General features: G+C 51.0%; 45 protein-coding genes and 2 tRNA genes. 9 read left to right on the top strand and 38 right to left on the bottom strand.

Annotated elements, in window-relative coordinates; all coding sequences use genetic code 11:
* From KKF06_05965 to KKF06_06005, 9 genes are all read right to left on the bottom strand, one after another.
* Window positions 1-607, bottom strand: a 607-nt coding sequence (locus KKF06_05965; protein ID MBU1617296.1) for a homocysteine S-methyltransferase family protein, incomplete at its 3' end; no start/stop codon positions are given.
* Complete coding sequence (rimI, locus tag KKF06_05970; protein MBU1617297.1) at window positions 600-1,013, bottom strand: ribosomal protein S18-alanine N-acetyltransferase; 414 nt, start codon at window positions 1,011-1,013, stop codon at window positions 600-602. The genes rimI and KKF06_05965, both read right to left, overlap by 8 nt.
* A 21-nt stretch (window positions 1,014-1,034) precedes the next feature.
* A complete protein-coding gene (gene tsaB / locus KKF06_05975) occupies window positions 1,035-1,694 on the bottom strand; it encodes a tRNA (adenosine(37)-N6)-threonylcarbamoyltransferase complex dimerization subunit type 1 TsaB (protein MBU1617298.1) in 660 nt (219 codons plus the stop codon).
* Window positions 1,658-2,158 carry a tRNA (adenosine(37)-N6)-threonylcarbamoyltransferase complex ATPase subunit type 1 TsaE gene (gene tsaE, locus KKF06_05980; GenBank protein ID MBU1617299.1) on the bottom strand — a complete coding sequence of 167 codons (501 nt, stop codon included), beginning with the start codon at window positions 2,156-2,158 and terminating at the stop codon, window positions 1,658-1,660. Before tsaE ends, tsaB begins: the two co-directional genes overlap by 37 nt.
* Window positions 2,094-2,711, bottom strand: a complete 618-nt coding sequence (folK, locus tag KKF06_05985; GenBank protein ID MBU1617300.1) for a 2-amino-4-hydroxy-6-hydroxymethyldihydropteridine diphosphokinase — start codon at window positions 2,709-2,711, stop codon at window positions 2,094-2,096. Before folK ends, tsaE begins: the two co-directional genes overlap by 65 nt.
* Window position 2,712: 1 nt before the next feature.
* Complete coding sequence (gene folP, locus KKF06_05990) at window positions 2,713-3,900, bottom strand: dihydropteroate synthase (GenBank protein MBU1617301.1); 1,188 nt, start codon at window positions 3,898-3,900, stop codon at window positions 2,713-2,715.
* Window positions 3,901-3,903: 3 nt separating this feature from the next.
* Window positions 3,904-5,283: a tRNA lysidine(34) synthetase TilS gene (gene tilS, locus KKF06_05995; protein MBU1617302.1), complete on the bottom strand. Its 1,380-nt coding sequence runs from the start codon at window positions 5,281-5,283 to the stop codon at window positions 3,904-3,906.
* A 15-nt stretch (window positions 5,284-5,298) separates the two neighbouring features.
* Window positions 5,299-5,601: a hypothetical protein gene (locus tag KKF06_06000; GenBank protein MBU1617303.1), complete on the bottom strand. Its 303-nt coding sequence runs from the start codon at window positions 5,599-5,601 to the stop codon at window positions 5,299-5,301.
* A gap of 26 nt (window positions 5,602-5,627) precedes the next feature.
* Window positions 5,628-5,701, bottom strand: a tRNA-Met gene (locus KKF06_06005).
* 225 nt (window positions 5,702-5,926) lie between these two features.
* On the opposite strand from KKF06_06005, the gene KKF06_06010 reads away from it, so the two are divergent.
* Together KKF06_06010 and KKF06_06015 are read left to right on the top strand one after the other, a co-directional pair.
* On the top strand, window positions 5,927-6,352 hold the full coding sequence (locus KKF06_06010) for a response regulator (protein MBU1617304.1): 426 nt from the start codon (window positions 5,927-5,929) through the stop codon (window positions 6,350-6,352).
* Window positions 6,353-6,405: 53 nt separating this feature from the next.
* The gene (locus KKF06_06015) at window positions 6,406-7,014 is read left to right on the top strand and encodes a hypothetical protein (GenBank protein ID MBU1617305.1); all 609 of its coding nucleotides are present in this window, start codon (window positions 6,406-6,408) and stop codon (window positions 7,012-7,014) included.
* A gap of 2 nt (window positions 7,015-7,016) precedes the next feature.
* On the opposite strand, the gene nadA is transcribed toward KKF06_06015, so the two are convergent.
* From nadA to KKF06_06050, 7 genes are all read right to left on the bottom strand, one after another.
* A complete protein-coding gene (gene nadA / locus KKF06_06020) occupies window positions 7,017-7,931 on the bottom strand; it encodes a quinolinate synthase NadA (GenBank protein ID MBU1617306.1) in 915 nt (304 codons plus the stop codon).
* On the bottom strand, window positions 7,903-9,012 hold the full coding sequence (gene mnmA, locus KKF06_06025; GenBank protein MBU1617307.1) for a tRNA 2-thiouridine(34) synthase MnmA: 1,110 nt from the start codon (window positions 9,010-9,012) through the stop codon (window positions 7,903-7,905). The genes nadA and mnmA overlap by 29 nt, the downstream gene beginning before the upstream one ends.
* Window positions 9,013-9,054: 42 nt before the next feature.
* Window positions 9,055-10,581, bottom strand: a complete 1,527-nt coding sequence (locus tag KKF06_06030) for a LysM peptidoglycan-binding domain-containing protein (protein MBU1617308.1) — start codon at window positions 10,579-10,581, stop codon at window positions 9,055-9,057.
* A complete protein-coding gene (locus KKF06_06035) occupies window positions 10,578-11,408 on the bottom strand; it encodes a hypothetical protein (GenBank protein MBU1617309.1) in 831 nt (276 codons plus the stop codon). Before KKF06_06035 ends, KKF06_06030 begins: the two co-directional genes overlap by 4 nt.
* A 12-nt stretch (window positions 11,409-11,420) precedes the next feature.
* Window positions 11,421-12,098: a hypothetical protein gene (locus KKF06_06040; protein MBU1617310.1), complete on the bottom strand. Its 678-nt coding sequence runs from the start codon at window positions 12,096-12,098 to the stop codon at window positions 11,421-11,423.
* Between the two features lie 4 nt (window positions 12,099-12,102).
* A complete protein-coding gene (locus tag KKF06_06045) occupies window positions 12,103-18,150 on the bottom strand; it encodes a hypothetical protein (protein MBU1617311.1) in 6,048 nt (2,015 codons plus the stop codon).
* A 223-nt stretch (window positions 18,151-18,373) separates the two neighbouring features.
* Window positions 18,374-20,353 carry a collagen-like protein gene (locus tag KKF06_06050; GenBank protein MBU1617312.1) on the bottom strand — a complete coding sequence of 660 codons (1,980 nt, stop codon included), beginning with the start codon at window positions 20,351-20,353 and terminating at the stop codon, window positions 18,374-18,376.
* A gap of 136 nt (window positions 20,354-20,489) precedes the next feature.
* On the opposite strand from KKF06_06050, the gene KKF06_06055 reads away from it, so the two are divergent.
* Window positions 20,490-21,014 (top strand): hypothetical protein, encoded by a 525-nt coding sequence (locus KKF06_06055; GenBank protein ID MBU1617313.1) that lies wholly within the window; start codon window positions 20,490-20,492, stop codon window positions 21,012-21,014.
* Here the strand turns inward: KKF06_06055 and nifU are convergent.
* From nifU to KKF06_06140, 17 genes are all read right to left on the bottom strand, one after another.
* Window positions 21,011-21,439: a Fe-S cluster assembly scaffold protein NifU gene (gene nifU / locus KKF06_06060; protein ID MBU1617314.1), complete on the bottom strand. Its 429-nt coding sequence runs from the start codon at window positions 21,437-21,439 to the stop codon at window positions 21,011-21,013. The genes KKF06_06055 and nifU overlap by 4 nt on opposite strands.
* A 64-nt stretch (window positions 21,440-21,503) precedes the next feature.
* A complete protein-coding gene (gene nifS / locus KKF06_06065) occupies window positions 21,504-22,682 on the bottom strand; it encodes a cysteine desulfurase NifS (GenBank protein MBU1617315.1) in 1,179 nt (392 codons plus the stop codon).
* Window positions 22,663-23,484, bottom strand: a complete 822-nt coding sequence (larE, locus tag KKF06_06070) for an ATP-dependent sacrificial sulfur transferase LarE (GenBank protein ID MBU1617316.1) — start codon at window positions 23,482-23,484, stop codon at window positions 22,663-22,665. Before larE ends, nifS begins: the two co-directional genes overlap by 20 nt.
* Window positions 23,485-23,575: 91 nt before the next feature.
* Window positions 23,576-24,028: a 3D domain-containing protein gene (locus KKF06_06075; protein ID MBU1617317.1), complete on the bottom strand. Its 453-nt coding sequence runs from the start codon at window positions 24,026-24,028 to the stop codon at window positions 23,576-23,578.
* A 282-nt stretch (window positions 24,029-24,310) separates the two neighbouring features.
* Window positions 24,311-26,515, bottom strand: a complete 2,205-nt coding sequence (locus KKF06_06080) for a heavy metal translocating P-type ATPase (protein ID MBU1617318.1) — start codon at window positions 26,513-26,515, stop codon at window positions 24,311-24,313.
* A 15-nt stretch (window positions 26,516-26,530) separates the two neighbouring features.
* Window positions 26,531-26,983: a ferritin family protein gene (locus tag KKF06_06085; protein ID MBU1617319.1), complete on the bottom strand. Its 453-nt coding sequence runs from the start codon at window positions 26,981-26,983 to the stop codon at window positions 26,531-26,533.
* Window positions 26,984-27,559 (bottom strand): rubrerythrin family protein, encoded by a 576-nt coding sequence (locus KKF06_06090; protein MBU1617320.1) that lies wholly within the window; start codon window positions 27,557-27,559, stop codon window positions 26,984-26,986.
* Window positions 27,560-27,649: 90 nt separating this feature from the next.
* On the bottom strand, window positions 27,650-28,186 hold the full coding sequence (locus KKF06_06095; protein MBU1617321.1) for a GerMN domain-containing protein: 537 nt from the start codon (window positions 28,184-28,186) through the stop codon (window positions 27,650-27,652).
* Between the two features lie 69 nt (window positions 28,187-28,255).
* Window positions 28,256-28,819, bottom strand: a complete 564-nt coding sequence (locus tag KKF06_06100) for a hypothetical protein (GenBank protein MBU1617322.1) — start codon at window positions 28,817-28,819, stop codon at window positions 28,256-28,258.
* Between the two features lie 33 nt (window positions 28,820-28,852).
* Window positions 28,853-29,359 carry a hypothetical protein gene (locus tag KKF06_06105; protein MBU1617323.1) on the bottom strand — a complete coding sequence of 169 codons (507 nt, stop codon included), beginning with the start codon at window positions 29,357-29,359 and terminating at the stop codon, window positions 28,853-28,855.
* A 67-nt stretch (window positions 29,360-29,426) separates the two neighbouring features.
* Window positions 29,427-30,182 (bottom strand): undecaprenyl-diphosphate phosphatase, encoded by a 756-nt coding sequence (locus KKF06_06110; GenBank protein ID MBU1617324.1) that lies wholly within the window; start codon window positions 30,180-30,182, stop codon window positions 29,427-29,429.
* The gene (gene secF / locus KKF06_06115) at window positions 30,179-31,057 is read right to left on the bottom strand and encodes a protein translocase subunit SecF (protein MBU1617325.1); all 879 of its coding nucleotides are present in this window, start codon (window positions 31,055-31,057) and stop codon (window positions 30,179-30,181) included. The genes KKF06_06110 and secF overlap by 4 nt, the downstream gene beginning before the upstream one ends.
* Window positions 31,058-31,064: 7 nt before the next feature.
* Window positions 31,065-32,399, bottom strand: coding sequence for a protein translocase subunit SecD (gene secD / locus KKF06_06120; GenBank protein MBU1617326.1), 1,335 nt, complete (start codon window positions 32,397-32,399; stop codon window positions 31,065-31,067).
* A gap of 68 nt (window positions 32,400-32,467) precedes the next feature.
* Window positions 32,468-33,223 carry an MBL fold metallo-hydrolase gene (locus KKF06_06125; protein MBU1617327.1) on the bottom strand — a complete coding sequence of 252 codons (756 nt, stop codon included), beginning with the start codon at window positions 33,221-33,223 and terminating at the stop codon, window positions 32,468-32,470.
* 3 nt (window positions 33,224-33,226) lie between these two features.
* Window positions 33,227-34,189, bottom strand: coding sequence for a calcium/sodium antiporter (locus KKF06_06130; GenBank protein ID MBU1617328.1), 963 nt, complete (start codon window positions 34,187-34,189; stop codon window positions 33,227-33,229).
* Between the two features lie 10 nt (window positions 34,190-34,199).
* Window positions 34,200-34,273: transfer RNA gene (locus KKF06_06135), tRNA-Arg, on the bottom strand.
* An 11-nt stretch (window positions 34,274-34,284) separates the two neighbouring features.
* Entirely contained in the window at window positions 34,285-34,923 is a 639-nt protein-coding gene (locus KKF06_06140) for a C39 family peptidase (GenBank protein ID MBU1617329.1), read from the bottom strand.
* Between the two features lie 85 nt (window positions 34,924-35,008).
* Here KKF06_06140 and KKF06_06145 point away from each other — a divergent pair, with 85 nt between their 5' ends.
* Window positions 35,009-35,215, top strand: coding sequence for a hypothetical protein (locus KKF06_06145; protein MBU1617330.1), 207 nt, complete (start codon window positions 35,009-35,011; stop codon window positions 35,213-35,215).
* Here the strand turns inward: KKF06_06145 and KKF06_06150 are convergent.
* From KKF06_06150 to KKF06_06165, 4 genes are all read right to left on the bottom strand, one after another.
* Complete coding sequence (locus KKF06_06150) at window positions 35,212-35,763, bottom strand: fumarylacetoacetate hydrolase family protein (GenBank protein ID MBU1617331.1); 552 nt, start codon at window positions 35,761-35,763, stop codon at window positions 35,212-35,214. The two genes, KKF06_06145 and KKF06_06150, sit on opposite strands and share 4 nt — an antisense overlap.
* 63 nt (window positions 35,764-35,826) lie before the next feature.
* Window positions 35,827-36,477, bottom strand: a complete 651-nt coding sequence (locus tag KKF06_06155; protein MBU1617332.1) for a hypothetical protein — start codon at window positions 36,475-36,477, stop codon at window positions 35,827-35,829.
* Window positions 36,478-36,550: 73 nt separating this feature from the next.
* The gene (gene mutM / locus KKF06_06160; protein ID MBU1617333.1) at window positions 36,551-37,417 is read right to left on the bottom strand and encodes a bifunctional DNA-formamidopyrimidine glycosylase/DNA-(apurinic or apyrimidinic site) lyase; all 867 of its coding nucleotides are present in this window, start codon (window positions 37,415-37,417) and stop codon (window positions 36,551-36,553) included.
* A gap of 3 nt (window positions 37,418-37,420) precedes the next feature.
* Window positions 37,421-38,461: an AI-2E family transporter gene (locus KKF06_06165; GenBank protein ID MBU1617334.1), complete on the bottom strand. Its 1,041-nt coding sequence runs from the start codon at window positions 38,459-38,461 to the stop codon at window positions 37,421-37,423.
* A 41-nt stretch (window positions 38,462-38,502) separates the two neighbouring features.
* Here KKF06_06165 and KKF06_06170 point away from each other — a divergent pair, with 41 nt between their 5' ends.
* A complete protein-coding gene (locus tag KKF06_06170) occupies window positions 38,503-39,837 on the top strand; it encodes a TrkH family potassium uptake protein (GenBank protein ID MBU1617335.1) in 1,335 nt (444 codons plus the stop codon).
* A gap of 18 nt (window positions 39,838-39,855) precedes the next feature.
* On the top strand, window positions 39,856-40,524 hold the full coding sequence (locus KKF06_06175; GenBank protein MBU1617336.1) for a TrkA family potassium uptake protein: 669 nt from the start codon (window positions 39,856-39,858) through the stop codon (window positions 40,522-40,524).
* A 35-nt stretch (window positions 40,525-40,559) separates the two neighbouring features.
* Here KKF06_06175 and KKF06_06180 read toward each other — a convergent pair whose 3' ends face one another.
* Window positions 40,560-41,060, bottom strand: coding sequence for a divalent-cation tolerance protein CutA (locus KKF06_06180; GenBank protein ID MBU1617337.1), 501 nt, complete (start codon window positions 41,058-41,060; stop codon window positions 40,560-40,562).
* Between KKF06_06180 and KKF06_06185 the strand changes: the two genes are divergently transcribed.
* From KKF06_06185 to KKF06_06195, 3 genes are all read left to right on the top strand, one after another.
* Window positions 40,953-41,537 carry an MBL fold metallo-hydrolase gene (locus KKF06_06185; GenBank protein ID MBU1617338.1) on the top strand — a complete coding sequence of 195 codons (585 nt, stop codon included), beginning with the start codon at window positions 40,953-40,955 and terminating at the stop codon, window positions 41,535-41,537. The genes KKF06_06180 and KKF06_06185 overlap by 108 nt on opposite strands.
* Complete coding sequence (locus KKF06_06190; GenBank protein MBU1617339.1) at window positions 41,534-42,178, top strand: HAD-IA family hydrolase; 645 nt, start codon at window positions 41,534-41,536, stop codon at window positions 42,176-42,178. Before KKF06_06185 ends, KKF06_06190 begins: the two co-directional genes overlap by 4 nt.
* A 46-nt stretch (window positions 42,179-42,224) precedes the next feature.
* Window positions 42,225-43,102 (top strand): hypothetical protein (locus KKF06_06195; protein ID MBU1617340.1); only part of this gene is annotated, 878 nt, incomplete at its 3' end.

A 43,102-nucleotide genomic window follows, 5' to 3' on the forward strand; every position in this document is an offset into this window, starting at 1 on the left:
AAAGAATATCAGCGCCGATCGCCTCAAGGACAACCGCCGCCGCTTCCGGCGTGGTTCCGGAAACGGTCACTTCCCCTTCATCATAGGTCATACTGGCAATAACCGGCAAAGATGTTTCATTTTTGGCAGCCAGCACCCCCGCCCGCATTTCCTGCAGGTCGGAGATCGTTTCAAAACAGAGGAGATCAGCCCCCGCGTCGGTCAGCGCGTTGGCCTGCTCGGCAAAGGTTTCGACCGCTTGATCGAAAGATAGCGACCCCATCGGTTCTAAAAGCTGGCCGATCGGCCCGATCGAACCGCAGACAAAACCCTTTTCTCCGATCGCCCGGCGGGCCAGTCTGACTGCCGCTTCATTGATCTCTTTAACCTTATCAGCCAGGCCATACTCGCCCAGCTTGATCCGGTTGGCGCCAAAGGTGTTAGTTTCGAGGATGTCGGCCCCCGCCTCGGCGTAAGCCTTATGGACGGAGTAGACCGCTTCCGGGTTCTTTAGGTTTTGGGCGTCAAAGCAGTCGTCCGGCCTGATCCCCCGGGCCATCAGTTCGGTCCCCATGGCGCCGTCAATCAACAGGATCCGGTCCTTTAATTCACTGATAAATTTACTCAAAGGGGATCCTCCTCATCACCAGGGCGTCTTCGCCGTCCGGATAGTAAGCTTTCCTGGTGCTGATTATCTTAAACCCATATCGCTCATAAACTTTTTTCGCCTGGTCGTTAGATGTCCGCACCTCAAGAAAAAAGACATCATCATCGTTTAAAACATGCTGCATCAACCGTTTGGCGATCCCCTTTCCCCGGTAATCCGGGTCGACCGCCATATTAATAATGTGGGTCTCGTCCAGGATCTTTTCAATCCCGATGTAACCGACAACCTTATTCCCTTCTCTGGCTACCAGATACTTATGTTCATCTTCGCGGAAGATCGACTCCGGTTTGGGAAAGCTGAAAGAGCGGCTTTCGATCTCCACGACCTGCTTAATATCCTTGTCTTTCAAGGGAATGATCTCGATCATGGGACGATTATAACATAACTTTTAGTGAGGGTATTCACGGATATTAGGGCGGTGCGAGTATTGGGGGGCCAGGCTCAGCGGATCTTCCTGCTGGCCCGCTTTGATCCTGGCCAGACCGAGCCTGGCGACATTTATCCCGTAAGGGATTGAGTGCGTTTCATCAGCAAACAAGTAATTGCTTCCAGCCAAGTCTGCTCTCAACCCCTGGGTCGCGCCGACCAGGTGAAGCTCGCCGGTCACACCTTTTAGCTTCGCGACGATCTGAGCCTGCTTCATTACCAGATCATCGGTTAAGCGTTGAAGTTTTCCCTCTTTGGCGCTGAAGAGGGCAAAATTATACTCGTCGGCTCTGGCCTCCAACATGACCGCCATCGTCCCATGAATATCAATTAAATTGAAAGCAATTGCTTCCAGCGTGTTCACGGAGGCAATCGGGACCTTTAACGCCTGGGCCAGCGTTTTCGCGGCGGTGACGCTCCCGCGCAAACCAGAATAAGAACCGGGACCGATCGCTACGGCAACCGCGTCGATCTGTTCCGGTTCGATCCCCGCTTCTTTTACGTAGAAGATGATCCGCTCCGACTGACTGCCGGCCACGGTCGTTTCGACCAAAACCCTGCTTTCATCGATCAGTCCGATGCTGACTACTTTAGTCGCGCTGCTAATCCCGAGGATACGCATATTTTCCTCTCATTTTCGCCCTTCATTTCGATCTCGATCTTTTCCGCGGTCGCCGGAAGGAGCTTCCACATCCGCTCCGCCCACTCGATCAGGCAAACTCCTCCCCGGCTAAAATATTCCTCGATCCCCAGCTCTTCGATCTCATCAAGGTTTTCCAGTCGATAGAGGTCAATATGAAAAAAAGGGAGCCGGCCGGCATGTTCGTTTATAATAATAAAAGTCGGCGAGGTAACATAATCCTTGACCCCAACCCCGTGGGCGATCCCCTGGCACAAGGTCGTCTTCCCCGCCCCCAGATCACCGATCAAGGCGATCACCTCATTGGGGCGGAGCAAAGCACCGATTTTCCGGCCAAGCTCAATGGTCTCTTCGGCGCTTTTTGTAATGACCGTTTTCAATTTACCAGCGTTCGAAATCGTCCAAAGTCGCCCCCTTGATCTCCTTGAACCCGGGGAGTTCGTCATCGTAGGTCTCGCCATGCTCCGCTTTCCGCTCGTCATAGATCGCTTCGATCGTTTTTTCCAGGACCGGGTGGATCATCCGCGGGGCGATCTCCTTTAACGGCTTCAGGACAAATAGCCTCTCGTGCATCAGCGGATGAGGGACCTGGAGGGTGTCGTCTGAATAGATCAGATCGTCGTACAACAGGATATCGATATCCATTGTCCGCGGTCCCCATTCCAACTCTCTTTCCCGCCCAAGCGCCGCTTCGATCTCCTGGCAGAAGTCCAGAAGTTTTTGCGGCGCCAGCTTGGTCCTGATCTCGACCGCCGCGTTAATGAACTTTGGCTGTTCGCTCCCCCCTTCCGGGTCGGTCTCGTAATTGGCGGAGCGCTTCGTCACCTGGATGTTCGGGTTTTTCTCCAGCAGAAAGACCGCCTGTTCGACAAACTCTTCGCGGTCTCCCACATTAGAGCCAAGACCCAAATAAACGGTCACCAGTCCGCCTTTTTTAGCTGCCTTTTTCCCCTTCCCCTTTTTCGCCGGGGCGGCTTTCCTGACTTTTTTCTTTGCCATATCATTTCCTCCTAACAATTGCGTCGGTCATCTTGATCACTTGTTTTATTTCTGCTACATCATGGACCCGGACTATATCCGCTCCGTTTTGGACCGCCAGCGCGACAGCGGCGGCCGTTCCGAAGAGACGCTCACCAGCCGGTTTGCCCAGAACCTGTCCGATCATCGATTTTCTTGAAGGGCCGACAAGAACCGGTCTGCCAAGGCTTCTCAATTCTCCAAGCCGCCTGACGATCTCCAAATTATGTTCGATCTTTTTGCCAAAACCCAGCCCGGGATCGATCACAAATTTATCAGGCAGTATACCAGCATTTGTCCCGATTTCAAGGCTCTCTTCCAAAAATGAACAGATCTCCCCCATCAGATCGTTATACCGGGGAGATCTTTGCATTGTAACCGGCCCCCCCTGGGCATGCATCACGCAAACCGGGACTTTGTACCTGGCGACCGTCGCCGCCATTTTCCGGTCGTAGCGCAATCCGCTGACGTCGTTGACCAGGTCAGCCCCAGCGTCCAGCGCTACCCGGGCAACATCCGCTTTCCTGGTATCGATCGACAGCAATAGTTTACCGGCCAGCTTCTTGATCACCGGCAAGACCCGGGCGATTTCTTCCTTGGCCGGAACGGTCCGCGCTCCAGGCCTGGTCGATTCTCCGCCGATATCAATGATATCGGCCCCGTCGGCGTGGAGCTTGAGCGCCTGCCGGGCCGCCTCTTCAGGGGAGTAAAATTTACCGCCGTCAGAAAAAGAGTCGGGGGTAACATTGACGACCCCCATAATATATGTCCGACCACCAAAATGCCAGCTCTTTTTCCCGATCTTCAGAGAAGCCGGAGGAGCGCTGGTTTTGGCCAGGAGCGCTTCAACTTCGGTCCCAACCGCCGGCAGGCCAAACTGGTGAGCCTTGAGTTTTTTCGCGAGGGTCAGCAACTGGCGAATGGTCCCGCAAATGATCACGTCGGTCGCTTTGACCGAATGGTTGATCGAACCGTACGCGGTCGCCGCTTCCGCGCCAAAGGAAAGGGCCTCCTGCTTTAAGATATTGGCGGCTACCGGCCGGAGTGCGGAGACCTTGAGAGAGCGGAAGCTCGCTTTGGGGGCCATCAGCCTGATCCCGGCCGGATCAACGCCGATCGCCGCTAACTCCCTGGCTGCTTCATTTGTATTGTTGATCTCAATGATTCTCATAATTTATTTAATTGGCAGGAGCTCAAATTTGACCACCCGCTTGGTTTGAGGGGTAACCTTGGAGCGGTCATCCAGGCGAAGCCCACCGAGCCAAATGACCCGGCCGGCGCTTTCAAAGACCGGAACAGCGTCCCGTTTTTCCTGCGGGATCTTTTCGTCAACGAAAAAATCCTGCAGTTTTTTTGTTCCGGAAAAACCGAGAGGGTGGAAACGGTCCCCCGGCAGTTTATTTCTGACGACAATATCCCGGCCCAGCGTTTCCTGGTCGACATAAGCGGTCTCCGGCCCCGCTTTATCCAGCTTCTCCCCTTCGGAAACCTTCACTTTCAAACCGATCTCCGGGATCGGGGTCTCCCCCGGCACCGCGACCGCGTAGCGGAACGGCTCGATCTTGACCGTTTTTAAGCGTTCCCGGCTGATCGTCAAAGCCGACCCGTCCCCAAAAACAAAGATCCCGTCTGGGAGATGGAGCTCCCACTTCTCTTTGGCCCCCAGCTGGTCGATAATGGAGCGGACATGGGCAAAGGCAAGCTGGTTCAGATCCCCTTTGACCTTTTCGATCGCCAAACGGAGCAGATGCCGCTTGATCGCCAGCGGATACGTTTGAAGTTTTTTCAGGTCGAGCCTAACCTTCCCTGTCTGCTCCTCTAAAATAAGCTTCTCAAACACCTCTTCCGTCTCATTCTCCAGGTAATACCGGTCCTCATTGAGCATCAGGACCGTCTGAAGCAGAATATCCTTAATATTCATGTTGTAAAGCTTGAGCTGGGGGACCAGTTTCAGGCGAATGCTGTTCCGCATATATTTTGATTCATAGTTAGTATAGTCGCGGCGGGGAATGATCTTTAACGCGCTGACGTAATCTTCAACTTCGCGACGCCAGACCTTGATCAGCGGCCTGACGATCCGCCCCCGCCGGGCCGGGATACTGCATAACCCTTTCAGGCCCGAGCCGCGCAGGAGCCGCATTAAAAACGTTTCGATGTTATCTTCGGCGGTATGGCCGACCGCGATCTTTTGGGCGCCGATCGTATCAGCCAGCCTTTCAAAAAACTCGTAACGGGCGATCCTAGCCGCTTCTTCGATCCCACGCCGCTCGGCCGCCGCCAGCGCCGCCACATCGCGCGATTCAACGCTGATCGGCAGTCCCATTTTCTGGGCCAGCCCTTCTACAAAACGGAGGTCAAGTTCCGCGTCATTTTTCCGGAGCATGTGGTTAAGATGGGCGACATGCAGGGAGATCCCAAGCTTTTCTTTGTGGTCGTTGAGCAGGCTCAAGAGGGCGCAGGAATCCGGTCCGCCGGAAACGGCGACCAAAACCGTCTCCCCCGGTAAAAACATCTGGTATTCCGCGATCGCGTCAAGAAAACTATCTTTGATCATTTCCCGCCACCTTAATTAATGAGGTATGGAAAAAGGAATTCCCTGAAAACTGCGCCAGGCGCAGTACGCGGCATAGACAAATGAAGCGGTCCCGACCGAAAACTCGACCACTTCCAAATGAGGGATGTAATTAACCGACCAGATCGCGTTGATCCCCAGCCTGACGGCAAAGAAAACAATAAAGATCATGGTCCAGAGCAACAGAGCCTGGCGGACATGAAAGCTAAGATATTCATTGCGGCGGCCGTCCAGCAATCCCAAATAGATCGCCGGGATCCAGGTCAAATAACAAATTGCCGCCAATTTCTTTTCTCTCATAGCTTAGAATCACTTGCCTATAAAAATGCCGGGAGTCGGGATTGAACCGACGACCTAGGGCTTATGAGTCCCTCGCTCTAGCCAACTGAGCTATCCCGGCGTATTAACTTACAACCACCAACACGGTCCGACTGACGTCGAACCTACAACTAACAACTTTTATTTAATAAGATTCAGTTGTAAGTTGTAGCAAGTCCCGGGCCACCGGGACTTGCGCGTTGTTAGTTGATAGTTATTTTAGGATAACATAACCATATTTTTATTGCAATCGGCCGGTTAGGGTGCTAAAATAACTTTCAGTAATCTCTGTAAGGGAGGGGCTATTTTGTCAGACAACGTCAAGATCATAGTTATAGACGATGAACCATCGGTTTTGGAATCGTTTAAAATGATCCTCAAGATCAAGGATTATGATGTTACGACCTTCCCTGACGGTCCAACCGCCCTGGCCGGGATTGAAAAGGGAAAATTCGACCTTGCCTTTGTCGATTACAAGCTCCCCGGCATGGATGGCCTGGAAGTTTTAAAAAAGATCAAAGAGCTTGACCCATCGATCGAGGTCATTATTGTCACCGCTTACGCGACCGAATCGTCGCACGCCAACGCCATTACCCTGGGAGCCCTGGAATACCTGCGCAAACCGTTCCTGATGGAAGAAATTTATGAACTGGTTGAACGTGGCCTCCGCCGCAAACGGACTAAAGCAAGCCGCCGGGACGAAAACGGCCCATCGCTGACCGGGATCCACTAACTTTTTTCTAATAATTATTTGAAATCCATCAGCTTTTTTATCGATCATTTTGTATGATCGAGCATGTCCGGCACAAACCAATTGTCACCCTGATCCTGACCCACCCTTCCAACCGGGTACCGCTTGAACAGCCGGGAAACAGCCGGGTTTGCGTTGAAGCCTGGCAAAAGCCCCCGGTAAAATGCGATTACAAGCTCTGGCTGTATACGAAAAGCGGCTTTTTCCCCTACGGCCTCAAAATAGACCCTGCAGCGCAAGCTAAATTCTCCGATGGAGGGGGGGTGGATGAAAACGATACCACGATCCTTGAAGAGGGGTTTATCGCGCCGGGGCATAACTATTTTCTGCTTGGCGGAGGATTCCTTGACCTTTGTCTCTCCAACACCTTTGATTCGCTCGTCAGGATCGCCGCCAAACGGAGGGAAAGAGTGGTCGTCTCTTGCCCCCTCCCTCTTATCTACTCGGCCAGCCAGCTGGATCGGACCGACTATTTGACCAACCAAAATGCTTACACCTCTTTTCTGGCCAGATCACGTTACAATGGGGACATTTCAGGCTATCGCTATTATTTTGACGGAAAGCTTATTAAAAGTGAAGGGGAAAACCAGGTCTGCTTAAGCTGGTATTCCCGGCTCAATGGGCTCGCGCCGGCGGCGCGCTAAAATTATTCCTGCCGCCCGACCGCCAGCATCCGATCGATCGCTATTTTGGCCTTTCCCCTTGTCGCCTCATCCACCTGAACTACCGCCTTCATATCCTCCAGCGACCAGAGGACTTTTTCCAGGGTCGTCATTTTCATGTTCGGGCAGACCGCCAGGTCGGTCAGCGGATAAAAGTCTTTATCGGGATTTTCTTTGTTCAGCCGGTGGATGATCCCGATCTCTGTCCCGATAATGAACCCTCGGTCGGGTGAGTTTTTTACGTACCGCAACATGCCGTCAGTCGATAACGCGGCATCTGCCAAGGCGACCACATCGGGCCGACATTCCGGGTGGACCAAAACCTTGATCCCTTGATGCCTTCCCCGAGCTTGTACAATGTGTTGCGGCATAATTTTAGCGTGGGTCGGACAATAACCGTCAAAAAGATAGAGTTTTTTTTCGGGAACCGCTTTCTGCGTGTTTTGTCCCAGGAATTTATCCGGGACAAAAAGAATCTCTTTATCCGGCAGAGAGCGGACGACCGCGGCGGCGTTGGCCGAGGTGCAACAGATATTGGATTCGGCCTTGACCGCGGCACTGGAATTGACGTAACAAACGACCGGTACGCCTGAATGTTCAGCTTTTAAGGCGCGTAATTTGGCCGCGTCGATCATGTTGGCCATGGGACAGCCGGCGTTGCTCTCCGGGACCAGGACAGTTTTGTCAGGCGAAAGTATCGCGGCGGTTTCGGCCATAAAGTCGACCCCGCAAAAAACGATCACTTTGGCGGCTGTCTTCGCCGCTTCGATCGACAGGCCAAGCGAGTCACCGACGTAATCGGCAACATCCTGGACCTCCCCCGGCTGGTAGTTATGGGCCAAGAGCACCGCCTGGCGCAGCTCTTTCAACTTATTTATCTTTTCGGCTAATGATCCCACCACCTAATACTTCCTCCCCTTTATAAAAAACGACCGATTGCCCCGGAGTGATCGCCAACTGCGGCTTTGCAAAAACAACCCTGGCCGCTCCTTCCTGATCCCTGGTCACCGTCGCTGCCGCTTCAACCGCATTATATCTAATTTTCGCGGTCACCGCTAACGGCCCGACTGGCAGACGGCCGGAAATAAAAGAAAGATCTTCTGCGGTCAATTCTGTCCCGTAAGTCTCTTCCTTCGACCCGATAACTACCGCGTTCTTCGCATTATCAAGGCCAATAACATAACGCGGCTCCCGGTGCGCCCCCACCCCTTTCCGCTGGCCGATAGTGAAAAAAACAAGCCCTTCGTGCTCGCCCACTTTGTTCCCGTACTTATCAATGATCGGGCCCGGCCTGACCACTTCAGGAACCTTTTCCCGCAGGAACCGCCCATAGTTGTCGTCTTCAATAAAACAGATCTCCTGGCTCTCCTTTTTCTCGGCTACCGGCAAACCAAGGGCCCTTGCCTTTAGCCTAACCTCTTCCTTGGTCAGCTCTCCTAACGGGAATAAAGTGTGGGCCAGCTGTCCCTGCGTCAACCGATAGAGAAAATACGACTGGTCTTTTTTGGGGTCCTTCCCTTTAAATAATATATAACTGGCTTTACCTTCATTTGTCATTTGAAATTGGTCATTGGCCATTATTCTTGCGTAGTGCCCCGTCGCCACAAATTCCGCCCCCATCTCCCGCGCTTTGCGCGGTAACAGGTCGAACTTCAAGAATTGATTACAGCGGACGCAGGGGTTAGGAGTGCGTCCAGCTTTGTATTCTTCAATAAAATTATGAATGACCGACCGCTGGAAGTCGTCCTTAAAATTGATCGTGTAGTGGGGAAAGCCGAGCCGGTCGGCAACCTTTTTGGCATCAGCTGCCGCCGAAGCCGAGCAGCAGCTCCTCTCCGAGGCGCTATTTGAACAATAAAGGGTCATGGTGACCCCGATCAGGTCATACTCCTGCTCTTTGAGCAAAGCGGCCGCTACCGAAGAATCAACCCCCCCGGACATGGCGATCAGGACTTTATTTTTTACCGACAATTCCCCCATGGTTATTCCAATTGTAACATTTTATGACCACAGGGAAAAAGTTTATTCTTCCATCTCGCTCGCCGGCGGGATCAAGAGATACTTCCCGGAACTCAAAACATTGGGGTTCTCAATATTATTAACCTCCGCCAGCTTCCTGGCATAGTCGGCCCGGCCATAATACTTTATGGCTATTTTGCTCAAGGTATCGCTCTTCGAGACAAAATGAAAAAGTCTTTTCTCCGCGCCCCCTGCTTCCGGAGTGGTCGATGGAGTGGCTTCCGGCACCGGCGGCGGAACAGGCTCCTCCGCTTTTCTGTTTTTCTCCCGGAGTTTTAGTAATTCCTCGGTCGGCGCGATGTAAACATATTTTACTCCGCGCGGGATCTTGTCTTTCGACACAAGCTTAATATTATTATATTCGGCCAGCTCCGGATACAGGTCAGGTACATCATAATACCGGTTGGCAATATAGCTAAAGGTTTCACCCCGGGAAATATAATGGAAGATCCGCTTGGTAATGATCTTTGGGGCCTTCTCAGTTGGCCTGGGCGGCGGAGCGACAACCTCTGGGGTCAGAACTACAACTGGTGGAGGAGGCGTTACAACCGGCGGCGGGGGCGGAACCGATTTGACCAGCACCTGCGGTTTAGGCAGGTCCTCGGTCGCGTAACTCAACGAGAAATAGTGGGTCAAAGTCCCGCTGTCGCCGTGGTATGCATGATAGGCATAGTCAAAGGTAAATGGGCCGATCCTGATCCCGCTCCCAAAGGTCGGGTCTGTGCTGACCTGGCCTGGATTATAGGTTTGGTCCAACCCGCAGCGCAATTTTAAATATTCGTTTATCTTCCATTCGGCGCCTCCATGGAGCCGCGATTGGTAGCCCTGCCGGGTGGTAAAGTCTCCGTCCAGAGCCAAAAGGACATTTTCCCGCCAGGCGGTGCTCGCTATCCCTAGCCGGCCGATCAGCGGGATCCCCTGCTGGTCCCCGTTCCCCCAATTTATCCTCCCCCCCATACCGATCGGCAAAGTATTTTGCAGGATAAAGCCGACATTGGTCTTTGGCCAGGGAGAAAGAAGCATTCCCAGGTCAAGGTCAAAACCTTTACCGGCATAGTTCTGGCTGCCGGTAAAACCCTGGTCAAATGATTTCAAACGGAGGCCGTAAATGACATTATCTTTTTTCAGGGCGTACGAAAGAGCGAGAACATCATTGTGATAATCAAAATAATCAAAGCCGGTTTGACTGGTAGTTATTATTGAGCCGACATTTGCCCCGGCATAGCCGACCCCAACGCTCCCCGGCCCCAAAGGCCAGTTCGCTCCCAGGACCAGATAGTTAACATCGCCAAGCAGGGTCGCCGACATTGAAAATATCCGGAGCTCCTGCCCGTACATCCCGGCCGGGTTATTGAACATGTTGCTCGACCCGTCAACCACCGCTGTATAGCCCCCTCCCATCCCCATCGCTCTGGCTCCAATGCTGATCTTGAGCGGATCTTCTGTGTTACCAATTACCTCCGCCCAGGCCGAACCGATCCCTAACAATAAAAACAATAACAGCCAGATCAATCCTTTCAGGTTTTTCATCTTCTGATCACCGCGACCTTGCCGCGAGCCAAGGTCTTCCCGCTTGATTTGTCGATCACATGGACCAGATAGACCCCGTTGGAAGCCATTTCGCCGAAATCGGAAATACCGTTCCAGACCAGGCTGTTGTCGCCGGAACGGCCGCCGTTGGTCCCAGCCAGGTAATCCCGCCGCCAGAGCCGGTCAGCGGTCATGCTGAAAATAACGGCCGTGACATTGGCATCACTATTAAGTTTATACATAATAGTGGTCGATTCCCTCGCCGGATCAAAGGGATTTGGCGAATTAAGGATCAGAGCGATATCGTAAGCAAAGCTCTTGACCTCAAAACCATCGGGGAGGATCCCCACCAACCCATTGATGTCGGCAACTTCAACGGTCCACAGCCCGGTCAGAGCGCCGGCAATGTTAAAGTCGCAATAGATCTCGGAAGCGCCGATCGTCATGTTGGTCCCCGGGATATCGGACTGGCCGGGGTGAGTAAGCCTGACAGTGGTGCTGGAAAGAAAATTGGCGCCGGAGATCTTGACCCTGATCGGGGCGATATTGTAGCCGGATGCCGGCTCCAGGGTCAGGAGCCAGGGGGCAAACGACCAGACCGAGGCAAACGGCCCCGAAGCCATCAAATAACTGCCGCCAGACATTGGCCGGGTCTGATAATAATCGCCAACCGACGACGAGACCAGCCCGCCGCCGCTGGGAGCTCCGCCATAGTAATTGGTCCCTCCACCCAGGAGGTAACCGGTCCCGCTTAAAGTGTCCGCCAAACCAAGGCCGGTCAGACCTAGTACAACCAGAATAATTGCCAACCATTTTATTACTCTCAAAGGCTTCCTCCCTTATATTATTAGTGATTTGCCGCCGCTGCCAAGAAATATCAGGTCCTGCGAGAACTCGATCCAGGGGGATTTGGATGTATCGGTATCGGTTTCATTCTCCGGCAGGTCGGTCGCTCCAAGATCGCCGTACATATCGTACATCGCGCAGGCGGCGGGCCCGGTCTTGTAATAGCCGATCTCGATCGACAATCGCTCCCCGTAAGCAAAAGTTTGGTTTACCGTATAACCCGGTTTGGGACACCCCCGATTGGTATAAGAATTGGTCAAATCCAAGCTGGTCGCGTATACCCCAAAAAAGTAACTTCTTAGGAGTGTGCCATCGTTTGACCACCGCTTAAGCAGGACAAACCGTTTCGCGGTTGCCGCGCTCTTTTTCCCCAGAAGATATCCTTTGATCGAACAACTAATCGTCTGAGCGGCTAAGGGATCGGAAATGTACATGCGGTTGACAATATAAACCCCGCTAGCGCTATAGCTTCCTGTCGATTTACCAAGCATTGCGGTCCCTGATTTGCTTGTCACCATTCTGACCCGATCCGCATTGGTCGAGCTATACCAGGAGTCAAATGCCGGAGAAACTGGGGACGCGCCGGAAGATGGCAGATAAAACCGGGTCGCCGCCATTACTGGCCCGGCCGCAGTCACGATCAAAAATATTATCAACAACTTCTTCAACATTTATTTAGCTCTTGGTGTAATAAACCGTAATGCTCGCGCTGGTCACCCCGCCGGTCACCCCGGCAATATAGAAACGCAAGGTATTGCCGCTCGTGTAGGCAGTATTATTGAGCGTCGCGTCATTTCCCCAGATCCCCGGTGTTGCGGTGGCGGTCCCGACCTCCGAACCGTTATTGTAAAAGACCCCGGTCACATTGGTCCCCCCTTCGCAAAAGACATAAACCCCGGTGATCGTCGCGTTAAACGGCAAGCGGATATTGGCTGAATTTCCTACCCCGGGCTGGATAAAGACCCCTGATTTGCTGTCGCTAAATGTTTCCCAGGATGGAGCGCTGCTTCGAACAACCATGAGCTGACCGGTCGACCCGACCGCCCTTTTTGCCAGAGTAGTTGTCCCGGTCGCGTAGAGGATATCCCCGGTCGCGTAAGAGCTTTGTCCTGTCCCGCCATAGTTAGCGGCAACAGTATTTCCGTTCCAGGTAGAACCGGTCGACATTGTTTTATTGGTCAGGGTTTGTGAATCAGAGTCACCAACAATCGTCCCGGTCGGCACAGTTTTACCCGAACTCTCCAGTGCTGTTCCGCCGCTGTTCATCCGGACCAGTTGGCTGGCGGTAAAGCTGGTCGCGTTGGTCCCCCCTCTGGCGATCGCCAAAGTCCCGGAACTGATATTGCCGGCATTGAGCGCTGATAAATTAGCACCGTTGCCGCTGAAAGCGGTCGCCGTCACTGTGCCGGTAATGTTGATCCCGGCATTGGCATTGATCGCTCCATTGGCAGTCAAAGTGGTAAAGGTTCCGGCCGCCGGAGCAGAGCCGCCGATTATCGCGTTATTGATCGTCCCGCCGCTAATTGTCGCGGTGTTGATCGTCGGCGAGGTCAGGGTCTTGTTGGTTAATGTTTGAATATCGGTCGTTCCAACAAAAGCGCCGGTTGGGGCAGTCCCAGCCGAATCGTATTGTGTCCCGCCGCTGTTCATCTTGATAACCTGGTTCCCGGCAATTCCGCCAGCCCCACGAGCCGAGCCGCCGTAAGCAACCGGCAAGATACCAGAACTAATATTGCCGGCATTAAGGCTGGTCAAATTAGCGCCGTTACCGCTAAAAGCTGTCGCCGTCACTGTGCCGGTAATGTTGATCCCGGCATTGGCATTGATCGCTCCATTGGCAGTCAAAGTGGTAAAGGTTCCGGCCGCCGGAGCAGAGCCGCCAATTATCGCGTTATTGATCGTAGATCCGCTTATTGTTCCCCCGCTAATCGTCGCGGTGTTAATGGTCGGCGAGGTCAGGGTCTTGTTGGTCAGTGTTTGCGATTTAGTAGTAAAACAAAGCGTGCCAATTCCATACGAGGCGCTCCCGTCATAAATATTATCCGCGTACAATGTCCGCCAATGCCCGCCCGGGTCTGTCCCCAGGTCATAGATCGCCGAGCTCGGCCGCAAGTGCGTATTGATCGCCGTAGTCGTTAAATTGGACAGGGCAAGATTAGCCCCGGCATTATTGTCGACATACCATTTGTTCACCGCGTCACTGCCAGCGACTGGAGTGCTTACGTTTGTAATAACAGCATTTGACATATTAAGCCCGGAAACCGTCAGCGCCCCCAAAGTCGAAGTCCAGGTCAGAAGGCCCGAACCATTGGTGGCCAAGACATTTTTATTGGCTCCATCCGCGCTCGGCAGGGTATAAGTAGTTGAGCCGGCCGCCGCCGCCGGGGCAAGACCGACATAACCGGAAGCCGCGCCAGATAACCGGATCGCCCCTTTGACATCTAACGGCGCGCCGGGAGAGTCGGTGGCTATTCCAACATACCCGCCGGAGCTGATCTTGACCAGATCGGTCCCGGCATTATTCTGCACCTTTAAGAGATCGGCAGTCTGCCCTGAAGCCCCTTTGATCTTTACCCCTTCCTTGGCGGCAGTATTGCCAACCACCTCAAAAAGAGCGGTCGGAACCGGCGTACTGGTATAAATATTATCGGTTATCGTCGTGTAATCTGAATTAAATTGGAGCCGATCGAACGGCGCGTCCGATCCATAGGTCCCCCCCATGAAGGTGGCGTAATTTTCACTGGTCCCGCTCTTGATCTGGAAATACGCGGTCTGCTGATTGTCGCTCCAGGCGCTGTTATTGGAAACAATGCGCAATTGTCCATTGGTCCCGCCGCCATATCCGGCCAGGATCAAACCGGCCCCATCGTTTGGATTAGCAATGGTTATATTAGAAGCCGAACCATTTAAGCTAAGCAAAGGACTGGGAGAGGCGGTCGTATTTACGTTAACCACGCTGGTTGAACCGTCCGCCCGCCTGACCTGAAAACCAGTCGAAGAGTCGGCCGCCGGGTAAACATATCCGCTCTTGACCGACCCAAAAGTTCCCAGTCCGCTCGTCGATAATTGCTGAGCCCCCAGATTGACAGTCGAGGTCGCGCCGGTGTAAGGGACCGCCAGGGTCCCGATAGAAACAAAGCTCGCGTTCCCTCCCCCGTCTTTAGCTAAAACATTGTTAGTGGACGCTCCAGACACATCGGTCAAAGCATTGATCGCGTTTTGGCGCGTGGTTTGGCCTGTTCCACCGTTTACTATTGCTACGGTCCCGGTAACATTGGACGAAGTTCCAGTCGTGTTTTGGTTTAAAGTTGGGATATCGGAAGCAACCAAAGCCCTGAATTCCGGAGTGCCGCTGCTGCTGACCGGAGCGGCCAGCACATAGTGGGCTGTCTGGCTCTGCCAGGAGCCAATGATCGTCCCGCTGCTCGTAACTGGCGAACCAACAACATTAAACTGCGATGGAAGAGAGAGTCCGACTGAACTTACCGTCCCGGCCGCTGCCGAATCCCACTTGACCCCGGTCGGCTCGCTGGAATCGGCCTTGAGGACTTGTCCGTTGGTCCCCACCAATAATCTATCAGGCGTTCCATTCCCGTTATACACGATCAGGTCCCCTTTAGTCGTGCCAAGCGATTTGGGGATCTGCGCTTCATTGGAAACATTCCCCAGGCCGACCTGGGCCGGAGTATAGTCTCCCGGCTGGGCGGTGATTGGCCCGGTCCGGCCAAACACGCTCGCTACGGTATTGGTCGATTGGATCCTCTGCCAGGTGCTCCCGTTATAGATCGCCCAGTCATTAACCGCCCAGGTGGTAATACCACCAAGCTCGGTGCTCCCGGCAACATTGACCACATAATAATTTCCCGCTTCTCCGGTACTGCTAAGCAAAGTTGGAGTATTAGCATCAGCATTCCAGGTATCCTTATATTTAAGCGCCCCAAGCAGGTCGCCAAACAAGTCGCTCTTGGAGATCCTTTTCTGGGATGAACCGGTATAAAGAGGGATATAATCATTCAAATATGAGCTATTCACAATAGGGAGATCACTTATATCCATGGAAACCGCCACAGAACCAACCCCATTGGAAATAACAATGCCATCTCCGGGATTAAGATTGGCAATCGTATAACCTGTCCCGTTGCCGATCAGCAGCTGCCCCCCGGCCGGCGCGGCAGTCAGACCGGTCCCCCCGTGCGCTATTCCCAAAGTCCCGGCCATATTGCTCAAAGTTAGATTGGCTTCATTGACCTCAAGGCTAATGTGATCGGTATTGACCAGACCGATCGTTAGTTTGTTCGAGGCGGAATTTATTTTATAGAACTCAAGGTCGGCCCCGGTCTTCTGTTTATAAAGCCCAACCCCGGCCGAGCCGACATTGGAAGCGGTATTCGCCTGCCCTGGTATCCCGGTCAAGCGTGATCCGTCGATCGCCGGAAGTTTGGCTTCCGCGTCAAGAGTAACCAGCTGGCCGGCCGCAAAACCGATCGGCAGGTTGGCTGAAGGAACAACCCCCGCGTCACCAGGAATATTGGCAAAACTCGTTAACGCGCTCCCGTCAACTTTCCCGGCGGTAGTGATCGCCGCCAGTTTGGAATCGGGGATCGATCCGGCCAGCTTTTCGGTCGTCACCGCGTCGGTCGCGATCTTGGTCTCCGTGATCGAATAATCGGGGACATTGGTCGCGGTCACGTTGGTTAAATTTGAAGCGTCGATCGTCGGTAATTGGCCCAAATCGTTCAGGGTGACTAATTGGTTCGCGCCAGTCCCAATATTCAAATTAGCATTTGGAATTGTTCCAGCTCCAGCCGGAATGTTCCCCAAAAAGCTAAGTGAAGCGCCGCTCACCTTCCCCGCCGCGGTGATCGCGTTTAATTTGTCTTCTGTTATGCCGCCGGCCAGTTTTACATTTGTCACCTGGCTGTCTCCAATATCGATCGTTTGAATGGTTTCGTCCAGGATCTTGGCCGAAGTAACCGATTCGTCGCTGATCTTCGAAGTAGAGACCGCGTTATCGGCTATGTCGGTCGCGACCACATTGGCCAGTTGAGAGCCGTCGCCGACAAAAGCGGTGGCGGTGGCGACCCCGGTCAGGGTCAGGTTGGAAAATGTCAGGTCGGCCGCCAGTTTTTCCGACGTGACCGCCGCGGTCGCGATCTTGCTGGTGGTCACCGCGTAATCGGCGATCCCGGTCGCTAACACACCTGACAACTGGGAGCCATCGCCAATAAAGGTCACAGCCGAGATCGTCCCGGTCGTAGTAATAATAGTATCGCCGCCGATCGTTCCAGTAGTAATCGCGTTTCCGGAAACCAGGCCGGGGGCTTCGAGAGTCGCAAGATTCGCGTTCGGGAGATAACCTTTAACCTGGGAAGTTAGATCGACTTTGTTCGCTTCGTCCGGAGTGGTAATCGTGCTCCAAAGCTGGGTCCCGGTATGATTTGTCCGGCTAAGATAGTAACTCCCCGGCTCTCCTTCAAGGGAAGCGGCATTATTAGCGGTCAAACCGGTCAGGTTGGAGCCATCGCCATAAAAACTTGTCGCGGTAATATTGCCGGTCGTATCTATTACAGTATCGCCGCCAATCGTCCCGGTGGTGATCGCGTTGCCCGAAACCTTCCCCGCCGTCGTGATCGTCGCCAGGTTGGCGTTGGGGAGAAGCCCGGTTACTTGAGAAGTCAGATCAACTTTGTTGGTCGCCGTGTCGATCGTATTCCAATCTTGCGTTCCGGTATGATTTGTCCGGCTAAGATAGTAACTCCCCGGCTCTCCTTCAAGGGAAGCGGCATTATTAGCGGTCAAACCGGTCAAGTTGGAGCCGTCGCCAAAATAGCTTGCCGCGGTAATATTGCCGGTTGTATTTATTACAGTATCACCGCCAATGGTTCCCGTTGTTATCGCGTTTCCGGAAACTTTTCCAGCTGTGGTGATCGTCGCCAGGTTAGCGTTGGGGAGAAGGCCGGTCACCTTAGCGGTCAGGTCGATCGTCCCATTGGCGATCTTATCGTTGGAGATCCCAAAGTCTTTGACCTCCAAAGAGCTGGTCACAATATTCCGGCCAATCGTCACATTATCGATCGGCACGTTCCCAACCGCGGTTGGGGCCCAGGTCATCGCCGAACCATTCCACGATAAAACATCACCGTTGCTAGGTGAAGAAATTGTATCCAGCTTTTCACTTTTGATCCCGCCATCGGTTACTTCCAGTTCGCCATTGTTATTTGTGGTAATTGTCCCGCCATCGGTTACCACTTCAATCGTCGCGGTTCCGGTCCCGTTGCTCTGGCTGGTCGTGACACTGATATTAGAACCTGGGAAAAGCGCATGAACAACATTGTCGGCAAAAGAGGCGCGGTAAGCATAAGGGACACTGACCAGTCGGAGCCTTGGAGTCAGGATCGTCCCTTCAACATTAATTTCCAGATATGCTTCGGTCCCGGCAAAAACCGCCTGGGGGACCGGGTCGCTTTGCGAACCAAGTAAAATACTAAAAGTTCCGCCCGAATCTGGGGAGGTCGGATAATTTCCTGAAGTCCAGAGAGTGTTCCCGTATGTCTCCGCGTCATAGATCTTGAACTGAAGTGTTTTAGCTTCCAGGATCGGCCGCCCTGCCGGGTCGGTCAATCGGCCGGTATAGCTTAATAAGCGGGGAACCTCCGCCTGCACTATCATTGAAAATTGAAATAAACAAAGTATTAATAAAATCAATTTCAAACCACGCTTCATATTTTCCTCCTAATAAATTCCCACACCAAAACCCCGCCCGAGCATACAAAGTAATCTGTGCCGCAAGCGACGGAATGTTTTGGTGTGGGAATAAAAAAGGCAAGGGGTAACCCCTTGCCTTGGCAAACCAACTGGCTCACATTTTATTAAACAACTGGCCATATCCTGCACAGTATGGAGTGCTTTGTCCATATATGTCAAGATGCGTTTATTCCCCTAAATATCAATTGAAATGGAGCAATACCTTGCCTAAATATGGTGAACCGGAAACTGTCTCCAGTGCATGCCCAACCTCCTGCCAGTGTGCAACGGTCGAGGGCGGGACAAGTTGATCGCCATCCGCCCGGCCGGCGGTTACATTTGAAGTATAAACAAAATTCCCGTGGACCGGCAGCTTGGTCGTTTCGTATAATACATCGCCAATCCCGGCAACTACGACATAGCACTGTTGCCCATTGGCTACGCCATTATCGTAAACCGCTCCAATGCAATCCAGGGAAGAAACACTGCAAAGAACAAAACTATTATCGGCAGTCGGGCTACTTCTTACCAATGTTCCTTTGACCGAAGCTCCGCCGGTATTATTGGTCAGCTTGACGGCGTAACCCCCTTCTGGAGTGATCTTAAATTTAGGCCCCATCACTGAAGCGGAGCCGGCAACCTCGATCGTCCCGGCAACGGTCAGCTTTGAAGTTGGATTGGTCGTCCCAATGCCAACCAGATGAGAAACCGGGTCAAGCCTCATCAGCGCGCTCCCCAACGAACCATTATATTCCTTAAAATCCAGGTAGTAAGAATCGGCAATGCACTCTATCTGCCAGCCGTAATTTCCTGTCGCATGATCTATAAACTGCAGGTTCATATTGGTGTTCGAATCCAATCGGAGCGAGGCGTTCGTCCCTTCAATCGTCAACCGGCCGGTCATCGTGTCACCCGTTTTAAGGATTTTGGTATTATCATCAGCGGAAATCCCTGTCAATTTCGAACCATCCCCATAGAACCGGCCGGTCGCCGCTTCAATTGACGCCCCGGCAGAACCGACCTTTATGTTCCCCGCGACTTCCAGCGAAGCGGAAGGATTTGCCGTACCGATCCCGACATTGCCCCCAGTCGTGATCCTCATCCTCTCGGCTTGGTAGGTAAAGAAAACTATCGGGGTATTGCTCCAGGTAGCGACAACACACTGGTTGGTCGATCCCGTAAAATGAACCCCATCAACGCCAAACAGGCCTCGGACCGCCTCGTCATTGGTCCGGCAGTCCAGATACGCGCTCTCCCCTGCCGTCAACGCTTTCAATCCAAGCGCTGGGCCGTCGCTGTGCACGGTCAGCATAGAGTTTGACAGTGCCGGCCCGCCAATATTTACTTGTGTCGCAAAACTTCCCGTCCCATTCACCGTTAGGGTCTTGGCTGTTTCGGTTGTCCCGATCCCGACATTAACTAACGTCGTTACTTTTCCGCTCCCATCCAACCATGAGCTTGTCCCCGCTTCTCCCGTCGGACCCTGCGGACCGATGGCTCCAGCTTCTCCCGTCGGTCCTTGTGGACCAATGGTCCCTGCTTCACCGGTCGGCCCCTGCGGACCGATCGCGCCAGCTTCTCCTGTCGGCCCCTGTGGCCCAGCCTCTCCGGTTGGCCCTTGAGTCCCTGTTCCCGAGATGGATATCGTCACTTGCCCCGTTCCGTTATTTTCATCAGCCGATATGGCAACATTGGTCCCGGCAATTATGCTTTTTACAAAGCTATCTTTGGCTACTTTTCCCCTGGTAACCGCTTCGTTGGATATTTTTTGCGTGGTAATCGAGGAGTCAGCCACCGAATCAGCGGTCAATGATTTATACGCGAACGGAACACTGGCCAAACGAAGCCGGGGAGTTAGAACATTCCCTTCAATAATGATCTCCAGATAGGCTGTAACACCGAAAAAAACGGTTTCACCGATCGGGTCGCCATTGCTCCCAAGCAAGACGCTAAAAACCCCGCCCGCGTCCGGAATAGTCGAATAATCGGCCGAGGTCCAAAGAGGGGTTCCGCCGCTCTCCGCGTCATAGATTTTGAATTGGACCGTTTTTGCGGTCAGGATCGGGCGACCCAGTGAGTCGGTCAACCGCCCGGTATAGCTTAATATTTGAGGAACATCGGCAAAAACCATTGGGGCACTTAATAAAACAAGGAGAATTATCAGTCCTCTTCTTAGGCTCATTTGGCCCCTCCAGATAATTAAACGAAGTTATTATCTATTTATTGCCTAGGAATGTCAATAAGTTGATATATTAAACCTAAAATATCTCCAGCTCTTCCCTGAAATTTCCGCCAATAATCTTGGAAATACCTTTAAGATGATCGGAAAGATAAGCAAGTCCAAACCACCTTCAATGCCAGTTAAAAGCAGGCCTCAAAGGGATAGGGAGAAAATCAAGCTGATCAATAACTGTCTGGATAAAGATCAGGTGGTCAGCGCTCTCCGCCTTTCCCGGCAGATCGAGGATCCTTCGTTGCGTTATAAAACGCAAATGGAAAAACTGGTCGATCCCTTTTTGTATAATGACAACGCCGGGATCGCGTCTGAACTATTAAGCGACGATTGCGTGGTTTTCGCCAGGAGCCGGCCGCGAGCGGAGCGCCTCACCTTATTGGCCCGGATCGCTTTTAAATTATCCAAGATCAATGGAAATACCGAAGAGTTGACCGCGCAGATCCACGCGACCCTCCTGCAAATGGCGGTAGTTTTTACCGAAGATTACAAAGAATTAACCGAACAAAAAGTTGACGCACTGGTCGGCCAGATCTCCCTGGAATGGGGAAATTTTTCCCTGACCAAATATCACGATCGGCTGGTCCGACTCCTCAAAACCTACCGTTAATGGCCGCAGATCGGTTCTTCTGACGGTTTAAAACCGGGGAGCCCTTTACCGGTCGTTTTTTTAAGATAGTCGTCGATCGCCGCTTTGACCGCTTCTTCCGCCAGGACCGAGCAGTGCATTTTAACCGGCGGCAGGCCACCCAGAGCTTCAGCAACCGCCCGGTTACTAAGCTTGAGCGCTTCTTCGATCGTCTTTCCTTTGATCATCTCGGTTGACATCGATGAGGTCGCAATCGCCGCCCCGCATCCGAAAGTCTTAAACTTAACATCAGTAATAATATTATCTTTAACTTTGATGTACATTTCCATGATATCGCCGCAGGTCGGGTTACCAACCTTACCGATGCCATCAGGGTTTTCCATCTCCCCCACATTGCGCGGATTCTTGAAATGTTCCATTACTTTTTCACTATAATTACTCGCCATGCTATTCCTCCTATTCTTCTTCCGCGACTAAACGTCGCGGCTAAATCGTCAATAACCGCGGCGTTCAGCCGCGGGTTGTTTTTCCCTCTTCGTATAGCGGTGACATTTTACGCAGGCGTTCAACAATCTTCGGAAAAACCTCCAATACTCGATCAATTTCCTGTTCGGTCGTCTGTTTTCCAAGCGAAAACCTGATCGACCCGTGAGCCAGCTCGTGCGGCAGGCCGATCGCCAGCAAAACATGCGACGGCTCGAGCGAGCCGGAACTGCAGGCCGAGCCGGTTGACGCGGCAATCCCTTCCATATCCAGGCTCAAGAGCATCGATTCTCCTTCGATATATTTTATGGTTATGTTCAGGTTGTTTGGCAGGCGCTCGGTCGGATGTCCGTTAAGCTGTGATTCAGGGATCTTGGCGAGCAGTCCGGTCTTTAACCTGTCGCGCAATTTAGCGACCCGAACGTTCTCTTCCCCCATTTCGTTCGCCGCCAGCTCAGCCGCCGCCCCAAAACCGACGATCCCCGGAACATTTTCGGTCGACCCCCGCTTTCCCCCTTCCTGTGCGCCGCCGTGCAGCAAGCTGGTCAGCCTGGTCCCTTTCCTGACGTACAAACAGCCTACCCCTTTTGGGCCGTAGAGTTTATGCGCGGAGATCGAAAGCAGGTCAACGCCTAGCTGTTCGACCCCGATCGGCAGATGCCCGGCAGTCTGGACCGCGTCGGTATGTAAATAGACTCCTTTGGCTTTGACCGCTTTGGATATCTCGGCGATCGGCTGGACCGTCCCGATCTCGTTGTTGGCGTGCATCACCGAAACTAAGATCGTTTTGGCTTCGATAGCTTTGGCCACATCGGCTGGATCGACCATGCCGTATTTATCTACCGGCACAACCGTAACACGCAAATCCCGCTTCTTTAAAAAATCGGCGCATTCGGTGATCGCGTGGTGCTCGACACCGGAAATAACCAAGTGGTCACCTTTCTTTTCGTTGGCAAACGCAACCCCCATTAAAGCCTGGTTATCGGCCTCGGTCCCGCCGGAAGTAAAAACGATCTCCCGCGGCTGGGCCAAGATCAATTTCGCGACCTGCTCTCTTGCTTTTTCAACGGCGCTTCTGGTCTCCTGGCCAAACCCGTGGATCGATGAGGGGTTGCCAAATTTCTCCGTAAAGTATGGGGCCATCGCGACAACGGCCCGGGGATCGCACGGAGTAGTCGCGGCGTAATCAAGATAGATCCGGTTCATTTGTTCCCTCCTCGTTCAGGCTTCCGGTCCGGTACCCTTTCAGGTCAATGGTAACATAATAATAGCCAAGCTCTTCAAAATATTTGGTGATCTCCGGCATCATCCCCTCTTCCATGATCCGAGGGATATGATCCTGCTCCAGTTCAATCCTGGCAATAGAGCCATGATGGCGGACCCTGACCTGATCAAACCCTTTTTGCCTTAAATATTGTTCGCCACGGCCGATCTGGCCCAAGATCTCAAGAGTGATCCTGGTCCCGTACGGGATCCGCGATGATAGGCAAGCCAAAGATGGTTTTTCCCAGGTTGGCAGGCCGGCTTGCCGCGACGCTTTGCGGATCTCTTCCTTGGTCAACCCTGCTTCCTGCAGAGGACTATGGACGCCAAATTCAACCCTGGCCCGGCTGCCGGGACGAAAATCATTCAAATCGTCATGATTGGACCCGTCAGCCAGATGGTCTATCTCTTTTTCCTGGGCAAGCTGCTTAAGCCGGGCAAAGAGCTCTTTTTTACAGAAATAACAGCGCTCCCTGGAATTGCGGAGAAAGTTTTCGTCGCCGAATTCCTCGGTTTTGATCTGCCGGCATTCGGCCCCAAGTTTATCAGCCAAAACTATCGCTTCTGAAATTTCTTCCCGGGGATAAGTCGGCGATTCGGCAATGACCGCCAGAACATTTCCCTTTCCTAAGACCTGAAGCGCCTGGTAAAGCAGAAAGGTGCTGTCTACCCCACCGGAAAAAGCGATCGCTATCCGGCCAAAGCCGGACAAGCGCTCCTTTAAAGTGGTCAATTTACTATCCATTATGATAATCTTAACTTATTTATTCCGATCAGGCAATAAAAAAGCCCTCCGGGATTCCCGGAGGGCTTTTAATAAAAAGCTTAAACGATACTTACGATTTAACTATATAGAAATCAATGTCCCTTTTGCCGTAATTAACCGCTTCACTATACCCTCTAAACCAGACATCGATCCGGTCGCTAAAGCGGGTATGCATCCGGTCTTCAACCACAAAGATCCTCTTGCCAAAGCCTTTTATCATCACTTTGGTCCCCAATGGTAAGAAATTAGAGGCAACTACCCCCTCCCTACACCTGGTCCCCATAGCGGTAATCCAGGGGGTATCATCGGTCTGGTTAGGCAGAGAGTTATAAGCGGTTGAAGTGACCGTTCCACCATAAAATACATTATATTTATGCGCAAATACCATTGCCTGCAGGTTACTCTCATTCCCGGACGATTTAACTACTGAAAATGAAACAACCAATAACAGAAGCAATACTATTTTAATAATTGCTTGATTATTATTTACTATTTTATTAACCTTTTTTATCAATTTATTCATTTATTCCTCCTAAGTTTTTATCTAGAAAATGAATGGAATGTAAGCTGGAGATCAGCAGCAGATTAAAACAAAAACAAATTTTGAGCCGATGTTGTTATCCATACACATACTTATCGTTATATTAGGTGGGAAAATTGCATTGAATTTGAGCTATTTAGGGGCATTTTGACTGTTTATGGCGCTATAATGCCAAATAATATCATTGTGCCCATATTATAAGCATATTTAATCCATAAGCTAGATTGAAGGCAGACCGATCAATTATTAACTTTTTAGCTATTACTATGCTTTAAATCTTCTCATTAGCAGGGAATTAGAAACAACCGATATTGAACTTAATGCCATCGCTGCACCAGCAATTACCGGGTTAAGCAAAAAGCCACTAATCGGGTACAATAAACCTGCGGCAATAGGTATCCCCAGGGAATTGTAGAAAAAGGCCCAAAAAAGGTTTTGCCTGATCTTCCTCATAACATATTTACTTAATTTAATAGCAGTTACCACCTCTTTGAGGTCGTTCTTAACTAGAACGATCGAACCGGTTTCGATCGCAATATCAGTCCCTGATCCGATCGCTATTCCTAGATCGGCCTGGGCCAATGCTGGAGCATCATTGATCCCATCACCAACCATTGCTACTTTTTCGCCTTTTTTCTGCATATTTTTAATATATTCAGCTTTTTCCTGAGGAAGGACCTCGGCAACAACCTCTTTAACGCCAGCCTCCATACCGATAGCCTCCGCAGTCTGTTTATTATCTCCAGTGATCATAATCACTTTTATTCCCATTTTTATTAATGTGGCTACAGTTTCACGGGCTTCCCCCTTGATCTGATCGGAGATCCCTAAGGCACCGGTCAAACTCCCATTTCTGCCGAGCAGAATAACCGTCCGACCGTTCTGTTCCAGTTCTTTTATTGGGGGCTCCAATCCTCCCAGTGCGATCTTTCTTTGCGCAAACAGCTTCCGGTTGCCAAGCAGGATCGTTTCTCCCTTATAAACCACCTCAACCCCTAACCCCGAGAAAGAAGTAAATTTATCCGGGTCAGGAATGTCTCCGGATTCTGCCCCCTTCTTCAATACAGCTTCCGCTAAAGGGTGTTCAGACCTCTTCTCAGCAATCGCCGCAAAAAGCAATGTTTGCTTATCCCCTAATATATCGGTAACTTCAGGTTTCCCTTTGGTCAATGTCCCGGTCTTGTCAAAAATTACGGTATTGACCTGTGAAGCGATCTGCAGGGCGGCCGCGTCTTTGACCAAGATTCCCCGCTCCGCTCCCAAACCGGTCCCAACCATAACGGCGGTCGGCGTCGCCAACCCCAGGGCGCAGGGACAGGCAATTATCAGCACGGCGATAAAAGCGGTCAGCGCAAAAAGAATGCTCTGTCCAACCAGCAGCCAAACAATAAAAGTTATTATGCCGGTCAACAAAACTGCGGGGACAAAATAGGCGGAAATAACATCGGCTAGCGCCTGGATCGGAGCCTTGCTCCCCTGCGCTTCTTCAACCAGTTTAATTACCTGGGAGAGAAAAGTCTCGCTGCCGATCTTTTCCGCTATGAACCTGAACGCGCCGGTCCCATTGACGGTCGCGCCGGTCACTTTGTCGCCTGTTTTTTTCTCAACCGGCAGACTCTCTCCGCTGACCATTGATTCATCAACCACTGAATGGCCGTCAATGACCGTTCCATCGACCGGGACCTTCCCGCCCGGTTTAACGACAATAACATCCCCAACCGCCACTTCGCTGATCGGAATTTCAACCTCTTTTCCCTCTCTCACAATGATCGCGGTTATGGCCCGCAGGCCGATCAGTTTTTTAATTGCTTCCGAAGTGCGCCCTTTGGCCAGCGCTTCAAAATATTTACCGAGCAGGATAAAAGTGATCAATAAAGCAGAGACCTCATAATAAAGCCCCCCCATCCCTAAAGGGGCCCATCCCAACCATTGGCCGATCGTCCCCGCCAAACTATAAAAGAAAGCGGCAGCTACTCCGATAGAAACCAACGTATCCATATTGGCAGTCCGCGTTATTGCCAGTGAAGCGATCCCCCGGCTGAAGAAAATACCGCCAAAAAATAGCACCGGCAAAACAAGGAGCAGTTCGATCGAAGCCGCGTAGTCAATTAACTTATGGGGAAGAGGCCAGGCGAACAGCTCATGAAACATGTAATATAGAAGAGGCAAACTAAAGATCAGGGCGCCAATAAAGCGGCTCCGTAAATTTATGATCTCGCCATCGTGCTCGTTCTTTTCACGGTCAAATGTTCTGACAACTTTATACCCGGTCGCTTCAATCAATTTTTCAATAGCGGAAATATCAGTTACAAGCGGATCATATTCAACGGTCGCTTTTTCCGAAGCAAAATTGACATTGGCGGAAACAACTCCACTAAAACTACTAAGGGCGTTTTCAATAGTGGAAACACAGGAGGCGCAACTGATCCCGGAAATGGCTATAATAAGCTTCTTGCTTTTATGGGGCAAAAAACACTCTCCTTGTTACCGGGAAAGTATCCGACAAATGTGGGTTACGGTTTTAGCGTGCTGGCTCTCTTCCTGGGCCAGGTCAAGGAAGATCTTTTTGGTCTCTTCGTCAGTCGCCTTCTCCGCTGAGTTCACATAAAAAGCATGTGCCGCCTGCTCATCGGCCAGCGCGACCTGGCAGACTTCCAGGTCGCTCGCTTCTTTGTCCGGAATGTGCTCTTCGGTCAAGGCGGAAATGGCCGCTCCCACCCCTTCTATTTCGGCAGCGCCCGGTTCATGCCCGGCTAGTTTTTTGAATTTTTTAACCAGTTCCCGGCAATGCCTCTCTTCCTGGGCTTTGATCTTATTCAGGGCATCTTTTCCCTGTTGGTTGACCACTCTTTTGGCGGCCCGGGAATAATACTCGATCGCCTTTTTTTCGGCGTTTATGGCGATCAGCAAAGGCTTTAGGTTGTTTTCGGTTTCCATTTAGTAATTCTCCGCCAGCAGCTCATAGTACGCTTTGGGATGGGCGCAGGCGGGACAAACCTCCGGAGCTTCTTTCCCTTCGTGGACATAACCGCAGTTGCGGCAATGCCATTTGACCGGCTGGTCCTTTTTGAATACTTTTCCTTCCCTGATGTTCCTGAGCAGGGCGCGATACCGTTTTTCGTGCTGTTCCTCAACCTCGCTGATCTCTTTAAACACCCTGGCGATCTCATCAAAGCCTTCTTCCTTCGCGATCTTAGCCGCGTCAACATACAACTTGGTCCATTCCATCTTTTCCCCGTCCGCCGCTTCCTCCAGGTTCTTGGCGGTGTCGCCGATCACTCCGGCCGGGTAAGAGGCGGTAATCTCAACGTCCCCCCCCTCAAGAAACTTGAAAAACCGCTTGGCATGTTCTTTTTCATTTTCGGCGGTCTCCAAAAATATCGCCGCGATCTGCTGGTAGTTATCTTTGACCGCCTGGGAGGCGAAATAAGTGTAGCGATTCCTCGCCTGTGATTCACCGGCAAATGAAGCCAGCAAGTTCTTTTCGGTCTTGGTCCCTTTTAAACTTTTCATAATAATACTCTCCTTTTCTATATAATATGCATTTTACTATAATTCCCTGGGATTTGAAAGCGCGCCGGCTGCTCTAGGCAGTCTAGGCGATCAAGGTTGGAACAACGAGTCGGGGAGGAACCTGACCGTCTTTACTCCCGGAAACTGCCTGGCGGTCTTTTCGATCTGTTCCGCCAGCAACTCAACCCGGGTCGCCCCGCCGGTCGTAAAGCCGGGAACATCGGTAAATTCCAGGGTTAAAACCCCTTTTTCCAGATCGGCCCTCACCAGGTTAAACCCGGCATGAGGGAACTCGGTCGTATAACCGGCCGCCTTTTCTTCGCTGGTCAAATCCCCTTTGATCAGCAGGCGGACCGCCGCTTGCAGCGGCCCATTGGTCTCCTGAATGATCCTCTCGACCGGCAGAATTGCGTCCGAATTTTCATTGTAATAATATAGTTTGATCGCGATCCCGGAAGTTTGGTCGACCGAAACAGGCCTGGTAATAAGGGTCTGCCTTGTGGTCAGCTCCCCCACCAGCCAAAAACTGAGTAAAACGATCAAAATAAAAAGTAAAAAAGCCGCCCCCCACCATACTTTACGCCAATCAAAACGGATAGCTCTTTTTTTAACTTTTTTCTTTCTCACAAGCGGGTTGATTATACCTGAAGAAAAACCGAGAGGCAATTAGTTATTTTTTCCAGAAAAACAAAGGCTTTAACGGCGGTTAGCCCGAAGAATGATCATCAGACACCAGATCAAACCGGCCGCCAGGCAAAGATCGGCCAAACCAAAAAGCAGTCCACCCAGGAAAGGGTTCCCCCAAAACAACCGGTCGTTAAAGCCTTCCATCGGAAAAACCGGGTCGGAACCAAAGAACACGATATAAGAGATCCCTTTGTAAAGCAACAGCGCGGCTGCGGCCAGTCCCCCGCCGGCATACAAATAAAACCCGCGACGGAGAGAGCCAACCTCCCGGTCAACCAGCTCTTTTCTGCAGGTCCGGACAAAAAAGGCAAGCATGGAAGGAATGATCCCCCCTAAAACAAACAACAGACCATACGCTGTTCTTAATAATAGAGGGGCCAGTTGCTGATAATCCAGAGGGGTCGCCCGGAGCGTCAGATCAACCAGCCATTCGGAGGCCAAACAAGACAACAAAACGGCCAGGATCGAAACGATCGAAACATTGATCAGCATCGCAACCAGGTCATCCGCGGTGGTCCGTCGGAAAATACTTTCTTGCTGAATGATGAAATTACTGCCTGAGCGGCGCTTCATATTGTGTAGAATAAATCATTGAAGGGAAGCTTGTCAAGAAAGAGAGTGGCAGGTCACAAACAATTCGGTGGCCACAACCTGGCGAGTAAATACTTTTGTCTCTCCAGGCAAATGAGGGATCAGAGAAATAAAAAGAGGAGAATGATCGGGAAGCATCTCGCCAAGCCTTTCTAAAAAAGCGATCTCCGCCCGGTAGTGCAGGGTCGTTTTAAGGTCTCCCCGGGAAGTAACGATCTTGCCTTTCCTGCCGATCGCCAAAATAATATTCAGTATCCGCCAAAGACCGACTTTTTGACGGTCAGCTGTCCCTCTGGCCCTCTGGACCAAACGCCTGGCCGCCGCTTCTCCGCTCATGGCAAGCGCCAGTCCGATCAGCTTTGGATTTGATGTCCTCATTAAATCGTCAAAATGGAGCCGGCCTGATCTGATGTAATAAACAATAGCCGTCAACTGACGGTCATGGCGCAAGGCATTATAGAGCGGGTTGGGCAGGGCTATTTCCCGATTGGTTATAAAACGTTTATTTATCTTTATTAACATGAACAATTCCCTCCGAACAATGCTTTGTCGCTATATTTAAAGATAAATTTCAGGCATTTAAAGATAATTAGCGGAGGAAAAACATGACCGCGATCCCGACCGCGAAACAATAATAGGCAAAGGCCCGGATCGAGGTTCGGCGGACCAACTCCATAAAGAACCTGATCGCCAGGAGGCCGGAAACAAAGGCGGCCAGAAAACCGATCAGCAAAGGACCAAATCCAATCCCGATCTCCCCCGCCTTGATAATCGCCTTTGACTGGAGAAGGCCGGCCCCCAATATCGCCGGGATCGCCAGCAGAAAGGAAAAGCGGGCGGCCGCTTCCCGCTCAAAATCACGGCCAAGCGAGGCGGAGATCGTCGTTCCGGAGCGGGAAATCCCGGGAAGGATCGCCACCCCCTGGGCTAAGCCGATAAAAACGGCGTCTCGCCAGGTCATACCGGAGAGTTTGCGCCGGCCGCGGCCAAACCATTCACCGAGCATAATGAAGATCCCGGTCGCCAGCAGGAAAAAGCCGACAGCCTGGACAGAGCTAAAAAGGCTCTCAAAAAAATCCTTACCGGCAAAACCGATCACCCCGGTAATCGCGGTCGCCAGGAGCAGCAGCCCCAACAGCCTCCAATTTTCCTTTTTCAGCAGGCTCCAGAGGTCATACCAAAAATAGATGATCAGCGCCAGAGCGGTCGCCAGGTGCAGAACGGTGTCAAAGGCGACATTCTCTCCTACTCCCAGCAAGGATTGAACGATCACCAAATGACCGGAAGACGAGACCGGCAGGAACTCCGTTATTCCCTGCAGGATGCCAAGCAGAAGATAGTTCATTTTTTGGATTCAGCTTGATGCCAGAGAGCCAGAAGCGGCGGGGCGACAAAGATCGAAGAGTAAGCGCCAAGCGAAAATCCGATCAACAGGGTCAGTGAAAATTCGCGCAGCGGCTCTCCGCCAAAGATCAAAAGACAAGCAACCATAAATAGGACGGTCAACACCGTATTGATCGAACGGGCCATTGTTTCCCAAATAGAAATATTGACCACTTCGCTGAACTTCTTCTTGGCCAGGTTTGGCTTTTTAAGGTTCTCGCGGATCCGGTCAAAAATGACGATCGTATCGTTGATCGAATACCCCATGATCGTCAGGATCGCCGCGACAAAAGTAACATCGACCGACCGCCATAACAGGGCGATAATACCGGTAGTGATGATCGCGTCATGGTATAAAGCGATCAGCGCCGCCATGGCGTATTTGAACTCAAAACGGAACGAGACGTAAATGATAATGCCGAGCGACGCCAGGATCAGGGCCCAGATCGCCTGTTTCCCCAGCTCCCGCCCGACCGTCGGGCCAATGACGTCGGCCTCCAATATCTCGGCCGGACTGATCTTGGAATTTAAATCGGCCAGAATATTGGCACGGACATCGTTATCAAGCGGCTTGGTCCGGATCAGGATGTCGTTGCCGCCGGATTTCTGAATGACGCTTTCACCCAGGCCGTAACCGTCTAAAACCTGGCGGACAGCTCCAACCGAAACAGTTTTGGCAAAACGGAGGCTCAGCATCGTCCCGCCGGTAAAATCGATCCCGAAGTTAAGCGGTTTGGCATGGACCATAAAATTAAAAAGCATCGCGGCCAGAGCCAGGACAACCAACGCACCGGAAATGGTCAGCCACAAACGCGATTTTTTTATTATATCGAACATATCTTCCTCATTTATAAAGCAGTTTAGAATTTGGATCGGTCACGATCCTGGCATCAACCATCAAATTAAGCATCATGCGGGTCAGGGTCAGAGCGGTCAGCATTGAAACCAAAATACCGATCGTCAGGGTAACGGCAAAGCCGCGGATCGTCCCTGTCCCGACAAAAAAGAGGGTGACCGCGCCGATGATCGTGGTAACGTTTGAGTCAATGATGGCGGTATACGCGCGGTCAAACGCGGCGGCAAAAGAGGCTTTAATCGTTTTACCAAGCCGGAGCTCTTCTTTCAACCGTTCAAAAATGATCACGTTCGCGTCAACCGCCATACCTATGGAAAGGAGAAAACCGGCGATACCCGGCAGAGTCAGCGTCGTATGGAAAATAGCCAGGATCGATAAGGTCAAGGGAATATATATCCCCAATGAAATGATCGAAATAAAACCGGGAAGCCGGTAATAAATGATCATAAAAATAATTATGAAAGCAAATCCGATGATCCCGGCGATCTTGCTCCGATCGATCGAATCTCTCCCCAAAGAAGGGCCAACGATCCTGGTCTCCACCATATTCACCGGGATTGGCAGCGATCCGGCCTTGAGCTTGATCACCATATCACGGACGTCTTCGGCTTTAAAACTTCCGGAGATCTGGGCCCGGCCGGAAGGGATCGGTTCGCGGACATTCGGCGCGGAAATTATCCGTTTGTCCAAAATGATCGCCAGCGGTTTGTTGACCGATCGGCCGGTCACTTCGGCAAAGAGCTGCGCTCCTTTATCATTAAATTCAATGTCGACCACCGGGTTGCCGTACTGGTCAAAGCTAGGATAAGCCCCCTTGAGGTCTGCCCCGGTCAGGACGGTCTTTTTCAAGACGATCGGCCGCTCGCTCTCCACCCTGCCGTCGCGCATATCTTTGACCGAATCGATCCTGGCTTCGGCCCCGTAAAACTCCCTGACCTTTTCGGGCGAAGCGCCGCGGGCATCCCCGGGAAGCCATTCCGCCTCGACAAATTCCAGCAGAGCGGTGTCGCCGATCAGGGCGATCGCCCTTTCGGGGTCCTTGATCCCCGGGAGCTCGACAATGACCTGGTTCTGCCCTTTGCGCTGGATGGTCGGCTCGGAGACCCCAAGCCCATCGATCCTGTTGCGAATGACCGCTACAACTCCGGACATTGAGTCGTCGTTAACTTTGACCTTGTCGGTATCCTCACCTTCATAAACAAGACGGGTCCCGCCTTGCAGGTCAAGGCCAAGATTGATCGGAAATCTTATTAAAACGTAAACGGCAGCGACGATAATTCCCAGGATCAACAAAATTCGCAATTGGTTGATATTTTTGGACATCGGTTGTAAATATATCATAAAAAAGTAATGACAAGCAAGCATTTTTAACCGCGGACTTAAGTCCGCGGTTAAAGCTCAAACTTCATCCCATCTTCCGCGGCGATCACTTTGGCATTCAGCTCCCGGCTCAGCTGTTCCGCGACCAGCCACGGCTTGGCCCCGACCATCCACATCCCAAAATGGGTCATGATCGTTATTTTCGGCTTGATCCCGCGGACCAGCTTTTTCAGGTCTTCAACACAAAGGTGCTCCAGATGCGACGGTTCGGGCCGCAAAACGCCAACGACTAATACATCGGCTTTATAGGCCCTGATCAGTCCGGGAAAATATTTGGTATCGGAAATATATGAAAGTGTTACCTTTTCCCCTCTAAATTTAAAGCCATATGTCTCGGTGTTATGATGAATATGTTTGATCGGGGTCGTAAATGACAAACTGCCAACCTTATACTTTTGCTTCTCTTTGAGGATCTCAAGCCGTTCCGGATACTTGCGAACATATTTCAGAATGACCGGGTCGTTCCGGTATGCTTCCGCCGGAGCGAAAACCACCCCCCGCTTTTTAAAAGTCCCGGCGGTCATCGCCTCGATCATCGCGTTAACGTCACCGGAATGGTCAAGATGCTTATGAGAAATGAGGATTCCATCCAAAGTGGTCGGATCAAGTTTAGGCCGGGAAGCCAGGGCTTTAACTAAAGCTCCCGGTCCCGGATCGATCGATAAGTTCGTCCCGTCAAGCGAGAGCCAGATGCCGCCGGAAGCGCGCAACTGCCTGGAAACCACCACTCGAGCCCCGGCAGTCCCAAGAAATTTGATAAAGTCCAATTTTTATCCCCTTTGGATCAAGTAAAGGATATAAATAACGTAAAAAAGAATGAAAGCCCCTCCCTGCCAGCGCTGGAGCATATGTTTTTTGCCGACAAACATCGCCGCAAACAAGATCAAGGTAACGGCTAAACAAAATAAAATATCAATGTAGGCGGCATCCCCTATCGGAATTGGTTTTATAACGCAAGTAACGCCCAGTATGTAAAATATGTTAAATATATTCGACCCAACAACGTTGCCGATAGCGATGTCCGACTCGCCTTTTAGCGCGGCAATCAGCGAGGTCGCCATTTCCGGAAGCGATGTTCCCACCGCCACGATAGTCAATCCGATCAAAATCTCCGACAATCCGGCTAATTTGGCCAGAATAACCGCCTGGCTGACCAGCAATTGGCCGCCAAAAAATAAAAACAATAATCCTCCCAAAATCAACAAAAAAGCAATGGGAGTGGAATATGTTTTGATCTCTTCCCCTGGTTCTTCAACATTTTTCCTGCGAAACATGTCAAAAGCATAATACATAAAAGCCGCGAAGAAACCGAGCAGAACCAAGCCATCGATCCTGGTCAAAACATTCTCCCGGTTCAGGTCAAATAATTTGTCGCTTGCCAGGACAAAAAGAGCGACTACCGCTAAGATCGCGAACGGGATCTCTTTCCAGGTGGTATTCCTGCTGACCTTCAGGTCAACAATTAGAGCGGAAATCCCCAAAATCAAGAGAATGTTGGCGATATTACTGCCGATAATATTCCCCACCGCGATATCCGTGGTCCCTTTAAACGCGGATATAAGGTTAACGATCAGTTCGGGGGCGGAGGTCCCAAAGGCAACAATGGTCAAACCAATGACGATCGGCTGGATCCCCGCTCTTTTGGAAACAGACGAAGCCCCCCTGACCAATATTTCCGCCCCGCTGACCAGTATAATCAACCCAATAATTAGCAGAAAAATAGTTAAAAGCATATTTAAGAAATGGGCCCGGCGAGATTCGAACTCGCAACCTTCGCCTTCGGAGGGCGACACGCTATCCAGTTACGCCACGGGCCCTATCAGATCAATTACAATTTTACCACAATTATTGCTTTCGTACCCAGGCCAATGTTTTTCTTCTCTCCCGTCCAGTCGTGGATCGCTTGAAAGAGGGACTTATATTTATAAGTATAATTAGCTCCCCGGCGGGTCCCCGGATCATTAGTAATAAATACCCCTGTGGCTTCATCGTACCCTTTGATCAATATATAATGATAGTAAGGACCCGGGGGGGTAAAATACGGGTTGCCCAGTTCCCGGCCGGCCATAGGAGCAATGACCAGGCTCCCTTCGGCCAACGCCGCTTTTATCTCTTTTTCTGAAACCACCTGCAAGACCTCAACCAGATCATATTTATAATAATCTCGGATCAACCTAGCGGACTCCTCTGCGGTCAGGTCATAATGCCCGCCCCAATTTTTTATCTGCCAATCAACCAAAGCCAAGATCTTCTTTTTTCCTATGCCCCTAGTCAGCTTCTCTCCCTTTACCCACCCCATTGCCATAACGATCGCCGCTTCTTCGCACGCGTCCTGCCACGGCTGGCGCCAGTCGCCAAAAGGGGCCTGGCATAAAAATGGGACCTGATGATCAATTTTAATGACCGCCCCAACCGCGCTAACAAATATCACCCAGATCGTCACGAATACAATAAATGGCCTTTTCATGCTAAAAATATAATGACATTCTATCCCAGAAAATGCAAGTTTTACCCCGATCGGTACGAATAATATGTGTAGGGGGGAACAATAAATGACATCAATCGCCACGATCCGTTATGATTCGTCCTATCATTTGCACATAATTAAACCGCAGGACCAGGATGATAGCGGCATAAAAACCCAAGAACTAGCCAGTCAGCATCGAACCACAGTTACTGAACTGGAAAGATTAAACCCAGCATTGGCCCAGCTAAAAGAAGGAGATCTGTTGGTCACTCCTATTCTTAGGGGCGTTTAAGCCGCCACGACCCGATTTTTCAGGCGCCCGATCTTCTCTATCTCTACCTCCACCACATCCCCAACCCGCATCGGACCGATCCCGGGGGGGGTTCCGGTCAAAATAATATCGTTTTGCTCCAGGGTCATCACGCTGGAAATAAAAGAAACCAGCTCTTCTACTTTAAAGACCATGTTGCCGGTATTGGATGACTGCTTGAGTTCGCCATTAAGATAGCATTTGATCGCTAGATTATTGGGATCGATACCAGAAACGACCTTCGGACCGACCGGACAAAAAGTATCAAACGATTTGGCCCTGGCCCACTGGCCATCCTGCAGTTGCAGGTCCCGCGCGCTCACATCATTGGAGCAGGTAAAGCCGGCAATATGCTGAAGCGCTTCTTTGCTGGAAATATTTTTGGTCCGATCCCTGATGACGATCGCCAGCTCCGCTTCATAGTGGAGTTCCTTGGTCTGGGAAGGATAGACGATCTCTCCTCCGTCGCCGATCAAAGCGGAAGGAGCCTTAAAAAAGAGGAGCGGCACTTTAGGCCGCTCCATCTTCATCTCATTTATATGCTCAATATAATTTAAGCCGACCGCAACGATCTTTGACGGCTTAAGCAAAATTTAAAAGAACGCCAACCGGACACCGGCCGCCAAAATATAGCCATCCAGCGGCAATTCAACATTGTTGGTGTCTTTAATACTGGTCCGCTGGTATCCGACCTCGGCATAGCCGCCGGTGTTCGGGCCAAAAGCCAGTTCGACCCCTACTCCGGCATTACCACCCAACCCCGCAAAGCTTGAGGGATTGGTCGCCAAAGGCGTTCCATCTGAAACCTTGTTCCCGGTATAGTAATCGATCTCGGCACTGATATAAAGGTTAAAGAATCCGTGAGAGCTGCCGTATTCGCCCCAATACATAGTGTAGATCCTTGCTCCATAGCCAAATTTGACCAAAGTATAGGTCGCGTCAACGCTGCTGCCAAGCTGCAGTTTTTTATTCAAGATGAGGCCAAAACGTGGTCCGGTATCTAGGTTCTCGTTCAGCTTCGCGTCAAATTCAAGCCCCAGATCAAATGTTGAGTCTTTGCTGACATTAACGTTATCTGTTGGAGAAAGCAGGCAACCCCTGATCCCCAAACGATAGGTTTTCCTCTGCGCCAGGTTATAAAGGTCCTTGGCGGCGATCGTCGCGGTTCCTTCGATCGCCAATATTTCTCCGGCGAAGAGCAAAGACAAACCAACCACCATCAAACTAACGATCACTTTTTTCATGAACTATTACCTCCCGGCAAATATTGAGACTGGAGAAATTATATCGTTGATAATCCCCCTGTCAAGCCATTAACTACTTTTGGCAGCTCGGACAATATGACGAGGTCCGCCCTCCGATCTTTTGCCGCCTGATCTCTCCCCCGCACCTCAGGCATTTCTGCCCATACCGCTGGTAGACCTTGAGCTTTTTGGTATACCCCCCGGCCTCTCCATGGGCATTAACATAGTTGCTGAAAGTCGTCCCCTGAACGGCAATGGCGGCGGCCAGTATCTTTTTTATCCCTTGAAAGACCTTTTTGATATCGGCCGGGCTAAGGCTTTTGGCCGGTCGGTCAGGCCTGAGTCCCGCGAAATAACACACCTCATCGGCATAAATGTTGCCGACCCCCACCACATTTCTCGCGTCCATAATGAACTGCTTGATCCGGCTGTTGGGCCGGCGGCGCAGGCCTTGGGTAAATCGTTCAAGGGTGAATTCAGCGGCCAGAGGCTCGGGTCCCAGCTCCATTTTGGCAAAAAGGGTGGCAAGCTCTGCCTGTTCATATAACCGGAGCCAGCCAAATTTGCGGATATCATTATAGTAAAGCCTGCTCTGGTCCGAAAAAGTAAACGTCGCGTGGGTAAATTTATTCGGCAGGGTTTCGCAGCTTTTATCAATAGTATGTCCACCGATCAAGCATTTACGCTTATCGCGAAAAACCAGCTGGCCGGTCATTTTCAAATGGATCAAAAATCTCCATCTTCCGGTCAGTTCGATAACGATCATCTTGGCCCGACGTTTGACGTCCGCGATCTTCAATCCTTTGATAGCCGTTTGATACTTTTTTAGCGGGAAGTTGATCATTTTCGGGGTATCGCAGTCAAAAGAAGCGATCTTTTTGCCAATTATCGCTTTGGCCAGCCCTCTTCTGACCGTCTCAACTTCGGGAAGTTCAGGCATTTACTACAACGCTTCCTTGAATATCTCAATAACCACATCAAAAATAGTAAGAATCAGGGGGCCAATGATGATCCCGGCAACGCCAAATAACTGGATCCCGCCGATAATGCCAAAGAGGACGATCAGCGGATGGACGTTGGAATTGTCGCCAACGATCTTTGGTTTCAAAATATTATCGATCAAACTGATCACAAAGACCCCGTACAACAGCAAAAGGATCGCCGGCAAATAGTTGCCGGTCATCGCCCCGACCAGAAAAAGATAGATATCGATCGGCCCCCAGACCAGGGCGGCGCCAAAAAGCGGGATCATGGAAATTATCGCCGTTAAACTTCCCCAGAGGATCGGACTGGGGACCCCGAGGATAAAAAAGCCCAGCCAGGCCAGAAAACCCTGGATAATGCCGACAAAGACCTGTCCGATGATCACCCCTCTGCTCAAGCTGTCAAACCGGTCAATGATCTCTTTGTAGCGTTTTTCCGAGATCGGGAAAAGGTCGGCAAAAAACTTGTAAAGGTCGGTCCCATGGACCAGGAAATAATAGATCGAAAAAATGGTAATAAAGATGTGGAGCAATATGTTGGGAATAACTTTCAGGATATCCTGCAGCACGCCAAAAAGCTGTCCGACAATATCAGCCGCTCCGCTTTTCAAATGCGGCAGTATCTGCCCTATCTGGGTAAAGACCGGCGGCAAATTTTCCAGCTGGAATTGGGGGGCCGAAATGACCGTTTGAATAAAGCGATAGACGCTCTTGACCTCGCTGGAAAGCAATACGCCGATAAAGATCGACGGAATAAGGACCACCGATAAAATTATCAAACAGGTCAGAAGGGACGCCGCCTTTTTTCCAAACGGCATAAAGCCAAGCGATCTGGCCAAGAACCTATATAACGGATAAAAAATAAAAGCGAGCGCGGCGGCCGACATCAGCGAGACCAGAAAAGGACGAACGATCAAAAACGACAGGATCAGGACAATAACGACCAGTGAGATCGCCGCGGTCCGGCGATAGCTTTCGATCCTTTCTTTTTCTCTGCTCATGCCGGTTATTATATATCATTATTATTTGACTTGCCAACTGAATTGTACTAAGATTTCTGCTCGTGTTAAGAATACGCGCCAGCGCGCTGATCGCCGTCAGTTTTCTTTCCGTAATCCTGGTCGGGGGGGTACTGTTATCCCTGCCGATCGCTTCGGCGCAAAACACCCCGACCAGTTTCCTGGACGCCTATTTTACCGCCAACTCCGCGACCTGTGTTACCGGACTGACCACCCTCGACACCGGCACGCATTTCTCCCTTTTTGGCTTGCTGGTCATTTTGGCCCTGATCCAGATCGGCGGTCTGGGCTACATGACCTTTTCCACCTTCATGGTCCTGGTCTTTCGGCAGAAACTTTTTATCTCCCAAAAGCTGGCGGTCCAGGAAGCGCTTAATGTTTATTCGACCAAAGATGTTATTTCCGTTCTTAAAAAGGTCTTCGGCATTGTTTTTATCCTGGAAGGGATCGGCACCCTGATCCTTTTTTTCCGGTGGTTGCCCGAAATGGGGATCGATCGGGCTTTGCTGTACGCGGTATTCCATTCTATTTCGGCTTTTAATAACGCCGGCTTTTCTTTGGTCGGCAACTATGCCAACCTGCTCCCCTACGCTACTGACTGGGTCGTTAATTTTACCATCACCTCCCTGATCATTATTGGCGGGATCGGTTTTATCGTTATTGCCGATATCATTGAAAGGCGGCGGCTGGCTCTCCATTCCAAGGTTGTTTTGTTGGTCAGCTTTTTATTGATCGCACTGGGGACGATCCTGATCCTGGCCCTTGAATATAACAACCCGAACACCCTTGGCCCGCTTACCCTCCCGCATAAAATGCTTGCTTCTTACTTCCAGGCGGTCACCCCCAGGACCGCGGGATTCAACACTTTAGATATCGGCCAATTGACCCAGCCAACACTGCTATTCATCATGTTCCTGATGTTCATTGGGGCCAGCCCGGGAGGAACGGGCGGCGGCATCAAGACGACCACCTTTGCCGTGATCATTGGCACCATCGGCGCGACCCTGAAAGGACTGCGCAACACGATCATGTTCAACCGGCGCGTCCCGGTAGAGACTGTCCGCCGGGCGATCACCATAACTTTTCTTGCCCTGACGGTCGTCGGCTTTGCTATTTTTATTCTTGATAATATTGAATCGTTTGGCTTAATGCCGGTCGCTTTTGAGGTTTTTTCCGCTTTTGGCACGGTCGGCCTGTCGATGGGGATCACCCCCAGCCTTTCCCCTTTGGGTAAAATGATCGTTATGCTGGTCATGTTCATCGGCCGGGTCGGGCCATTGACCATGTTGATCGGCTTAACATTAAATCAAAAGGAGAATAAAATTGAACCGCCAAAAGAAGGATTATCTATCGGATAAAATCGGGAGGGAACCATTATGAAAAAAAGACAATTTGCGGTTCTAGGGTTGGGTCGTTTTGGGAGTAAGGTAGCCAGGGAGCTTTTTTACAAAGGACAGGAAGTTATTGCCATTGATAAAGACGAGGTCAAGATCCAAAATATTAAAGATGAGGTAACCCACGCTTACGTCGGCGATATAACCGACGAAGGGGCGCTCAAAGAAGCAGGGGTCGCCGATTGCGACACGGTGGTCGTGGCGGAGAGCACCCACATGGAAAGCAACATTATCGCCACCCAGATCTGCAAAAGCCTGAAGATCCCTCAGGTGATCTGCAAAGCGAACAACACGATCCACGGGCAGATCCTGCAAAAACTTGGCGCCGACCAGATCATTTTCCCGGAACAAGACACCGCCATTAAACTGATCAATGTATTAACCAGCCAAGGGGTATTAGATTATTTTGATCTTGGTGAAAAGGTTAAAATAGTCGGGACCAAAGCGCTCCCCCAGTGGGCGGGCAAAGGGCTGTCAGAACTTGACCTGCGGAACAAATACGCGATCACCGTGCTGGCGATCCGCCGGGGAAAAGAAAGCCTTCTTATCCCCTCCTGGAGTACCCCGATCCAAAAAGAGGATGTCCTGATCCTGTTTGGCGAAGAAGAGTCGCTCAAGAAGCTCGACATGGACATTTCGCATAAGACATAGTGTATGACAAGGGCCTGTCATTTGCCTCCCCGCGACTAAACGTCGCGGTTAGAAGGAACCTCATTATCTATCCACTTTAGAAAATCCGGGTTCCCTTCGTTAATCGGCAAACTGACAATACATGGTGTTTTGTAACTATGCAGACTTTTGACCATTTCGATCAAAGCCGTTACTACCGGCTCATTAGTTTTAGCGATCAGCAGGGCTTCCGCGTTATTCCTGATTTTTCCTTCCCACCAGTAAATTGAATCGATCTTTTCAATAATATTGACCCCGGCTGCTAAACGGCTTTTGACCAGTTGCAGTCCAATCTCTTTCGCTTCGTCTTTATCCTTGGTCGTAATATAAACCAGATAATGTTTATTAATAACCCTCACCCCCAACACCTCTCCCAGAGGGAGAGAGAAAAAATCTGCTATAATTAAACCATGAATTTCGAGGTTCTTAAAGTCGGGCCGATCGCTACCAACTGTTATATTGCCTGGGATGAGCCAACCAAAGAAGCCATGGTCATTGATCCGGGCGGCCAGGTCCATCAGATCATGCGGGTCGTTAAAGAGAATGGCTTAACGGTCAAAATGATCATTAATACTCATGGACATTTCGACCATGTCAGCCGGAACGGGACCCTGAAAAAAGAGACCGGAGCCAAATTATTGCGCCACGATCTCGATTCGCCAATGGCGGAGCTGACCGACCCCACCCCGGCCGACGAACCACTCCGGGATGGAGAGCTCATCATTTTGGGCCAGACCACCCAATTGACAGTCATTCACACACCGGGCCACAGCCCGGGAGGGGTCTGCTTATATAATGAAAAAGAGAAAGTCCTCTTTAGCGGTGACACCCTTTTTCAGGGAACTTACGGCCGGGTCGACCTCCCTAACTCCTCCGAATCGGCAATGGCCAACTCACTGGAAAAGCTTTTCAATCTCCCTCCGGAGACCGCCGTTTACCCCGGCCACGGCCAACCTACCACCATCGGAGAAGCAAAGGAGGAGATCACACTGTGAAACTGCCGATCGACCTCCTCCTTTTTGATTTTGACGGGACTCTGACCAACTCTCTTCCAACTGCGGTTAAAGCGATCCAATTGATGCTCAAAGAGCTAAACCTTCCTGATAAAACCATTGAAGAGATCAACCCTCATATTGGCTTTGGGGAAACCGCCCTGGTTTCCGGCTCGATCGGCAGCCGCGATCCGGCCCTGGTTGAAAAAGCCAAGGAATCGTACTTCCGCCACGCCAGGGAATTGGCCGAAGAGATCTCCCTCTACCCTCACATCCGGGATGTCCTGGAATTTTTTAAGGACAAAAAGATGATAATTGTTTCCAATAAACGGGATATGTTGATCCACCATATCCTCCGCCTTCAAAACCTGGCCCATTACTTCAGTTCGGTCCTGGGGGGAGACAGTGCTTCCTGCCTAAAACCCGACCCCTGCGCTATTCTTGAAAAACTTGGCAAATACCAGGTCGAAAAGTCAAAAGCGATACTGGTCGGCGACATGACCATTGACGTGGAAACCGGGAAGAACGCGGGGATCCACACCTGCGCGGTAACCTACGGTTTTGATAACAAAGCCAAACTGGTGGCGGCTAAACCCGACCTGCTAATCGACGACCTGTTGGAGCTGAAAGAGCTTATCTTTTAATACGAAAATAATTGCTTTTTTTGATTGAATGATATAATTAAGTTGGATGTTTTACTGGTTAGTTCTATTTATTTCCATTCTAACCCTGGTTCTTTATAATTGGGTTTACCCTTTCACAATACTTTTTCACTACATCCTCGGCCCGTTCGCTTACGGGGTCAGTCGTTTCAAGCTAACCTTTATGTTATTATTTTACGCTGTTTCCTCGGTTATTATGCTGTTACCCGAAAGGCCGCTCTTCGTCGGGGCTCGAATATTTCTTCCAGCGGCTTTTTTTCTTTCGACCGGTCTGGGATTACTGGCCGGACTGGCCAGCTATCTCTCCCTCGCGCAAAGACTTGCTCTGCCGCTGGGAAAATATTCTTATCATTTCAAGGACGGCCTGCTCTCGGCCAATTATCTTTTTCACATCCATACCAGCAAGTTGCCTCTCTATTATTTCTGCCGCCTGACCGGACTTGAGCGCCTGGTCAGGGGCAATTTCGACAACGGTTCGGTTTTCGCTGAACAGGTCGCCCCATGGCTAGTCATGGTCATCGGGTTCTCCGCTCTGACTGCCTTAATCGTCGCGCTGTTGCTTTTAAAACCAACTATCATGAAATGGCCAAAAAATAACCGACCGCTTATCTTGATAATTTTCATCTTTGCCGCCGCCCATACCATTAAAACAATCATCGATGGCGGCATTTTCTCCTATGACCTCTGGCCTTCTTTGATCATCCTCCATCTGCTCCTTGTTTCCAGCGACCCACTGGTTTTAGGTGAGAGCTTTCGGCGCTGGCGCGCCGGCTATTTTGCTCTTTTGGCGGGCTATCTGCTGGTAGTTTCATATTATTCATTCAATGAAGCATTTTTACAAATTCCAATCGGGGTAACCTTTATAATTTCGGTTTTTACTTTACTATTTTCCCCGCTATTTAACCC

This window comes from Candidatus Margulisiibacteriota bacterium (assembly GCA_018822365.1).
Taxonomy (GTDB): domain Bacteria; phylum Margulisbacteria; class WOR-1; order O2-12-FULL-45-9; family XYB2-FULL-48-7; genus XYB2-FULL-45-9.

What these genes read in the sequence shown, in the direction of transcription:
- rimI (MBU1617297.1), bottom strand. Translation starts at nt 1,013, where the DNA reads ATGATCGAGATCATTCCCTTGAAAGACAAGGATATTAAGCAGGTCGTG.
- tsaB (MBU1617298.1), bottom strand. Translation starts at nt 1,694, where the DNA reads ATGCGTATCCTCGGGATTAGCAGCGCGACTAAAGTAGTCAGCATCGGA.
- tsaE (MBU1617299.1), bottom strand. Translation starts at nt 2,158, where the DNA reads ATGACGAACTCCCCGGGTTCAAGGAGATCAAGGGGGCGACTTTGGACG.
- folK (MBU1617300.1), bottom strand. Translation starts at nt 2,711, where the DNA reads ATGGCAAAGAAAAAAGTCAGGAAAGCCGCCCCGGCGAAAAAGGGGAAG.
- folP (MBU1617301.1), bottom strand. Translation starts at nt 3,900, where the DNA reads ATGAGAATCATTGAGATCAACAATACAAATGAAGCAGCCAGGGAGTTA.
- tilS (MBU1617302.1), bottom strand. Translation starts at nt 5,283, where the DNA reads ATGATCAAAGATAGTTTTCTTGACGCGATCGCGGAATACCAGATGTTT.
- KKF06_06000 (MBU1617303.1), bottom strand. Translation starts at nt 5,601, where the DNA reads ATGAGAGAAAAGAAATTGGCGGCAATTTGTTATTTGACCTGGATCCCG.
- KKF06_06015 (MBU1617305.1), top strand. Translation starts at nt 6,406, where the DNA reads ATGATCGAGCATGTCCGGCACAAACCAATTGTCACCCTGATCCTGACC.
- mnmA (MBU1617307.1), bottom strand. Translation starts at nt 9,012, where the DNA reads ATGGGGGAATTGTCGGTAAAAAATAAAGTCCTGATCGCCATGTCCGGG.
- KKF06_06030 (MBU1617308.1), bottom strand. Translation starts at nt 10,581, where the DNA reads ATGAAAAACCTGAAAGGATTGATCTGGCTGTTATTGTTTTTATTGTTA.
- KKF06_06040 (MBU1617310.1), bottom strand. Translation starts at nt 12,098, where the DNA reads ATGTTGAAGAAGTTGTTGATAATATTTTTGATCGTGACTGCGGCCGGG.
- KKF06_06045 (MBU1617311.1), bottom strand. Translation starts at nt 18,150, where the DNA reads ATGAAGCGTGGTTTGAAATTGATTTTATTAATACTTTGTTTATTTCAA.
- KKF06_06050 (MBU1617312.1), bottom strand. Translation starts at nt 20,353, where the DNA reads ATGAGCCTAAGAAGAGGACTGATAATTCTCCTTGTTTTATTAAGTGCC.
- KKF06_06055 (MBU1617313.1), top strand. Translation starts at nt 20,490, where the DNA reads ATGATCGGAAAGATAAGCAAGTCCAAACCACCTTCAATGCCAGTTAAA.
- nifU (MBU1617314.1), bottom strand. Translation starts at nt 21,439, where the DNA reads ATGGCGAGTAATTATAGTGAAAAAGTAATGGAACATTTCAAGAATCCG.
- nifS (MBU1617315.1), bottom strand. Translation starts at nt 22,682, where the DNA reads ATGAACCGGATCTATCTTGATTACGCCGCGACTACTCCGTGCGATCCC.
- larE (MBU1617316.1), bottom strand. Translation starts at nt 23,484, where the DNA reads ATGGATAGTAAATTGACCACTTTAAAGGAGCGCTTGTCCGGCTTTGGC.
- KKF06_06075 (MBU1617317.1), bottom strand. Translation starts at nt 24,028, where the DNA reads ATGAATAAATTGATAAAAAAGGTTAATAAAATAGTAAATAATAATCAA.
- KKF06_06085 (MBU1617319.1), bottom strand. Translation starts at nt 26,983, where the DNA reads ATGGAAACCGAAAACAACCTAAAGCCTTTGCTGATCGCCATAAACGCC.
- KKF06_06090 (MBU1617320.1), bottom strand. Translation starts at nt 27,559, where the DNA reads ATGAAAAGTTTAAAAGGGACCAAGACCGAAAAGAACTTGCTGGCTTCA.
- KKF06_06100 (MBU1617322.1), bottom strand. Translation starts at nt 28,819, where the DNA reads ATGAAGCGCCGCTCAGGCAGTAATTTCATCATTCAGCAAGAAAGTATT.
- KKF06_06105 (MBU1617323.1), bottom strand. Translation starts at nt 29,359, where the DNA reads ATGTTAATAAAGATAAATAAACGTTTTATAACCAATCGGGAAATAGCC.
- KKF06_06110 (MBU1617324.1), bottom strand. Translation starts at nt 30,182, where the DNA reads ATGAACTATCTTCTGCTTGGCATCCTGCAGGGAATAACGGAGTTCCTG.
- secF (MBU1617325.1), bottom strand. Translation starts at nt 31,057, where the DNA reads ATGTTCGATATAATAAAAAAATCGCGTTTGTGGCTGACCATTTCCGGT.
- secD (MBU1617326.1), bottom strand. Translation starts at nt 32,399, where the DNA reads ATGTCCAAAAATATCAACCAATTGCGAATTTTGTTGATCCTGGGAATT.
- KKF06_06130 (MBU1617328.1), bottom strand. Translation starts at nt 34,189, where the DNA reads ATGCTTTTAACTATTTTTCTGCTAATTATTGGGTTGATTATACTGGTC.
- KKF06_06140 (MBU1617329.1), bottom strand. Translation starts at nt 34,923, where the DNA reads ATGAAAAGGCCATTTATTGTATTCGTGACGATCTGGGTGATATTTGTT.
- KKF06_06145 (MBU1617330.1), top strand. Translation starts at nt 35,009, where the DNA reads ATGACATCAATCGCCACGATCCGTTATGATTCGTCCTATCATTTGCAC.
- KKF06_06150 (MBU1617331.1), bottom strand. Translation starts at nt 35,763, where the DNA reads ATGAAGATGGAGCGGCCTAAAGTGCCGCTCCTCTTTTTTAAGGCTCCT.
- KKF06_06155 (MBU1617332.1), bottom strand. Translation starts at nt 36,477, where the DNA reads ATGAAAAAAGTGATCGTTAGTTTGATGGTGGTTGGTTTGTCTTTGCTC.
- mutM (MBU1617333.1), bottom strand. Translation starts at nt 37,417, where the DNA reads ATGCCTGAACTTCCCGAAGTTGAGACGGTCAGAAGAGGGCTGGCCAAA.
- KKF06_06165 (MBU1617334.1), bottom strand. Translation starts at nt 38,461, where the DNA reads ATGAGCAGAGAAAAAGAAAGGATCGAAAGCTATCGCCGGACCGCGGCG.
- KKF06_06175 (MBU1617336.1), top strand. Translation starts at nt 39,856, where the DNA reads ATGAAAAAAAGACAATTTGCGGTTCTAGGGTTGGGTCGTTTTGGGAGT.
- KKF06_06185 (MBU1617338.1), top strand. Translation starts at nt 40,953, where the DNA reads ATGAATTTCGAGGTTCTTAAAGTCGGGCCGATCGCTACCAACTGTTAT.
- KKF06_06180 (MBU1617337.1), bottom strand. Translation starts at nt 41,060, where the DNA reads ATGGACCTGGCCGCCCGGATCAATGACCATGGCTTCTTTGGTTGGCTC.